The sequence below is a fragment of the Neobacillus sp. NPDC097160 genome, from assembly GCF_044762155.1.
Taxonomy (GTDB): Bacteria; Bacillota; Bacilli; order Bacillales; family Cytobacillaceae; genus Neobacillus.
Genome location: NZ_JBIWDU010000004.1, coordinates 288,357 through 329,373 on the forward strand (window position 1 = coordinate 288,357; position 41,017 = coordinate 329,373).

Below are 41,017 nucleotides of genomic sequence, written 5' to 3' on the forward strand. Positions count from 1 at the left end.
TCAATAATTTTCAAACGGTCCTTCGGCAAATCATAAAAGTCCAAGCCGACAAACGCCTGGAGCTCACCCCAGCGATCATACTGCCCACGCTCAAACAACAAATACTCATACTCACCAAAACTATAGGGAAGCATCGAAAGCAGCGCCCGCTCATACAAATCGAGCCGGTCATCCTCGGCACAATACGGCGCCACCGCCCGCAGCGCATTCCTTGCGAACGCCGCACAGCTATGGTACCCGCCTAAAACCTCCAAATAGGCCTTTACTTTTTGCAAAAACAGCTCAATTACCGGCCCAACACGGCGCCACGCCTTCAAGCCCGACAAATAATCAATCCAATACACCATATAAGGCGCAATTTCCGCGGCACCAAACTGCCCAATCAACTTTAACGCCTTCTCATCGTCCGCAACCAGCAAATTAACATGAACCCCGGCCACCATCAGCGGCAACGGATTTTCCCAATCCTGAAGCCCCTTCAGCCCAGCTTGAATCTTCAACAACTCATCCTCACGCCATGGCTTCTTTTTGAAAAAATGAACCCACAACAGCCGGTACAAATAAATCCGTTCATACTCAAGCCTGCTCGCGCACGTCAGCAGCTCCAACGCATCGGTCTTCAACTTCTCAATAAACTCATCAAACGCAAACGGCAGCGACTGCACCCCAATTTTCACCGCCAAATCCTCAGCATCATCCATCATATTATGAAACAAATGCAGATAGGCGCGCTTCACGGTGTCCTCATCATGACCGAGCCGCTCACTCAAAGCCGCCAGCTTCCGGAACGACACCACAATCCCGACCAGTTCATACAGCAACCGCCATTCCTGCTCGACCGGGGCACTCGCATGAATCCGCCGCTCATAAATCCCAAACAGCTCCGGTATCACATATGGGCTCGTGTACTTTTTCGAAGCGAGAAGTGTATCAAAGCTCACCTCAAACGAATGCACCCAGCGGCTGTAATCCGGCTTCAACACGCCGTTCGCCTTGATCAAATCCTTCGCTGTCTGCATCCCCCAGCCCGCAACGGCCTTCTGCTCGCGAATCGGCTCACGCCACTCGGTCACCCAATCGGAAACACTGCCCACCTTCGAATACGCACTGAAAAACACCGCCACCTGATGGCGGCACAAGCCTTCTGTAGGGCACGAGCACTCGCTCAACGCCATAAAGTCAAGATCCAGCTCCACCTTGACCGGCGTCACATCCTGCACAACCGCCGTAACCGTCTTATCCCCGATATGTAATTGCTGCACCATCCCTTGCCGGTACAGCATCAAACCCTTTTGAACCAGCTTCGCATCCTCCACCGTATTCGCGTTCAGCAGCTCCCGCATCTCTTCGGAGAATTCATGCAATAATTCATTTGCAGGCGTCGACTCCAAGGCCGTACCCCCCTTTTTTGAAAAATTGTTTATTTTTATAAAAACCGCAGTCTAGGAAAAATCCATATTCCACTATTATACCCAAAAATTCGCGATTAGAGGAGTGGGGCGCCCGAAAACAAACAAGATTCCATTACTTTTATCAGTCAAGTTACAAGATTTGCCCTTCAAAATTTGAAACTTACCCGCCGGTTCGAAGTTTACTCGTCAAAAATCAAGGTTTACTCGTCGGATTTCGGGATTTACTCGTCAACCCAAGTTTACACGTCAAAAATCGAGGTTTACTCGTCAGATTACAGGATTTACTCGTCAAATTATAAAATTTACTCGTCAAAAACCAAGATTTACTCGTCAACCCAAGTTTACTCGCCGATTTCAACTGACAGGCCTCTCCACGAATTTGCAATTTCGCCAGCTTTGCAATCATTATATAATGATAATATTCGTGTGTTGGGGGATGAGTGAATGAAGAGAGGCTTTCTTGTTGGGATAGGTATATTTGCTCTGATAGTTGTTTCTATTTTTCTACTAAATAACCAAGATGAGGCGGGAGCGGGGAACGTGCCCAAACCGAAAAATAGCAGCACCCAGCTAAAGGAAAAATACCAAAGTGAATTCCAGCAAATCGATCTGGCAGCAGACAAAGGGGTGGATTCAATAATTGCCCAGGCCAGTAAAAAGGAATCATAACGCCGTAGCTGACAAAAAAGTAGCAGAAAGGTCGTTATAAAAGGAATCATAACACCCGTTGCTGGCAAAAAAGTAGCTGACCATTAATTGTGCCCGAGCAGCCCCTTTTTTCCAAAAAAACTGTAACAATAACACTCTTATTATTACCGCGCACACCATTACCACACCCAAACGGTAACAAACCCACCAAAGTTGTTTCTTTGTTCACAAACCTGGTCACAATTACCCTTTTATAATGACCACTCGGCCTGATTTTTCACCCGAACGGCCACAATTCCGTCGCATGGATTTTACCAAATACCCCTTTTTCATCTAACCCCAGCCAATCTCCCATAACGAGACAGCCAACAGCCAACAAACAAAAGCCAGCCCCGCACGAAAACGAGACTGTCCAGCACTTAGTAATCAATTATACTCATAATCATACCTTGATGAATGGTAGTGATGGAACTTGTGCGCCGCATTAAAGTAGTCAATCGTCACCTGAAACGCCTTCCCGTCACGATCCCAATAAGCAAGCACAATGATATTCGCTGAACCGTTCGCCAAATCCTCAGCGCCGAGGTCGTCCGCCGCCCACTTCACAGCCTTGTAATCCGCCGCACCGTCGACCTTCAACGTATACAACCAATAATTTTCTCCTTCAATCCCCTCAAGGTCATGGTACGCATTACCAAGCTCCGCCTGCAGCGCCGACTTTGTGATCCCGACATCAATCCACGTCTTCAGGCCCTCCACCACCGAAACTACATCCGCACTCCCCGCATACGTCATCCGGCCATCATTCATCAAGTAATAACCGCCGACAAAATTCTGCCGCACCATCCCGCCGTAATGGGTATCAAAATAGTACCAATCACCGGATATAGACCGCCAGCCCGTCACCATTCCCCCGTTCGAGTCCAAGTAATACCAGTTATTTAACTCCTTCACCCAGCCCGTCTGCATCTGCCCCGACCCAGCAAGGTAATACCACTTCCCATCAACGGCCACCCAGCCCGTCTTCATCGCACCATTCTTGTCCAAGTAATACCAGCGTCCGCCATCGAGCAGCCACCCGGTTTTCATTGCGCCAAGCTTGTCCATATAATACCAGTGTCTGCCGTCCAGTACCCACCCGGTCTTCATCGCCCCCGAGCCATCAAGATAGTACCACTTCCCGCCATCAAGCAGCCAGCCCGTCTTCATCGAACCACCCTGATCCAAGAAATACCACTTATTGCTATCGAACACCCAACTCGTCTTCATCACACCATGATCATAATAGCGCCACTTGCCACCCTCAAGCGCCCAACCCATAGCAGAACTCCCGCCCGCCGCCGCAGCCCCCGGATACACACAAAACAGCACAACCCCAATCAGCACAATGATAAACCCTTTTATTTTAAGCAAATGAACCCACCTCACGTTTTTAAGACTTGTTAAACTATTGATATTAGGCTTAATTGCTGTAATTCCTTCTGAAATAATCAGACATATTCTGCGGCAAGAAAAAAAGGGGTCGAGAAATCAAAAAAGAGGTCGATAAAATGAGGAAAATGGTCGATATATTAGGGAATGAGGTCGAAAAGATAGTAGAAATGGTCGAAAAAACCAACCTCCACATCAGGAGGCTGGTTCTTCATCGGATGATAGTTTTGAAAAATAGTCAAACAAGTGAGTTAGGTAGCGGTTAAGCTCGAAGCCCTCTTCATTAGCAAACTCAGATAATAACAATTTATTTTCTGTCATTTATCCCATCCCCCTCGATTTCGTATCTACTTATACTATTCCCAAACTATCATTCTTTTATACATAAAAAAAAACCAATCTTCTAAAATAGAAGACTGGCTAATAGAGCCTCTTAAACGCCGAAAAATGGGCGGTATAGTAGGTGCTTTTTACATTAGAGATCATAATTCCATATTTCTCGTCGGCATGGATGAATTGGTCGTTGCCGAGGTAGATGCCCACGTGGGAAATCCCTTGCATATATGTATTTTGGAAAAATACGAGGTCGCCAGGCTTAGGGCTGTCCACGTAATAGCTGCGATCGTAATAGCCCGCCGCGGAATAGCGTCCGATTTTCGTGCCAGACTGGTTCGCGACGTAATAGATAAAGCCGCTGCAGTCAAAGCCCGATGTAGTGCTGCCGCCCCACACATATGGCGTTCCAATTAGTTTTTTTGCAATCGTAATAGAATCAGTCTGCGTTGGTGTTGGTGTTGGTGTTGTAGCTGAGCCTGATACCTTTAATTTTTGTCCGACGTAGATCATGTCAGAAGTTAAGCTGTTGAGCCCCTTTAAGTTTGCCACAGTCATATTGTATTGACCGGCAATCTTGCCGAGGGTGTCACCGCTTTTTACAACATACTCACTTGCTGCAGGCGGCTGTGCGGCTGGCGGTGGGGTCACCACTGGCGGCGTTGGCGTTGTCTGCGCACCCGTGACCTTCAGCTTTTGCCCGACATAAATCATATCTGACGTCAGATTATTGAGTGTTTTCAGCTGCTGCACAGTCATTCCATATTGCACGCCAATTTTGCTCAGAGTGTCACCGCTTTTGACGGTATAATCACTCGAAGGCGTTTGCGTTTGTGTTGATGGCGCAGTTGTCGCAGGCGGTGGTGCCGGTTGGGCTGGCTGCGGCGCCGTTACGGTCACAGTTTGTCCCGGAGCAGACACCTTCATGACTTGGCCAACATAAATCATAGTGCTTGTCAGGTTATTCCACTGCTGCAGCTCGCCAACAGTTACATTATAGCGGTTGGCAATTTTAATCAGTGCGTCACCGCTGACGACAGTGTAAGTAGTTTGCTGAACGGCCTGAACAGTTGTGGCCGCAGGTGCAGTGGAGATTTGCAGAATTTGATTCTCGTAGATCACATCGGACTTCAAACCATTTAATGTCTTGATTTCATTGACTGTAGTCTTATATTTCGAGGCGATTTTCGATAGGCTGTCACCTTTTTGGACTTTATAAGAATCAGCAAAGGCGGAACCGGCAAATAGGGTCGAAAAAAGGGCAGTTGTCGAGACAGTGCGAATAATAGTTTTGTTCATTTAGCAAATCACCTCATGTTTTTTCATTTTTTTATTAATTTTACCATAGTTTGCTATTATTTCGGAGGAAAAATTTGCGCAACACGAAGAAATAACGAGGAAAATAGCATAATTTACACCGAAATCCTTGTTGAATATGCGGTGAAACCAATCTACTGGTGAAATTTAGAGTTCAATCGGCGAATTTCATGTTTCTATCGACGAATGTTGGGAGCCAATGAGCGAATTTTGAACTCCAATGAGCGAATATTGAAATTTAATCGGCGAATCTATAAAACTAACATATATAGAGACGCTCTTTTTCCAGGCAGGATATTGAAGCAATAAGTTGAATAAATATAGTATAAAAAAATGCATTGGGGGATTAAAATGGAGGGCAGATTAAATCGGAAGTCGGTTACTTCCTTAACATTAGGAATATTATCATTGATTATACCGTATATAGGTTTAATACTTGGCATCATCGGTGTCGTTTTTTCAGCAAAAAGTTTGAATGAGCTTGATCAGTCCAATCAGCAGGGAAGAGGACTGGCCATATCGGGCAAGGTGTGCAGCATTGTCGGGATCTGCCTTCAGGCACTGCTCATAATTTTGCTGATTTTAGGATTTGTTTCATATTTTATGGTCGGTGGAGTGGAAGAAGGGGTCATAAAGTAGGACCGCTTTTGACGAATGATGGGGGATGCAGGTGAAGCGGTGATTTTATCAAGGTCCTATTTGCAGCCTATGCGCTATATAATATGGTGGATTTAAATCGCGCTCTTGATGATGCGAGATACTACTATTTGACGTTAACTAGGTAATCTTAACTGGGCAAGTTTTTGTTTTGCCTTTTTATCTTTATTATTTTAAATATTTTGGTAAATACAGGAAGGGTAATTAAAAGTGGATAGACAATATTGAACCAAAGACTTGTCTCGGGACGAATGTAAAAATAAGTGATAATGGGAGATAGAAGCCATAGGATGATGTTTATGACACAATTGGTTATTTCAGATTTGAACATGGAAGCATCCCCCTTTTATTTAACAGTAGTATTACAAAGGGTATAATGAAAAGTTTCATAATAATATAGAAGAAATTAAAGATAAGTTATTCCGCAGCAGCAAATGACAATCCAAAATTTTAAATAGACTGACCAGTGGAAGGGGAAATATCATGGTAGAATTTGCATTATCGAACAACTGGACAGTAATCCTTGACGAGCCTTTTTCATATGAATGAACTTCACCTCGTTGCAGATATTTTCCCCTTTTGTAAAAACCAAATACTAAAAAAATGTTAAAATAAGGCATAATGGGAGGAGTGAATATGAGGAGAAGAATCATCCAAATCGTTATTCTACTAACACTAGTAGTAGGAGCCTGTGTTTATATTAGTCTCGGAAAAGAATCAAAGATTCAGGGATTCCCTGTTCCACTTTTTGCAAAATACATAGTTGATGACAATCCAAAGGACTTCAAATATTCACAGAATGCCACGGGGACGGTTCTCATGGCTTTTGTCGTAAGCGCCACAAAATATGTTATAAGTAGCTGAAATTATGTCGTAAGCGGAGCAAAGTGCGACGTAGTGGAGGTTCTACATGGACTTTGTCGTTTGAAACCATGGGTAACCACTATGTAAAAGGCTTCTATTGGACATTTCCATCTGGTTTCGTGAAGTTTTGTCCATTAGAACCCTTCTCATCGACGTTGAAGCTGAAAATTAACTCAAACATCGAAGTAGACAGGCTTTACTTCGATGTTTGGACCTAAAATCCCCGGGGGCCTCTAAGATGAATAATTCCAGATACCCCTTTTAAGTCACAATTGGCCCAAAATGTGCATTAACATCGCCTACTATAATTTTACGGTAAACTCTCACTACTTGGGAGTTCAATGCAAGAAAAAATCAGAGGCTTGATAACCCTACGATTAACTGCACAGCGCAAAAAGTCACCATGTACCCCAATCAGACAGCTTCGGATTTCATGGAAGGAATGATGGAGCATCTGAAAAACGGCAGCATGGGGATCAAGTATGATGAAGTCAGACATGTCCAGCCTGTTATCGTAAGTGGGAAAAGATTTGATTCCATTGAAGGGAAAGCATTTATAAATGGTAGAAGAGATATTGTCCGAACTCAATACTATTGGATTTTACTAAAGGGCTATCAACTTTCCATCATCACCACTTGCATATCAGAGGATGGTTCAGAGGATCTTCGAAAAATAGTGCATAATCTAAAAATGGAGTAAGTTCAAGCTAACATTCTTGGTGTTTTTTTCTAGAAGGAGGAGATTGTATGATCGTGGAAGCCGTAATGCTGCAGGTTAAGCAAGGAATGGAAGAGGAGTATGAGGAAGCATTTCGACAGGCATCGGAAATAATTTCTTCGATGAAAGGATACATATCCCACGAATTGCAACGGTGTATGGAGGTTAAGGGAAAATATTTATTATTGGTGAAGTGGGAAACGTTAGAGGACCATACCCTTGGATTTAGAGAATCAAACGAATACCAAAAATGGAAAAATCTACTGCATCATTTCTATGATCCATTTCCAACCGTTGAACATTTTGAAAAGGTTCGTCTTTCATATTAAAATGATGCCACGGGTGGTGCCACGGGGACGGTTCTCATGGCTTTTAAAGAGGCTAGTGCCAACCAGCAGAACCATCCCCTTGGTTGTGGCCAGACGGTCACAATGGCTCCACCGTTCCACCCGTCAAAGAAAAAGCATGGATTGCCATCAGGCTGTCATGTATACTATTGGTATAAGTTTACAAACGTGGAGGGATGTAGATGGATAGAATGGGTAGTGTGTTTGGTCTTTTTGCACTTGTTCCAATTTTACTGTATTTGTTCATTATTGGGTTTAGTATTTATTTTATTGTGCGGACGGTCCGATTCATGAATGAAAAAACAAAATTAGACCAACAAAGAAATGAGAAGCTGGACGCTTTAATCAAGGTGATGCAGGAGAAGTCGGGAAAATAATTCGACGCGGTTCATTCGTCTAAAAGGGAAGTAAATTCACAGCATTTTTAAACACATGTAAGACTTTTTTCATCGTTTGTTCATGGTTTATTCATGTTTGGCGGCTATAATTGGTGCATGAGAAGGAATAGTGCAACTACTTTTCATACCCCCTTTTAATATAAATTTTGTATTGTGTCCGGTATTATGCCGGATATTTTTTTGATATCCTAAGAATATGAATATAGACTCCACGATGACGGTTCTCATGGCTTTTAAAGAGGTTAGTGCAACCAGCAGAACCGTCCCCATGGTCCTCCTTCAAAATTTCGACAAAATTCACATATTTTCTATCATTTTAACTGGAAATGTATTTACAATATCATACCCATCTAGTAAAATGTGTAACTAGTATATGCAGGAGGAGGATTATGGGAATTGGAGCGAAAGGGAAACATGACTAGCTCGAATAGTGCCGATTTTTCAGAGATTGTGAAAAAGGCGTACGACAAGGGCCTTAATGAGACAGAAATAACGGCGGAAAAATTAATCGAAGAACTAAAAGCGGATTTAAAACAACTAGTTGTCTGCTAACATATATAGATATAAGAGGCTGTTAGGGGAAACCTTAAGAGTCTTTTTTGTATTTACAAACGGTGCCTGACACCGTAAACAACACAAAGGGATTATAAATGGTGCCTGACACCGTGGGAAATTACACTTTTATACTTTTTTTACCAAACCAATACTTCAAATTTTAGCATTCAATGAGCGAATCCGGCAAAACTATCGACCAATCTAAGAAAGTAACAATCTGTTAGAAACAAAATACCCCCTTAGCAAAAAAGCTAAAGGAGTAGCTCTAAACAAACTAACTATAAATTAGTGCGAACCAGCAGAACCGTCCCCATGGTCCCCCAGGTCACCCCCTTGTCAATAATACCCTAACTCGCTTTCCGGTGTTTGGATGATTACTGGATTCTTGCTGGGATCCAGCCATTTCAGAATAGATATGACATTATTTTGCGCTGTGGCTGTGCAGCCTAGTGTATAACTGCTGGAAACATGGAAAAAGATCGCGGAACCTACCCCGGGAATTCTTTCGGCTGTATTGTAATTAATCACAAATCCGTAATTGTAGGCGGAAATATCCATTCTTTCAGCACTGCTCCACCGGCCATTATTTTCGGATGCCTTTTGCCACGTATTATAAAGGGAGGAGTTCGAATCATCTACCCATACATCATCAGCTGTGATTTGCCGATAAGGCAGCTTTATGCCCGGATTTTGATAACGTCCAAACGCTGTCCCAATCGTATATTTTCCCCGAGGAGAGCTTTTTCCACCCTCACTCATGACAGTGGCGAAGCCTTCTTTGCCAATAAATCCGTCGACATTGAGTTGTTCAAACCACTTATTATCCACTTTTTCAAAGGTACGAATTTTCGCCTTATTTGTGTTATAGCCCGCTGCCGTCACCAGGATGAGCTGATGATTATTTGATACCTTTGTGAACTGATCGGCAATCGTATTCGGAATCCAGGCGCCGCTTTGGTTCAAATAATACCAGTCGTCCAGATAAATCCATCCCGTTTGCATGGCACCGGAGGAATTTAAATAGTACCATTGATTATAATTAAATAGCCATCCAGTCTGCATAGCACCAGAAGAATTTAAATAATACCAGAGGTTTTTATCTAGGAGCCAACCCGTTTGCATTGCGCCGGAGGAATTTAAATAGTACCAGCGATTATGATCTAAGAGCCATCCAGTCTGCATCGCCCCAGAGGAATTTAAATAGTACCAGCGATTGTTATCTAAAAGCCATCCAGTCTGCAGCGCCCCAGAAGAATTTAAAAAGTACCACCGGTCATCGTCTAAAAGCCAACCAGTTTGCATAACCCCATTGCTTTTAAGAAAATACCATTTCCCCTTATCATAAATCCAGCCCGTGCTGGCGGCACCATCTTTCAGGTCAAAGTAGTACCAGCTGTCGTTAATGTTGAGCCAGCCCTTCACGGCCAGATTGTCCTGATAATAATATTGTTTTCCTTGCTCCACAACCCAGCCATTTTTAACCGCTTGCGTGCTATCTTTTTCAGCGGCAGTCTGTGCAGGTGGTAAAATCATGAATCCACACAAAATGATCAAAACAATTCTCGTTAAAATTTTCATGTTCAAAGCAGTACCTCCTATCTCCATTTAAAAAATATATCAAATTTCTTCTATTAATCCTATGAAAATGGTAGATTTAGCTATTATAATTGAAATGGTACTATTTTCCTTAAAATAAAAAAGGTGGGGGAAAAATTGGCGGGGATTAAAAAAACGGGTTTTTTTTTGGCAAAGTAGCAGGAGCAATTACAGGAGAACCTATAAAATTTATTGGCAAAAAGTTAAATAATGATTACATACAGGAAATTGGCGATGGAATTAAAACAGCCACAACAAATACGGGGACAACTATTGGAAGCATTGCTGAAGGCACATGGAACACCGCTTCGGGTTTAATCTATAAAGATGAAAATAAACGGGATGAAGGGTTAACAGAATTAAAAAGCACCACAATTCAAACAGCAAAAGGCATGGGACAATCTATAAAAAGTACATATAGAAATGGAAAAGATGTTGTTCAAGGAGTAGCCACCAATGATAAAGACCAGTTGATTAAAGGGGCAAAGGGAATTGGAAAAACAGTGGCAGTGGCTGCTCTTGCGGTCGGAGTACTAGATGCTTTAGATGTTGTAGATCTTGACGGTGTCGATAATCATGTACAAGCTGAAACGATTGATAGCAATACGGGAAGCGTTTACGTAGATGGTACAGCCGAATTTGGAGATCCAGCAGATGGACAAATTCATCCTATCGAAACACGCAATGACGAATTGGCAGGAGACCATCATCCTGTTACGGGTGTTGAGTTTGAATCTAAAGTTGTCAGGCTTCCTACTGGAGAAGTAATAGAAGGCGTTTTCCCTGAATTTGATAGCGAATACACGGCAACCCTACCAGAATCTTTGTATCTTGAGGGTGATGGAACACATTTTTCCTACGCAAATGAACAATTGGCCGAGGCCATCAATCACAACCCTGAACTTGGTAATGATTTTACGGAATCACAACGAGCAAAGATATTTGCGAATGAAACACCTGAAGGATATACATGGCATCATAGTGAAGAACCGGGGAAACTAGAATTGGTAGATGAAGAGATCCATGCCGGGACGGGGCATACTGGCGGTAGAGAGCTATGGGGCGGCGGTTCGGAAAATAGATAGATTTTTTCAAACATACCGGTGGGTGCATGAGATGAATTTTTTTATAAAAATCTTGAGTGAAATGGTCTTCATGAAATTGATGAAGACCATTTCACTTTGAGAAAAAATGATAGGAACAAAAACTTCCCAAAAAGAAAGAAAAAGGTGTTCCAATAGAGCCGATAGGGACACGATTTACTCGTAGCTTTGATTGAAATACTCGTCAAAAATTCAGATTTACTCGTCAATTTTTTTCGATTTACTCGTCAACATTCTCATTTTACTCGTCAATCGGATTTAGCGTGCCATTTGATAACGGGTTTACTTGTGAGGTGCAAAATTATAAAACACAGACCAAATCACAAGAAAAACCACATAGTTTCCGCAATTAAAATTACAGTATATTTCACAGCAAAAAGGCTTAAAGGAAACCTCCTCTAAGCCTTTTAATTTTTAATTATTTCTGCGACTAAAGCACCCGTTACTTTAATAAGAGTTAATAAAAGATTATTTCTCCCATATTTCAATCCATCTTCCATCTGGATCAGAAATCCAGATAAATGTTCCAAACTCGCTTTTTTCAGGTTGTTTTAAAAGTGGTATTCCAAGTTTTTTGAAATGTTCCATCCAAGCTTCGATATTTTCTACTTGAAAATTTAGCATCACAGACTGTTCTACAGGAAAATAATCACTACCTTCATTAAATAAAGAAAAGATTGTTTCGTTGTCAGCATCTGGCTTGATGATAGTACCATTCCACTCATTCATCGATATCCCTAGAGTTTCTTTATACCAATTTTTTAATGAATCAACATCTTTTGTTCTCCAAAAAACCCCACCGAAACCTTTAATTTTCATAATCTTGACCTCCTATTAGATATATATAAAAGATTTTATTGTTAAACGATCTGCCCTTTAGTGTAACAAGATAAAGAGCTGCCGCTATAACTTTTTGCTAAACTCAAGCCCCTGTTAGTTCCAAAATTACAATGTATTCCCTTACCTATTTTTCTACACATATTGTAAGAAATCCTTCTTCAACTATCCTGCTTACGTTACTTGAAGAAAGAAAAGAACATTGATGTTGTTTCAGTAATGCACTCGTTAGCGTAAGTACATTAATTCACAATGACACAATCAAACCTACTTTTCGAACTTCTTAGTATTAGCATTCCAGGTTCTATTTCCTAACCAAACCCCTAATAAACTAAAGCATATAATAAACATCAGATAAGATAAAATAGCATACGGAATATATGTTAGGAGTACTCTATTAAGCACAAACACTTGAAGTGTTGCAAGTAGTAATGAAAAAATCAAATAAATCAATAAAATGCTTAATACATATCTCTTTTTGCCTTTGGATTTTATTCTAGTCCATCTTTCTTTTTGTTTATCTTCGTTTTTCCCCACTTGAATCATCGCCCCCGAAAAAGCTTTTTAAGAATAATTCTACCTTTATTTGATATTTTCCTTCTTCAAGTAACATGCTTCTTTAGCACAAGAAGAAAGCTGCCAAAAATGGCAGCTGGATCTTCAACTCTTGCATCCGTTACTTTAAGTACAATCCTTCACATTGTCTTTGAAAAGTTGTATTTGAATCATTTTAAGGTCAAAAATTATGGGGTCCGAAAGGATTTTCTGGTGGATATTCCTCTAACTTATCAGCTGTTCTTTCATCTGGTGAAGTCGCCCCAGATTTTTTGTCAAAATAAATGGCTATTCCAGCCAATATAATGATAGGTGTAAATATATAAATCCAAATCATCATAACACCTCCCAACTAACCAACGAATTACTAATATTATATTACTAATTTAACTTTTTTTTACAATATTCTTTAACAAACCTGCCCGATAGTTTAAGTGTAATCCTTCACAATCTCTTCTACGCCTTAATGTAACTACAATCCCTAATAATTGTTGTTCCAGAATCCAGTACAATTCAAAAAGGCGCCTTCTTATTCAAGAAAAGCGCCCGTTTAAGGCAAAACAAAAGATTATAAAAAGACATGCTGTTGGTTGCTTCAAATAGTAATTGAGAATAAATCAAAGCATTGTTCATCTTATGAAAGAGAATAGTAATTAGGCTTAGAGATACTTTCTTCAACTAACGATGCACATCGTTTCATTTTGTTTTTCAATGTTTAAACTCCAAACTGTTTAAAATGATGGTCAAGGTGCTTGTATATTCCTTTACCCCATTGCTCAGAAGTAAGTTTTCCAAAAAAAGGATGCGGATGAGTTGTGCACTTCTCTGGTCCGTTATTTTGGAATGTGATAATTTTTTGTTTAAGTTTTTCTTTTTCTGTCTCAAATTCTCTATCATCTGCAATCAAAATGGTTGGAATAGTAGACATATTATGAGGCAATGTCTTGTCATTGTAAATGATTTGTTTTGCAAACCTCCCAACTATTATTCCTAACCAACTCCTTGGTGGAAAAGAATTTCCCATTGCAATGTCTTGAAAAGATGAACAATGCGCTAGCATTTGGGCAACATCCATTTTACCCCATTGTGGTTGTGAATTTGGACTCAATTTGTCAATACGCTTTAAAACTTCTGCTGTATGCATATGATTAAAAATATTTTTCATTAGTGCATATCCCCTTTAATTATAATGAGTCAAGCTTCTTAACTTATTTGGCCCGTTTGCTCAGCATTGGCGCTAATTCTTATTCCGGATTAGCGCCCGATTGTTTAATGATTTTTATCCAAGAACAAAAGTAGATAACTACCTGCACAAAGAAAAAATGCAACTCGGGTTACGATATAAATTGAAAATTCAAATGAAGTTAGTTTTCTTTCTCTCTTGATTTTTTTAAAATGTCTATAATAGTAAAATGAACATAGGAGTAGTATTATTGCTGATAATTGGAATGTGTTTTCCAATATATTAACCAAAAAATCATCTCCTCACAATGACAGCAGAATATGTACTATTACGATAACCTACTTGGAAAATCCTGCTTATATCTTTAATCTAAAATAAGCGCTCATACTTGTTACAGGAAAGCGCCCTTTAATGGAATAACGAAATTTAGAAAAAGGGATATAAATTAGCTTATTTTTTCTGGAACTAACGCACCCCGTTAAATAAGGAAAGAGTGATACTCCATTTTTAAGCATTGCTACCCGTTTGTTTATGATGATTGTTTTTTTCTTTCTTGTGTCTTCCAATTAAAATAGCGACTAAAATAATTCCACCTCCTATAATATCCATAATGACATTACCTATATCGCCAATATCATCAATCGATAACCCAATCAAAAAAGCACCAATAAGAATAAGTGGGATCACAACAGAAATCGCACTGCTTTTAGTATATTTGGGAGCAAAAATATTGGATGAAAATAATGAAGTGATATATAAAAAACATGTTGTTTCATATATGTAACAAATACCTTCTTATGTAATTAAAAACTAGAAGCTTCAGTCTAATATACTATGTTACAAACTGCAGATACAATTAATTAATAAGTTCATTTACTTCCTTTTTTAATGGAATGAAGTTTAAAAGAGGTTTTTTTCTAGGGGGAAATATTATGATTAAATTGGTGTTAACTGATATGGACGGAACGTTCTTGAATAATAGCGGCGATTTCAACAGGGAACTGTATAAGGACGTAAAAAAGTTAATAAGAGAAAAAGGCGTTGTATTTGCTCCTGTTACAGGCAAACAATGTGAACGCGTTGAAGAGTTGTTCGGTGATGATGCAGATGATTTATGGATTCTAGGGGATAGCGCAACTCGAATCAAGCATAACGGAGAATTTGTTTATGAATCACTAATAAGTAACAAATTGGGCCTAGAAATTATCCGTTTACTTGAGGAAATAAGCTTAGAACATACCATTATTGCGTGTACAAGAAACGGGGCAGTAATAAAAGAAGACATCCCTCAAGAAGAAGCAGATATTGTCAGAAGGTCCTATGCCCAAGTAAGACAAGTATCTAATTTTAATGAAATAACAGATGACTTTGTTAAGATTACCATTCACGACCCATTGTTAAGGTGTATGGAAACCAGAGAAAAACTAAATCCGTTTTTTGAGTCAGCATATATTGTTGCTTCGGAAGCAGCATGGATAGATATAGCGAATGTTAATGTACATAAGGGTACAACCGTTGAACATTTACAACGTTTATTGAATGTTACTCCGGAAGAAACGATGGCATTCGGAGATGGTTACAATGATTTAGAACTCATGACTCGCGCTACCTATAGCTTTGCTGTCAGAAATGGAGTTCAAGAATTAAAAGAGGCTGCGAATTTTATTACCCGCTCTAATGAAGAGGATGCGGTCATGAAAACAATCATCCAAATGTTATCTTTGCAATAAAATTTCAAGGACGACTCCACGGGGACTCTACGGGGACGGTTCTCATGGATTTTTTAGAGGTAAGTAAAAACCAGCAGAACCGTCCCTATGGCCATTTCAAACCCTCTCGATGGGCGCAAGGGATTCGTTTTTTTGGTAAATATCTTGAGAATCCAATAAGGGGTTTTGGATGCATTTTAGGTAAAAGTCCCGAGAGAAATGAATCAAATAAGAGGTCTTGGATGCATTTTGGGTAAAAATCCTGAGAGAAATGAATCCAATAAGAGGTCTTGGATGCATTTTAGGTAAAAGTCCCGAGTGAAATGCATCCAATAAGGGGTCTTGGATGCATTTTAGGTGAAAATCCCGAGAGAAATGCATCCACAATGCTCACGGTCCTGGGAGCAGCGTTCATGATCGGTAATCTAAAAAGAAAACTATAAGCTTATTAACAGCCAGGCCCGTATCTGGCTGTTTTTTTTCGTGTTGATACAACTTGATTGGAAATAAATAACAATTTGAATTGAAAAATGATAAAATATAGTTAAGATAATGAGTTTAATCAATAAAGAAGGGGGCTAAATAATGAATATTCTTATCCCATTCTTACTAATGTTTGTTCCGGTTTTATTGGTTTTCGGTATTATTGACTATTTTTCTTATCGAAATTGGACTTCCGTTTTTACTGCATTTAATGATGAAGACTATTTTAGAGCAGTTAGTAAACTTAAACAGGCAGGAATTAGGTATAAGACAAAATCTTTATTTAATCAAACTTCAACTCCCATGTTCGGGGGGAACCGCCAAGCACAATATGAAATTTTCGTAAAAGAGCAAGATGTTAGTATTGCTTCTCACAAATTGAATTCTTAAAAGCTTGTAAGAATCCACGGGGACGGTTCTCATGGCTTTTTTAGAGGTAAGTAAAAACCAGCAGAACCATCCACATGGTTGCCCTGACAAAGGGACAGATTAACTTCAACTTGCCCTTTGTTCTGTTCAATTTAGTAGCCACCCATAAAAGAAGTTCCTACAATGATCAGTAGAACGAACAATACCACGACTAACGCAAAAGCGTTTCTTGAACCATCCATGTAATAACACCTCAGTACTTGCTTAAATAGGATTTTACTTAGCCTAAATCAATCATACTGTTTGGTATATTAAATAGTGGACAGTACGATGATCAACAGAATGAACAACACAACGATTAAAACAAAAGTTGAACCGCCACCATAGCCACCGCCGTAGCCATAACCGCCGTCGTATCCACATGATCCCCACATGTTTTTCACCACCTACTGGATTATTCATAGGAAAAACAACCCTACTATGTATATATATTTTCTTAAGACAAGGGTTGATTGGACAAACATCTTCGTGTTAGGACAAATTTAGCGATTTTCTTAAATAATTTCTAAAAATGAAAAGAAGCGTCTGCAATACATGCAAACGCCTCTTCTTTGGAGGTATTTCTATAAGCTGGGTGTTGCTGGCGGTGGTAGTTATATCATATGCACTCAGAATAAAACTGAATGGGACAAGTGCTCATTAAAAGTAAATTAAATAGATAATGGACAAAACAATCATGCTTGACCCCATATTCTTTCTGATATTGTTATGGAAAAAAGCGCTCAGAAATGCTGGGCGCTTTTTCCATGCATAAAAAATCCCATGATTTCCGTTGGGATTTAAAAGCCCTGACTTACCAAGGCAGTAAGCTTACTTTTATTTTACTTCCCTTGGTTTAGAACAGGATCTGTGGAGTCGTGAAATTAATACCCACCTAGCATAAAGGATGTTCCAACAATGATTAAAAGGACGAAAAGAACAACGACTAAAGCGAAGTTATTATGTTCACGATGTCTTTCTTCCATAGTTTATCACCACCTTTTATAAGAGTCTGTACATATTATGTATTGGTGGTTAAATCTGAAAGGGACAAGCATGGAATATATAAAAATATAGCTATTCTAATATCAAGGAGTCCAAGGGGACGGTTCTCATGGCTTTTTTTGGGTAAGTGAAAACAAACAATAGGTAACAATTGCGGCACTAATCATACTATCTGTTCTGAGCTTTAATCAATTTGCTGATAAGAATGGGAGTATACCAAAACACAGTACTCAATCAGAACCAGGTATTGTATCCAAATATATAGATCCTCCGGGTTTAACTGTTCACCAAGTGGCACTAAACGATCTTTATGTGGAGATTCCTTATCAAAAACAAGATGTAAAAATCACGAAGAGAACAACAGACAAGTACATCTTTGTTGACATCAAGGACAAAGAAACAGGGAAAGCGTTGTACACTTACGGTGAATCAATAGGTCACGATAAAGAAAAGCTAGTTTTCCGTGAAGTTCAAACAAAAAAGGCTAAGATTCTCCTAAAAATGTTTGTAGAAATTGACCCTATTACATGTTTAATTACCAAAGTCAATAAAACGGAAGCAGTATATGATCCGCAGCCAAAGAAAATTGAAACGGAAATGATTAATTCCGGTTCGAGGTCAGGGAAGTTTCCAACCGAAAACGTTGAGTTATTGGCGAATGTCGGTCTTAATTGGGGAAATGATGTTCAACATCTATATGAAGGCTATGTAATTGGTGTAATCAAAAACTGAGTGCTCAAAGCGGAAGAATGTACGATTGTCTTCCGCTTTTTTTTTTGAGCTTACGGGGCAGGACAGCTCAATAAAAATAAGGATTGTTCAATTAACCTTCAGCTAAGTTTTTTTAATCGCGCATTGCGCCTGCCTCCCGGGAAGTCATGGCACCTTGTCCTTCACTTACATCCTTTTGAATTTCTTGTTTTACTTTTTGTGCATCAGTACCGGCAAATTCCGGCTTCATAATAGAACTCAAATTCTCTTTAGCTTGTTGCTCCTGTTGCATACAAATCCTCCTCCATTTATGGTTTAACAATCTTATTATTTACAAAAAGACACTCGGTGTATCCCGAGGATTTGAGCGAAATTCACTTAAAGGAAACTATCGATAGTTCTAGAAGAGTTCAAAAAAATTAACTTTCCACCCAAAAAGGACAACCATCGACCATTTTCTTTATAAAAAAAACTAACCAATTGTTTGTTTGAAAATCATATAAACACTGATGTAAAGGGGGTTTCCTTTTAAATAAGAGAAATTTCCTGTCGATAATTTTAACCGAAAAAACAACAATATTCCCCAGAAAATGATTCCATCTTTTGAAACTTACACTGTTCGCCGCTGTATCCCTTATTTCAACATCAATTAAACGTTTGATTAAAAATGCCGGATCGCTTGATAAGTAAGTCTTTTATTTCATTTATGAGGAAAAAATCTGTCGAAATTTCCCTATGTGGAACTCCATTAAAACGGAATATGTTGTAAATGCAATGAATTACGCCAATACCTTAAGATAAAGCCCATGGTACTAGAGGCAATAGGGACACGAACTTGCAAAATCCCATGTTCAAGCTTCTAAAAAATCATTAATGGGGTGCAAAATTACATCGAGTTAGAAAGTTAATCAGATTTATCAGCGATTTTTGTAAGTTTATCAGCGAATCTACGATTATATCAGCGAATTTAACCACTTTATTAGCGAATTTTCAATTTTATCAGCGAATCAATGTAAGCGACCATAGGCCCCTCGAAAAAATACCCCCTTAGCCCGAAAGCTACTTTAATCCCAACAACACGGGGAAGGTCCCCATGGTTTTTAAATAGGTTAGTGCAACCGAACCGTCCCCGTGGACCTGTGCCCAACAAAAATAAAAAAGAACCCGACTGTCGGAAGGAACTGATTCTGACTATGAGGGTGCAAAAGAAGGATTTAAACGAAAATAAGCAGAATAGTTCTTTTTAGGTTTAAAGAATAAAGCTGTCAGGAAAATCAAAGTGATTGAAGATTCCTTCATGTCATTTATTAATCTAAGATTGGAAAGGAGATGTAAAAAATGAGTGAGAAATTATTGAGGGTTGGAACAACATATATTCCTGTAACGAATGTGGAACTTTCGGCTGAATGGTATGTAAATAAATTAGGTGCAGAGCTAAGCTATAAAGATGAAGACAAAGCGATTTTAAATTTTGCAAATCAAAGCATCTTTCTTGTTAAATCCAATGAAAAACAAAGTTCCAATTTCATTGATATATACGGCGAAGAACGGTTTTCTTTAACTTTTGAAGTCAATGGGGTAAAGGCTTTAGAAGCAATCCATAGAAACTTTAGGGAAAATGGAATTAGAGTGGGAGAGATTGAAAATAGGGGACACGCTGGGAGGAATTTTGTCTTTTATGATTTAGATGGTAATAAATTCGATGTGTGGAGTGAACTAAGTCCAATTTTTAAAGATAAATATCTTACATCGAATTAATTGGTTGAAGGGAGCTATACCCTAATGCAAAGGATAAAATCCATGATTAAAGGTTTTCTGAATGAACCTTGGTGGTTCAAAATACTAATCTCGATTACTTTCCTTGCTTCAGTTATTTTAAGCAGTTCATTTTTTTCAAATCATGCTTATTTGCAAAGTTGCTCCAAATTAGCAGCGGCTATCTTCTTTTGTGCTTATGGTATTAAATTTAGGAAGAATTTTGGAATAGCTATAATCTTTTTCGCTTGTTCGGTTATTTGTATTTGCCTATCCATAATATCAATATTATTTTAGAAGGTTTCCATAGACAGGATTAAGTATTAACCTTAGATCGGAGGTGTCAATGTGGAAAATACAAATGAAAAAATAGTGGAGTGTCCGGGATGTGGAATAAAGTTAATTAATCGTCATTTCACTTTATTAGGGAATTACAATGCTTCAGGTGAGTGTTATCAAAAATACAGCGACTTAAGTTGTTATACAATCGGCAAACAGGATATTGATTTTATTCATCAACACTCTATTGATGCCTACTCTACACAACATTCAGGCAATGGTATGAAACCAATTACCACGGCTTTCTCGTTAATTGGTTTATATTATGCAGTCGAGAAAGGGTTTAACGGGAGACAAGTTCAGCGTGTACATACGCTTCTCAGTCGTCAAAAATATAATTGGAAGGAATTACAGCCACCCGATAAATCAGTCTATTCTTTGACTGTGTTTGATGTTTTGAACTAACAACCAGGGGAAAGTCGTGACAAAATGATTCAAAAGTGGATGTTGGATGTGTGGGAATGTTGGGAGCATCAACATAGTTGGGTGAAAGAAATTTGTTACACTCTCTTAAAGTAGGTAATTTATTTCAACATTATCATTTAACAGAGCCATTAAAAAAATGTGAAATATTGCACTTAAACTATAAGGTGCAAGAGTTTAAGAGTGGGACTGCTGCGGCAATCTCTTTTTTATCGAAAGGCAGCGTAAAACCCCTAGCTTTAGATATGGGGATATAAGCTGTATTTTTGTTGATTTTTTACAAGAAAGTCATGTGTTCTCGCTATACTATTAAGTATAATCTCTGCTATAATTAAAATATAAATAGAACATTAGTTCCCCGAAAAGAGGAGGTGAAGACTATGTATAGTACCTATAAAATACAAATTCATCCTCAACATGAGCTGTTCAATTACTGCGATTTACTTTGTTTTAAGGCGAAAAATTTGTACAACATCACCAATTACTATATTCGTCAGGTTTACACAGCATTAAGAAAAGAAATAAAAAGTGATAATCAACTTCAAGTGTTAATGGATATTGAAAGCTATTTACCTCAAATGAATGAAATTCGACTGAATAGTTATAAAAGGGCAAAAGCGAAACCTAAGAAAGTAGACAAAAGGGGCAAAATAATTGAACCAAAGTTAAAGCTCTTTGAAATGCCAACCCAAGAGAAATCATTCATAAGCTATGCCTTTGTAGAAGCGTTATTTAAGATCATGAAACAGATCGATTACACCTCAATGTCCTCTCAGTCCAATCAACAAACGATGAAGAAAGTATATGATGATTGGAAAAGCTATTTTGAAGCCTCCAAGAAATATAAAATCAATCCTGCCAGTTTTTCCGGAAAGCCGAAGATTCCAAAATATAAACCGAAGAATGGCCGAACAACCTGCTATTTAACGAATCAAATTACTAAAGTAAAAGATGGGATATTGAAATTACCAGAAACCCATATTCAATTATGTTTGGGAAAGATCGCCCATTCTGAAGGGAAATTACAACAGGTTCGGGTTGTACCGTCCTATGGTCGCTATGTAATTGAAATCGTTTTTAAGAGTGAACAAGAAAAAGAGATCAAAAGAACCGATAAACAAAAAAATGAATTTGTTTTTCCGCCAAGACGGGTAATGGGTATTGACTTAGGCGTAGATAACCTTGCAACTATCATCGATAACACGGGGCATAAGCCTCTGCTTATCAAGGGCACAGGGTTAAAATCAACCAATCAATACTATAACAAATTAAGAGGCAAATACATGTGCATTATTAGAAATGGGAAAAGCCCAAAAGAAGGGATATTTACCACGAACCGATTGATTTCCTTGGATCGAAAAAGGAATAATCGCGTTATGGATTTTTTACATAAGGCAAGCGTAAAAGTAGTGGAAATTGCCTTAGAAAGAACCATTGATACCATCATCATAGGAAGAAATGCCGGTTGGAAATTGGAGGTTAAAATGAAAAAGTCCAACAAGCAGACCTTCATCCAAATTCCGTATGCGACCTTCATTGAAATGATTCGATACAAGGCTGAACGTAAAGGGATTCAAGTCATCGACCGGGAAGAAAGCTACACCTCCAAGTCTAGTTTCTTGGATCGTGATCCCATTCCAACTTTCGGGGATGATCATCTACCTAATTTTAGTGGGTATCGGAGTAGCAGAGCATTTTACAAAATAAAAGGGTCAAAAGTGCTCATTCATGCAGATGTAAATGGAGCCTTTAATATAGTTCGAAAATATGTAAAGGATGCCTTTGAAGGACTTGAAAGAAAACAGTTCCTTCAAGCCCCCAAGAAAATCATCATCATTGAGAAAAAACATGCAAAGCTGAAGGCCTTGGCCTGATGTATTAGCGGGACTTGTGGTAGCCCACGTAAAGACAATGGTGCTTTAAAAGCCTAATCTTTCGAAACCCCTAACTTTAGTTATGGGGATATTCATTTCGGTAACATGCAGGTTAGCGGGAAAAGTGATGTTAATCCAGCTCTGTTTGTAGAACAATTTACATCCATGTGGGGAATTTAAATGGCAAAAGAAGAATATAAAATGATTAAAAGGGGGGAGTGATAAAATGCAGTTAATGAACAATTATTTTCGTGCGCGTGTAAGTATGGTGTACATGATGACCAATAACGAAATAATGAATCAAATTATTGCCTTTTACAGGGACATGAATGGAATTCTTACCTTCGTAGGAGCCCACCCAACTTATGGAAGAGGTACTGGTACAAAGGAAGTCTCCACTGCAACTGCAAACGATGGCGTCGACCCCTTAGCGTCACAAGGCGCCCTAACTTTGTCCCGTGATGGACGTTTCCTACTTGCAGTTAATGCAGGCAGTCATAGTATCAGTAGTTTCATCATAACCGACAGCGGAGCACCTGTTTTCGTCGATGTAAAGCCATCAGGGGGTGCTCAGCCCAATAGCGTAGATGTGTTTGGTAATCTTCTCTATGTCTCCAATGTAGGTAATGCCGCAAACAATTTTTCATCCAATATTACTGGCTTTCACATCGATGATAACGGACGTCTTACTCCTATTCCCGGATCTACCCATTCTCTCAGTACTTTCAATGCTCAGCCGGCGCAGGTTCTCTTCACTCCGGATGGCAGTAAAATCGTTGTCTCCGAGCTTACATCAAACCATCTTAGTGTATTCCCTGTAAATAAAAATGGTACGGTTACAGGACCAATCGTTAATGATTCTTACGGTCAAGGACCATTGGGCGTATATTTTCTATCGTCTGGAATTCTCTTAGTTACAGAAGCAGTTTCAAATGCGCTTTCATCTTATTCATTGAGCAACGACGGTATCCTTCATGTGATTAGCGGCTCTGTACCAAACGGATATCAGACTGCTTGTTGGGTTGTAACAACGAGGGATGAACGTTTTGCATACACTACCAACACCTTAAGCGGCACCATCTCCACCTACCGAATTGATCCCAATGGAGCTCTGTCGGTGGTAAGGCATATTACCAGTACACCGCCAGGTACAACACCAGGTCTTCCGATGGATGTTGGAGTGAGTAAAGATGGACTGCATTTTTACACCCTAAACGGAAATCAGGGTACAGTGTCAGTATTTAATATCCAAGATGATGGTAATCTAGTAAGATTGCAGGTTGCTTCCTGGACTAACTTCCCATACTTTGGGTCGCAAGGTTTAGCTGTTCTTTGATTCTGCTCCACGGGGACGGTTCTCATGGCTTTTTTAGAGGTAAGTGAAAGCCAGCAGAACCGTCCCCATGGTTCTCCCATCTATATATTTGTATAATTTAAGTCTCTGATTTAAATTAATATAGTAAAATTTATCCATATGATATATTTAGTGGTAAAGGAGGATTTTTTATGGAACACGAATTGAAAGAGTTTATAAAGAAGTGTGACAGTGCAATCAAGCGGGAGGATTTTGATACATTAATGAACTACTATACCGAGGACGCAATTTTGGTAGTAAAACCTGGAATGATTGCACGAGGTAAAGAAGAAATCAAAAAAGCATTTATAGCCATTTCAAAATACTTCAATAATACCCTTGCACCGACACAGGGGGAAATGATTATTTTAGAGGCCGGCGACACTGCGTTAGTTATTTCCCAAACGCTGCTTGATGCTGATAAAAAGGATAATGAATTTGCAATGGAAAGAAGAGCAACATACGTCTTTAAGAAAAATTCACAAGGGGAATGGCTTTGTGCGATAGATAACTCATATGGGACAGAATTAATAAATAAGTAGAAGTACCACGGGGACGGTTCTCATGGCTTTTTTAGAGGTAAGTGAAAACCAGCAGAACCGTCCCCATGGCATTTTCGATTCAATACTTTTCCAATACAAGTCGGAACATTTCAAACAACAAGAAGTTAAAAAATATCCAGACACCGCCAAATACATATCCACCCAAAATATCACTTGGAAGTAGGTCGGTCGATGCAATATTTACGATCGTTAACCCCATTAACAATAGTAACCCAAATACTGGAAGTGTTATCGATATATAATTATTTTTCGAATGACGGACAAGTAAGAATAAGCATGTACCATAAACAATTATTATAATAGTAGCATGTATATCAGGGAAATTTGCGGAAAGGAATTTCCCTACGATCCCTATTGATTGGAGATAGGAAAAAATCTGCATAATGGATTCATGGAACAACCTTGCTCCTAAAATTGACACGATGAGTAGGAGATACTCTAACACTCTGTTCCGACCCTTACTCCAAATCCGGATGATGGTTATGGCGATGATGGAACCCATTGCCATTGGGGATTGAAATACGAAAAACCCCTTCATCCAGTTCATATAAACGGCTGATTTGATGATATATTCAGCAATTTCATTAAACTGCGTAAACTCATTTTCTAAATAGTCTTGAGCCATTCCCAGCATCAAGGTTACCATTCCGATTAAAACTAAAGTGAGAAAAATAAGAAAGATTTCTGTTTTTCTTATGGTCTTTAGTCGATTTGTTAACCATTTTATTAAATGAATAAATAAATTTTTAATTGGAATTTTATAAAACCGATAAGCAAAATACCCCACCAACAATACCGCAAAAACAATAATAAAAATCATAAAATATTTACTTGCTAATTGATGGAAAGCCTCCCAGCGAGGTCCCAGAACTTTTCCTAAAGTAATAAAACAAATTCCCCATAAAAATGAACCTGTATATGCAGGTATAATAAATTTGCGGAACGGCATTCTAGAAATCCCTGAAACATATCCGGTAAAATGCCTAACACCAGGAATGAAATAAGCAAAGATCAACAATTTACTACCTGATCGTTCAAACCAAGCTGCTGTTTTTTTATATCTTTCAGGTCCAAGATGAATATATTTTCCGTATTTTTCGATTAGTTTATATCCCCCTGCCTTACCAATCCAATACGTTACGGTAATACCAGCACCACCTGAAACAAAGACTGTCAGGAGAGCCAAAAGGTAATTCATTTTTCCCTGAAATACAAAATAACCAGCATAGCTCATTAAAAATTCACCTGAAATAGGTAGAGCCATGAGTTCTAGGAAGATTCCCAAAAATAGAATCAGATAACTGTGCTGTTCAAATAAAGTTATTAAGTATGACATATAAATGCCCCCATTTTAAAAAAAAGAAACTCAAGTGTAAGAAATCTTTCAACTTTAAATCTACTTACAATTTATCATGATAAAAGCATTCATTTTCTATGTTAATGAATTCTTAATCTTGTTTTAAGTGAACCAAAAGGTTTATGGATAAAATAAAAAAGATAAACCTCTTTCGAAAAGGTTACTAGCTTTTTTAAAGGGGAAAAAAATTAAAGTTTTTTTACTCTAATTGGACTTACCATTAAGAGGGCAAGTATTAGGGTTATCCATGCGTTGCTATATAAAAAGAAACCCATACCAGCCAAGGGCAATCCGGCAGCTGGAATGGGTAATCCTTTAAAATACCCAATGGTTGGTTTAACACTAAACTTAGCCAATCTTAATGCCCCCATCGTTGGGAAAAGGATAAATGCTAAAGAAGTTAAAATGGAGGGGGCTGCGAGTGAGTGGAATAAAAGTGCCGGAGCAACTCCAAAACTAACAATATCAGCCAAGGAATCCAATTCTACGCCAAGTTCACTGTTCACTTTTAATTTTCTAGCAACCCTTCCATCAAGAAGGTCTAATACAGCCGAAAAGAAAATAAAAACGGAGGCTAATTCCAAAAAGCCACTCATATTAGATGTAATTGAAAGAACACCGCACAATAAATTTCCAATCGTAAATAAATTGGGTACTGTTTTTACTATCTGATTAAACAACATATTCCCTCCCCTTGGGTCGAACATCTTCCCATATATGTAGCATTTTCTATACTTTCTTCTGTTATTCTAAAATATCCAAGGAACCACCATCGCTGTGCCCCACATAATTACAGAAAATTAAAAATGCGGATTTGAAATAATTTTCGATAATGGACAAAGTTTTTTTGTTCAGTAATCGGGATGATATGAATAGAACATACTTTCACTCAACCTATGAAGGATTGGATTCTGTGAATTCGGCACTGATCCGGTATCACTTTAGTTTTTTAATATTCCTTGACAGGAATATTCCTGGTTGGGTATAATGAAATCAACAGGATGATAATACTAGTGATGATGTAGTTGTGATTTTACCGGAGACCATCACTTGACGAGGTGAGCAACATGTCAGGGAAGATTCCGGGCGTGAACATGACGACGCTTAGCGCTTTGTCTGAACCAAATCGTATGAATATCGTCGAACTCTTGCGTAACGGTCCCCTGACCGTTGGGGAAATTGCCGACCAGCTGGGATTGAGGCAGCCGCAAACTTCGAAGCATCTAAAAGTGCTAAGCGACAACGGGATTGTGGAAGTGCAGGCCGAAGCTAACCGCCGCATCTACAAGCTCCGGCCCGAACCCTTCCAAGCGCTGGATTCTTGGATACAGTCCTTCCGGAGCGTAATGCAAGAAAGATTCGACAATCTAGATGATTATTTGAAGGAATTGCAGAACAAGGAAAAATCATAACATCATTTCAAGATCAAGGAGGAATTACAATGTCAAACAATGAAATGCTATCGAGAGTAGAGAACGATCGGGTACTGGTACTGGAGCGCGTTTTCGATGCGCCACGTGATCTCGTATTTAAGATGTTTAAAGAGCCGGAGCATTTGAAACGCTGGTGGGGGCCGAGGGGCTGGGAGATTCCGTTCTGCACCGTTGATTTCAGTCCGGGAGGCGTTTGGCACTACTGTATGAAGTGCGTTGATCAGAACCTAGGTCAATTTTTTGGTATGGAAGCCTGGGGCAAAGGGGTTTATAAGGAGATTATCGAGCCGGAGAAGATCGTCTACACCGATTACTTTTCGGATGCCGAAGGCAATGTGAATGACTCCATGCCGTCGACCGAGATCACATTGGAATTCATCGATTTGGGTGGAAAGACAAAGCTGATAAACCGTGCTGAATATGTGTCCGCTGAAGCTCTTAAGACCGTCATGGACATGGGCATGCTGCAGGGAATCACCGAAACTTGGGACCGTTTGAACGAGCTTGTGGATTCGCTGAAGTAAAGTTACCGTAACGCTGATTAACAATTAATCGTTTTTAAGGTCGAGACCGTACTTGTTATTCCATTATAGGGCGCAATACTTAAAGAGCTGGTTTGTTATTGCCGGCTTTTTGTTTATTTAATTAAATGGCAGGTTTATTTAAGAAGTATATAGAATATATCTAAAATAAAATAATTCTATTTTGAGATATAAGTTTGAACCAAACCAGACATTTAGCTCAAGAAATAACGAGGGAAAATAGATGAAATTACAACTTAGAGCTGATTTAATGCTGCTAATGATTACATTTTTTTGGGGTGGATCGATTTTACTTACAAAAATTGGTCTCGACTATCTGCAAGAATATAATTTAATCTCATTACGTTTCACTCTTGCATTTCTTTTATCAGGGATTGTATTTTACAAGCACTTAATTAAGATTGATTTTAAAACTGTAAAATATGCTTTTATATTATCGTTTATTTTGTTTATTGTTTATGTGTTTGCAACTTTCGGTACGAACTATACATCCGTCTCGAATGCTGGTTTTTTATTTAGTCTCACAGTCATATTTATACCATTATTATCATCTGTATTCTTAAAACAAACTCCTGAAAAAAAAGTTGTTTTCGGAATTGTTTTATCAATAGTAGGCGTAGGTCTATTAACCTTACATAACCAATTTAAGATAGGTTTTGGTGACCTGTTTTGTATTCTATGTGCTTTATTCTATGCAGTTCATATCATGATAACAGGAGCAGTGGCTAAGCATGTAAATGCCATTTCCCTTGGCGTTTTACAACTTGGTTTTGTTGGACTGTTTAGTATTATTTTCTCTATTTTTATGGAAAAACCAAAACTTCCCGACAATTATCAGTCATGGTTTGCAATCTTGGCATTAAGTATATTTTGTACGGCGATCGCTTTCATTGTTCAAATCATTGCCCAGCAACATACCAGTCCAACCCATGCAGGTCTTATTTTTACATTAGAACCTGTTTTTTCCTCCATGTTTGCTTTCATTTTCACGGGTGAAACTCTTACATCTAGAGGTTATTTAGGGGCATTTCTCTTATTAATAAGTGTTCTAATTGCTGAATTAGATTTTAAAAGTTTATTAAAACTAAATTATAAGAAGTATATGGAATAGATATTTTGAGAGGGTACGTAGATTACCATACTCTACTATCGGAGTGCGTTAGTTTAACAAGTTAAAGTAGCAATCATAATAATTATCTTGATCTTCCGCAATCGGGCGCTATCCTTTAAAAAGGATAAGCGCTCATTTTCATTTAAGGGCCAGATAGTTGAGTAACTCACTTTCAATATAAATGGATGGTTATGTTAAATTATATAGGGATATTGCGAAGAATTGTACTTGGGGTACCACCAGCAAAACGATATGTAAGTACAATAATTAAGATATAGTCGAGTCGAATGATGCTGCCTGAGCGTAGAGAACTATTATTAAAGGAACGGGATAAACAAGGGGGAATCCCCCCCCCTACGCTTGATGATCATCAATTGGAGAAGATGAACGATGTGATTGTTCAATCCATTGAACAAGAGCGGGCAGTTACGATCCAACATATCGATTTCTAGCTGCACCTAGACCAAATATAAAGAGCAAGACTGACGCGCCAACCAAAATTAGAAGTGGAATAGTCCAGCTATTGGTTACATCATGTAGATATCCGAAGAGAATTGGACCAATAGCAGCAAGTAGGTACCCGACCGATTGAGCCATACCTGACAATTCTGCAGCTTGGTGTGCATTTTCTGTACGTAAGCTAAAAAACATCATGGATAAACCAAATGCAAAGCCTCCCCCGATTCCAAGTATGATGATCCACAAAACAATTAAATTCGAACTTCCGTAAAGTAGTCCAAGCGTTCCACTTAAAAGCAAAATCGACGTAATGGTAACTATTGAACGTTGACTGGACATACGTCCCGCGATGACTGGCACTATAAAAGTAAATGGAAGCAAAGCTAACTGCATGATGGAGAGTAACCAGCCAGATTGATCTGAACTTATTCCTTGTAGTTTTAAAATTTCAGGTAGCCATGCGATAAGTACATAAAACACCATGGATTGTAAGCCCATAAACAAGGTTACTTGCCACGCTAGTGCGGAACGCCATAAGTTTACATTACTGTCATCTGTTTGATGAACGATAGATGCGTTCCCATTGCGGCGTTTCATTTGAGGTAACCAAAATAAAATGGATATAAAACTTAAAATACCCCAAATTCCCAGTGCACCTTGCCATCCTAATCCTAACCCAACTGCAATTGGAACACTAATACCAGAAGCTAATGCTCCAAATAAGTTCATAGAAATGGAATACACACCCGTCATTAAGCCAATCCGTGTGGGAAACTCTCGTTTAATAAGGCTAGGCAACATTACATTACAGATGGAAATTGCCAATCCAAGAACGGCAGTACCGATATATAAAGTAGCAACTCCTGACAGGGAACGTAAAATAATACCAATAGTGAGAAAGATGATAGAAATTAGAATAATTAGTTCTATTCCAAATTTACGTCCTAATCTAGGTACAAAAGGTGAAAAAAGTGCAAAAGCTAGTAGGGGTAACGTGGTAATCATACCTGCTAATGTATTTGAAATATGCATATTGTATCTAATAAGACCCACTAAAGGTCCCACTGAGGTTAAAGGAGCCCGTAAATTAGATGCAATAAATATGATACCTACTATAATCACCCAAATTGCTGATTTACGAATATTTGGATTTGACTTTATATCTTGATTACTCATTATTTCCCCTCCTAATTTTTTTAGATATCCAAGTATCTATTGGATAGTATTTCCTTTTTTGCAATATCATTTAATAATGAAATGGTTTCAGCATTATAATGACATAAAGTATAATATAATATATTTTATCGGCAACAAAGTACACTATAATATAAAAAAATAAACTTGTCCATTATTTTATATCCCTAAATATAGACTTTGATTTTCTAACAAAGCAATAAATCATAACAAGAAATAACCCCCTATCCATATGAGTGATAGAGGGTTATTCCTTGTCGTTGTGTAAATCCTAGGAGAAAGTAAGGAATTGATTATTAGACCCCATATTTCAAAATAATATGGAGAACAACAACTTCGTTGGAATGATTTGTATATGAATGTGTGCCATCCGCACAAAAACTAATAGAATCATATTGATTCAAAGTGTATGACTCATTATTAACATTAATTGAAATTGTTCCTGACATGACTGTAGCAAGTTCCGTCGTATTATGGTGATGTTTTTCTGGATAGTATGAGGTATTCGGTTGTAAATAGGCTCGATACATTTCAATTTCATTATTTGCATTTTGAAAAATCGGTTCAATCACCCAATTTTCCCCATCTCCAGAAATTCTTAACCCCTTCCCAGCCCGGGAAAGATTCACACTGTTTTCAGTTGAAAATAAAGCCATGAGTGGTATATTTAAGTTTTTCGAGATTTTCCATAACACTCCAATTGTTGGGTTTGTTTCTCCGCGTTCTATATTTCCAAGTGTTAGCTTGCTCACACCCGATAATTCTGATAGATCTTCAAGACTCAAATGCTTTTCTTTACGAAGTTTTTTAAGTACTGCTCCAACTTGTAAAACAACTTGTTTTGGATCATCAGTTTCTATATTCATCTTAAGCCTCCCTTTGTAATGTTATGGAAATATACAAAGTAAAATATTATTAACGTTTTATATATTATAGTTTACAAAAAAATAATATACAAACCTGAATGTATATTATGATATATAATAAAATACATTCAGGTTAATAAAATATACTTATTTTTATAACAAAAAACACACTTTTTTTATAATGTTCTTCTTACTACACAAATGTCATTAATACCAATGCTCGTGATGCCGGCCATGTGATAGACGAGTTGGCAGTGCCCCTTTTAGTGCTTATTATTCTAAAAAAGGAAGGCGCCATCCAAAATACATCGGATAGCGGCTCGCCTTGATTTTTCCAAAAGTTCTATTAAGGGTTCGTTGACCAAAGTCCAGCATGTTTTAATACCACACGCGGATGAAGTCTTAGCTGTGCAACCATTAATTCTGCTAAATCTTCTGCTTGCATCACTTTTTCTGGATTGCCGTCTGTTAAGTTTAGCTCAACAGCCATATCTGTTGCCACCGTACTCGGCGTTAATGTTGTCACGCGAATATTTTTCTTACGCACTTCAAGCATTAATGACTCACTTAGTCCGATCACTGCAGCCTTTGAAGCCGAGTACGCACTTGTAATTGGTGCACCTTTTTGACCAGCTGTTGATGAGATATTAATGATGTCGCCTGTGTTGCGCTCGAGCATTTCCGGTAATACCGCACGTGTTGTGTAGTACACACCTTTAACGTTGACATCGATAATATTTGTCCATTCTTCAGGCGATAAGTCCATGAAGTTACCGAATTTTGAAATGCCGGCATTGTTTACTAAAATATCGATGGCACCAAGCTCGCCACGAATTGATTCAACAGCTGTGGTGATAGAGTCTAAATCCGCTACATTTGCGCAAGCGTATGCTACCTTTACATCATATTGTTTAAGTTCCTCAGCTACTTGTTGTAAATTTTCAAGCGTACGTCCAACAAGACCTACGTGAATACCTTCTCGCGCAAAAGCAATTGCCGTTGCACGTCCAATTCCACGCCCTGCTCCTGTAATTAACGCTACTTTTCCTACGATTGTTTGCATCTTTTTTGCTCCTTTAGATGAGATAGTTTTATTTTAGACGAAATAAAGTGTAGTAAGTAAGGTGAGTTTAATAAAATAGTTCTGGTGATATAATTATTAACGCTGTTTTACTCATAAATGTTTATCGCCTAAAATAGATAAAGATTTGTCTTTAAGAATAACTTCATTCTACTTATGTTTTTCTACATTGTGAAGAATGCACTTTTTTGTGCGGAGGTTACCAAAAGGTTACTTAATAGATGAAAGGGAGTTAGCTCCGTGTCGGATAAATTAAGAGAAGAGATACTAGAGAGAATATTAAATCATGATTATCATTGTGAAAAAGAACTTACCTTATCGATTATTAGTGGGAAATGGAAAGTTGTTATTTTGTGGCATTTAGGTGTAGAAGGACCACATCGCTTCAGCGAACTTCAAAGACTTTTTCCGAAAATATCTCATAAGATATTAACAAATCAATTACGTGAACTGATGGAAGATGGAATTGTTCATAGAGAAGTGTTTCCAGAAATTCCTCCGAAAGTTGAATATTCAATGACTGAACTTGGGATGACGTTATTACCAATCGTTGAGATGATGTATGAATGGGGAAAAAAACGAATAGAGCAATTTAAACAAGAAAATGATTATTCTGAAGAAGAAAAATAACGAGATCAATTCCAATGATCTAAATTGCCTGTGCTGTTAGCAAAAGTTATATTGAATATAAAAAAGGTATCATGTTGTCGGACTTATTCCTTACTTATGTTAAAAAGGCAGAATGAGAAATAAGTTTTATCTTGTTCCAAATCGGGCGCGATTGTGGAACAATGTGCAGTCGCTTTTTTAAAAACCGTCCCCACGGTTCACTATTATTGGATTGGAGAGTCTGCATGGCTAATATTAAGTACATTGCAAAATTAGCTGGAGTGTCAATTTCAACTGTTTCTAGAGTTTTAAATAACCACCCTTATGTAAGTGAAGAAAAAAGAAAAAAGGTTGAAAAAATTATAGAAGAATTAAATTTTCAGCAAAATCTAAATGCTGTTCATCTTGTTAAAGGTAAGACCCTTACAGTAGGTGTCATAATTCCATATATTGACCATCCTTACTTCCAATCGATAGTAGGTGGAATTATGGAGAATGCTTTTAAGCATAATTATTCGGTCCTTTGCTGTGCTACAAATTATGATCAGGCTGAAGAATTAAAATACCTCCATATGTTAAAAAGAAAACAATTAGACGGTCTAATCATCTGTTCTCATTCGAATAACAGGGAAACCATCATTCCTTATACCAAGTATGGTCCGATTATAGCTTGCGAACGTTTTGAACCTTTACCTTGTGTATATACGGACTGGTATGAATCGTTTTTGGCAAGTTTAGATTATCTCATAAAAAAAGGGCATAGAAATATTGGCTATAGTACTGGGAGAGAACATAGCTTCAGTAGTGAAATGCGTTATGCTGCGTTTAAAGCAGCCCTCTCCAAAGTCAACCAATCTATACAAGAGTCTTGGATATTCACCGACTGCTACACGATGAATGATGGGAAAAGAATCATTAAGGATTTACAAACTTCAAAGGAAATTCCCACTGCGATTTTAGCAAATGGGGATGAGGTAGCTGCGGGGATGATCACACAGGCAAAAATGATGGGGCTAAAAGTACCTGCTGAGTTATCCATTATGGGGGTTGATAACCAACCAATATCAGAAGCCTTAGACCTGACTACATTGGACTTAAATATAAAAGAAATTGGTGAGCAAGCATTCATGCAGTTCTATAACGGTACAAATAAGAATCTTAAAATTCCATTTAAATTAGTAGAACGAAATACCGTTTCCACTTTGGGTTAAATGAAAACTCGCCGATTGGCGAGTCCGTTAGGACGAAGACAGAGGGGTAGTTGAATTTCTTATTAGCTAAAAAAATCCTTGACCTGAGAATGTTTTCATAAATTAAAACTTTGATTGAAGAGTTTTAAAATACATTTCGGTCAAGGAGTGGGCTGCATGGATCACTTTATTAATTCCTTACTTTCGCCTGATGAGCAAAAATATTCGAGTATTACTGCAACGTTTGAACTCCAAGAACTTGCAGGTGTTAACTATAAGTTCGGTACATTAATTGCAACGGATAAACGGCTAATTTGGTATACAAAACATCCTCTGGGGTGGAGGGAGACGAATATATATAAATACCGAGACATTATTGATGTAGATGAAACGCAGTCTTTAATTACGTTTAACAACGAAGTTTCTATAAAAGTGAAATTAATTAACCTAGGAAATATGAAGCATTTTTTAAAAACAATCAAATATTTCTCGACGTACATTCCAGGAATTAGAAACTATTATAATATTAGTCTAGAAGGTTAGCCAGAATTCCAAGGGGAATTCCACGGTGACGGTTCTCATGGCTTTTTTAGGGGTAAGTGAAAACCAGCAGAACCGTCCCCATGGCATTCATTTGAGAGATCAAGAGAAAATACAAGTGCTTTTGAACTCACTCAAGTTAAATGAAAAGCAACTCACATAAGTTAATAAAATGCGCAAGCAATGTCTGAACGAAGCTATCTGATTCTATATTTCATCTTTGCATATATATATAAATATTGAATGAATTGGATTAGTTGGAACGCCGTATGCTGGGAAACTCGCCTGTACTCTGTGAAGTGGGGGAAAAGCTGGCGATAACTTCAAAAACTTACCTATCGCTATAATATAGCAGGAGAATTCAAAAGAGAATCGAAATAGAAAGGATAAATTTAAAAGGGAGTGTGGTTGATATGACTCACGCTAAAGATGTTTTGGTCGACCAGTTGTTAGCGAATGCGAACGACCCCAGCTTTTACGTTCCATTTTCGGAATCAGTAGCAAACTTGTCAGAGGAAGAAGCGTTTTGGAAACCCAACGATGAAAGTAACAGTATTGCTGAAATTGTACATCATCTACTTTACTGGAATGAGACATGGCAAAAAAGGTACGAAAAATCACATGTGAACGCTGTTGCATCTATTGATAATAATAAAAGCTTTTTTGTTCCGGAAAATAAAAGATTTGCTGACTTAAAAGAGTGCCTCCTTGAGGTTCTACTCCATTGGCAAGATCTGCTGACTGAAGAAAAGATAGAAAGTGAAGTGAACGGTTTCCAAGGGATTGTAAAGTGGTGGGGGGTTCTAGGAAATATTTCTACGCATAACGCTTACCATATTGGACAAATTGTTTACATCCGAAAACAACTACAAAAAGGCTGGAAAACTGATATTAAATGAGATAGTGTGAGAACCTACATCTCTTGTTCCACAAACGTAATCCAAGGGGACGGTTCTCATAGCTTTTTAGAGGTAAGTGAAGGCCAGCAGAACCGTCCCCATAGTACTAAACTTGCAAACCCTTTCGAAAGATGGTATTGTAAGGAAGAATTATTTTTGTTCGGTGTAAAGGATAGTATTAGTTTGAACTTTTCGTCTTAATGATCACTGGTAGCAAGGATAGTAACATATTGTGTGCAAAAGCACACAGCAGGAGGAAACACACATGGAACAAGGTAAAGTAAAATGGTTTAACGCAGAAAAAGGTTTTGGATTCATCGAACGCGAAGCTGGAGACGATGTATTCGTACACTTCTCAGCAATCCAAAGCGAAGGTTTCAAATCATTAGACGAAGGTCAAGCAGTTACTTTTGAAGTAGAGCAAGGTCAACGTGGACCTCAAGCTACTAACGTTCGTAAAGCTTAATAACAATGTCTGATATAGACAGGCTCTTTTTTAGAGTCTGTCTTTTTATATACCATAAAACAAGGAACCCCACTCACGAATGAGTGGGGAACATGTGAACAGTAAATCAAATGGTAAATAAAGTGTATCACATAAACACGAAATCTCCTAATTACTCCACAGGGACAGTTCTCATGTCTTTTTTAGAGGTAAATGAAAACCAGCAGAACCGTCCCCATGGTTCTATAAAGAAAGGAAGTGCAAAACGATGGATTTCGAAGTGGTTATGCAGGAGCTGGAAGCGCTTAGCAATGAACGATTGAAAAAGACTTACATAAGCAATGGTGCACACGAGCCGCTTTATGGCGTGGCTACAGGAAAAATGAAGCCGCTCGCAAAGAAAATCAAGAAAAATCAACCTTTAGCTGAGCAGCTTTATGCCACCGGGAACTACGATGCCATGTATTTTGCCGGCATCATTGCCGATCCAAAGATAATGACGGAGGCGGATTTTGAGCGTTGGATTGATGGGGCGTATTTTTATATGCTGTCTGATTATGTGGTAGCAGTAACTTTGGCTGAAACCGATATTGCACAAGTTATTGCCGATAAATGGATTTCGAGCGGGGAAGAGCTTAGAATGTCGGCAGGCTGGAGCTGTTACTGCTGGCTTTTGGGAAATCGCCCGGACGCTGAATTTAGCGCAAGCAAGCTCGCCGGTATGCTTGACCTGGTGGAAAATACGATTCACGATTCTCCTGATCGAACAAAATCCGCTATGAATAATTTTATGTACACAGTCGGGATTTCCTTTTTACCGCTCCATGAAAAGGCGGTTGAAACCGCAAAGGCAGTTGGCCCTGTCGAAATTAAGAAAGACAAGAAAAAAAGCAGTATCCTGCTTGCTTCCGAAAATATCCAAAAGGAAATAGATAGAGGAAAGCTTGGTTTCAAACGCAAATATGTCAGGTGTTAGTATTTGTTTGTGGAGTAACTACACTAAAGATGAAGGTTGCTGTGACAGTCCTTTATCACTTGTACGAACGAGGCAGGTTTATTGAACAACTTCTTTAAGGCTTACCACCAACATTTCGGAATTTTGTTTGCTAAGCAGAGTTCAACCTAAAAAAGTCGATTCCTCCTTTAGGATTAAGGAATCGACTTTTTTAATTTGTCTTAAGAGTGTTCTTGAAGGAGCCTGTCACCAAGGGATATGTATGTCCTTTGGTAACAGGCTCTTCTTGTATTTTTATCAAACAAAAACAAATGATAATAACGAAAGGTGGTAATTTAAGTGTTAATACTACAATTAGCTATTATTCTAATTGCTTCAAAAATAGCGGGAAGTCTTAGTGTAAAATTAGGTCAGCCTTCTGTTCTTGGCAAACTTCTCATTGGAATTGTACTTGGACCATCGGTTCTTGGATTAGTGAATGAAACAGAAACATTAGCTGAATTTAGTCAAATCGGAGTTATATTATTAATGTTTATAGCTGGATTGGAAACAGATATAGATGAATTTAAACGCACTGGAAAAGCGTCAACCTTTGTTGGACTTGGAGGTATTATTGTACCGCTTGGTTTAGGTTACTTTGCTGGAATTGTATTAAACTTATCATCAATGGAATCTTGGTTCTTAGGGTTACTGCTTTCTGCAACCAGTGTTAGTATTTCAGTTCAAGCACTCAAAGAGATGAATCGATTGAAAACACCTGAAGGTGCAACAATATTAGGGGCAGCGGTGATTGATGATGTCGTAGTTATTATTGCCTTAGCATTTTTAATGAGTTTTGCAGGTGGAGATGTTCATTTAACTACTGTTATTTTAAAGAAAGTAATTTTCTTTGCGGCAGCAATACTCGTTGGCTGGAAAGTCGTTCCTTGGTTTTTAACGAAGTTTTCATTGCTTAAAGTAACAGAAACAGTCATTTCTTCAGCACTAATAATTTGTTTTGTGTATGCTTATCTAGCGGAATATACAGGGGTTGCTGCAATCATCGGTGCTTATATTGCTGGTGTTGCGATTAGTGTAACGAACTTCAAACACGAAGTCTTTGAGAAAGTTGAAACAATAAGTTATTCAATTTTCGTTCCTGTATTCTTTTCTTCCATTGGAATTACTGCACAGTTTGCAGGTATTACGGAGAATATCGTTCTTATCATTGTTCTTAGTATTTTGGCAATTTTAACAAAACTTATCGGATCTGCCATTGGTGCGAAAGCTGCTGGATTTGGTTGGAATAGTTCGTTGGGGATCGGTTCAGCGATGGTTTCTCGTGGTGAAGTGGCATTAATTATTGCAGCTATTGGTTTAGAAACTACACTTCTTAGCAAAAAAATGTTTGCAGTTATCGTTGTTGTGGTACTTGTGACAACTATTGTTACTCCACCAATGATGAAATTATTTTTTAAAACAAATGCTCAACAGGAAAATACTTAAAAAGAACAGAAATCAATGTATAGCAATGCAATTGTTTATCAATAACAGTCGCTTGCTGTGTTCACTCTCAGATTGGTCCGTTGAGCTACCGGGACAGGATAGTGGAAGTAGCAGGGAATCTATTTAAGCTACAAATCTAATAAGAATACCTGAGGTGTTTATAGATTGACTGTTTAAATGTGAAGTTATGAACTTTCGTTAAGATTATCATCTGTTATTGTATGTTCCGTATGGTCAAAGTCACCTTCAACAGTTTCACACATCAAAAAAAATCAGGATTTATAGGTTAATACACATTTTGGAGAGAACAAGTTTATAGGTAAATAACTACAGAATAGGATAATGTGAAATTAAATAGTTAAGGAGTGTATTTTTATGTATCCTAGCCAATTATCTCTGTATTATAACCGTCCATTTAGTCGGGAAGCTTATATATATTCGTTACCATACCAAGAAATGGATTATTACCATTCAACACTTGATAGAAGACAATTTGGTGGGCATCAACCTCCATCTGCACCTCCTGGGCAAGATCTGGAGCCTAGACCACCAACATCACCACCGCCATCTGCTGTTCCTCAACAGACACACCAAGCAGGAGTGTATGCGGTAGACCCAGGCAGTATGATAAGTTGTTTACACAGATACACGTATGTATGGCTTAGAGGTCGTGAACAATTCTGGTTTTATCCAACATTTATTGGTCGACACTCTGTCTCAGGGTATCGTTGGACTGGTTCTAGATGGGTTCATTACGGAATAAGCCTAAGACAAATTCAATCGTTTACTTGCGTTTAATAAGAAAAGATTTTGTAAATATCCAAATCAGCGGGTGTTGATCGGTCATAAAAGCCACACCATGGAAAAATATCCAGCCAAACAAATGTAACTGGTGATGATCCTATTATAACGGGGAAAATTGCCTTAGCTCATCTTAACGAGTTTCCTGATTACTACAAAAGATTAAAGGTGCTTGAGGAAGAAGCAAAAGCCTATTGGAAAAAATGATTTATTACAATGCCTAAATTATAAGAATAGCTCAAATTTGTAAGCGAGTTTGTGAAAAATTGTACTTAAGCTATAGGGAGCAAGAGTTTAAGTAGGATCGTAACAGCCGCGGTCCTTTTTTCGTATTGAAGTAACTTGGCGGGTTACTTGATGAAGGATAAGGCATTAATGTATCGAATATTTATGTGATAGATTGATTTACAAACTGTATAAATTTATAGGAGAAAATTGGATGAAAGTTAGTAAAGATATGAGACAAAAATGTCCCAAGTGTGGTTACGAAAAATGCACGACAAAAGTAGTAGTTGATAATCCTAATTATCCATCAGGGGTTATTTTAAGATGTAAGCAGTGCAAAACTATCTTTACACTAGACAATGGAAATTGGGTGTTTTTTAAGGATTGGTATTAAATAAATGTTTTTTACTAACCAGGTTTAAGTTCAAGACGGATTGTAGCAGTGGTTCTTAAGCTAACGGGCAGTTTAGTTGAACAATATATTCTTTGAATAATCGGTAAGTAAATTAAAATGACGGTCTAATAACTGTATCCTTTTCCGATAAAATGGAAATTATGTGGAAGAGGAGTGGTTTGATGTTTGGACTTTTTATTGCTGTTATAGTTGTTAATTTTATCGCTTTTTCTACAAATAAAAGGCTAACACCAAACCAAATTGTTCATATTTGGATGTTCACAATCGCATTTCAAATGAACTTCGATTTCTATGTCGATATGGAGTATCACGGATATTGGTATTTTACTCAAAATGCGGACTTAAAGGAATTGCCTACAAATATTGCACTTGTTCCTCCGGTTAATATGATATTTTTAAATTTCTTTCCTTTTCATAAGAGGATAACAAAAAAAGTGATTTTCTTTATATTGTTTTTAATTGGAATATTAATTTATGAAGTAATTGCATTACTTCCTGAACCTTGGGGATACTTTCATTTTGGATGGTGGAATTTAGGGCATTCGTTAATCTTTGACCCTATACTTTTATTGATTGTTTTAGGTTATTATAAATGGATTTGTCACATTGAATCAAAAACAATATAGCGGTTTTTTTATTATGAAGTTAACGGCGTTCTTTTGTTTTTTCAACTATCCTTGAAAATAAAAACTGCAGTGGGGGATTTCAGGCAATACGAAACTAGACCCATTAAAATCCGTTAAAAAAAAGATCTGGGCTCTTAATTTACAAAATATGTTGTCCTTCATTAGGCTATAGCTTCAACCGTTACTTTACAACCTAGGATCTCTAG

At 38.1% G+C, this 41,017-nt stretch carries 49 protein-coding genes (1 of these 49 running past the window's edge); 30 read left to right on the forward strand and 19 right to left on the reverse strand.

Features of this window, described 5'->3' with window-relative positions; translation table 11 throughout:
• Positions 1-1,391, reverse strand: partial view of an SWIM zinc finger family protein gene (locus tag ACIQXV_RS08030; protein ID WP_402957626.1) — the 5' portion only. It extends 241 nt beyond the left edge of the window; the window shows 1,391 of its 1,632 coding nt (coding positions 1-1,391); the start codon lies at positions 1,389-1,391; its stop codon lies beyond the left edge, outside the window.
• A gap of 465 nt (positions 1,392-1,856) precedes the next feature.
• Here ACIQXV_RS08030 and ACIQXV_RS08035 point away from each other — a divergent pair, with 465 nt between their 5' ends.
• The gene (locus tag ACIQXV_RS08035) at positions 1,857-2,081 is read left to right on the forward strand and encodes a hypothetical protein (protein WP_402957628.1); all 225 of its coding nucleotides are present in this window, start codon (positions 1,857-1,859) and stop codon (positions 2,079-2,081) included.
• 405 nt (positions 2,082-2,486) lie between these two features.
• On the opposite strand, the gene ACIQXV_RS08040 is transcribed toward ACIQXV_RS08035, so the two are convergent.
• From ACIQXV_RS08040 to ACIQXV_RS08050, 3 genes are all read right to left on the reverse strand, one after another.
• On the reverse strand, positions 2,487-3,473 hold the full coding sequence (locus ACIQXV_RS08040) for a cell wall-binding repeat-containing protein (protein WP_402957630.1): 987 nt from the start codon (positions 3,471-3,473) through the stop codon (positions 2,487-2,489).
• Positions 3,474-3,686: 213 nt separating this feature from the next.
• Entirely contained in the window at positions 3,687-3,812 is a 126-nt protein-coding gene (locus ACIQXV_RS08045) for a hypothetical protein (RefSeq protein WP_402957632.1), read from the reverse strand.
• A 99-nt stretch (positions 3,813-3,911) separates the two neighbouring features.
• The gene (locus tag ACIQXV_RS08050; protein ID WP_402957634.1) at positions 3,912-5,123 is read right to left on the reverse strand and encodes a C40 family peptidase; all 1,212 of its coding nucleotides are present in this window, start codon (positions 5,121-5,123) and stop codon (positions 3,912-3,914) included.
• 369 nt (positions 5,124-5,492) lie between these two features.
• Between ACIQXV_RS08050 and ACIQXV_RS08055 the strand changes: the two genes are divergently transcribed.
• The 6 genes from ACIQXV_RS08055 to ACIQXV_RS08080 all read left to right on the forward strand — a co-directional run bounded on the left by ACIQXV_RS08055 (position 5,493) and on the right by ACIQXV_RS08080 (position 8,677).
• Positions 5,493-5,780: a DUF4190 domain-containing protein gene (locus tag ACIQXV_RS08055; protein ID WP_402957636.1), complete on the forward strand. Its 288-nt coding sequence runs from the start codon at positions 5,493-5,495 to the stop codon at positions 5,778-5,780.
• Between the two features lie 654 nt (positions 5,781-6,434).
• Positions 6,435-6,662: a hypothetical protein gene (locus tag ACIQXV_RS08060; protein ID WP_402957638.1), complete on the forward strand. Its 228-nt coding sequence runs from the start codon at positions 6,435-6,437 to the stop codon at positions 6,660-6,662.
• A 445-nt stretch (positions 6,663-7,107) separates the two neighbouring features.
• Positions 7,108-7,362 carry a hypothetical protein gene (locus ACIQXV_RS08065; RefSeq protein ID WP_402957640.1) on the forward strand — a complete coding sequence of 85 codons (255 nt, stop codon included), beginning with the start codon at positions 7,108-7,110 and terminating at the stop codon, positions 7,360-7,362.
• Positions 7,363-7,409: 47 nt separating this feature from the next.
• Complete coding sequence (locus tag ACIQXV_RS08070; RefSeq protein ID WP_402957642.1) at positions 7,410-7,709, forward strand: antibiotic biosynthesis monooxygenase family protein; 300 nt, start codon at positions 7,410-7,412, stop codon at positions 7,707-7,709.
• A 200-nt stretch (positions 7,710-7,909) separates the two neighbouring features.
• On the forward strand, positions 7,910-8,104 hold the full coding sequence (locus ACIQXV_RS08075) for a hypothetical protein (protein WP_402957644.1): 195 nt from the start codon (positions 7,910-7,912) through the stop codon (positions 8,102-8,104).
• A 435-nt stretch (positions 8,105-8,539) separates the two neighbouring features.
• Positions 8,540-8,677, forward strand: a complete 138-nt coding sequence (locus tag ACIQXV_RS08080) for a YwzD family small protein (RefSeq protein WP_402957646.1) — start codon at positions 8,540-8,542, stop codon at positions 8,675-8,677.
• Positions 8,678-9,016: 339 nt separating this feature from the next.
• Here the strand turns inward: ACIQXV_RS08080 and ACIQXV_RS08085 are convergent, their stop codons facing one another.
• Complete coding sequence (locus tag ACIQXV_RS08085; RefSeq protein WP_402957737.1) at positions 9,017-10,258, reverse strand: L,D-transpeptidase family protein; 1,242 nt, start codon at positions 10,256-10,258, stop codon at positions 9,017-9,019.
• Between the two features lie 410 nt (positions 10,259-10,668).
• On the opposite strand from ACIQXV_RS08085, the gene ACIQXV_RS08090 reads away from it, so the two are divergent.
• Positions 10,669-11,361, forward strand: a complete 693-nt coding sequence (locus tag ACIQXV_RS08090) for an HNH endonuclease (RefSeq protein ID WP_402957648.1) — start codon at positions 10,669-10,671, stop codon at positions 11,359-11,361.
• A gap of 486 nt (positions 11,362-11,847) precedes the next feature.
• Here ACIQXV_RS08090 and ACIQXV_RS08095 read toward each other — a convergent pair whose 3' ends face one another.
• The 5 genes from ACIQXV_RS08095 to ACIQXV_RS08115 form a co-directional block, all read right to left on the reverse strand.
• Entirely contained in the window at positions 11,848-12,198 is a 351-nt protein-coding gene (locus ACIQXV_RS08095) for a VOC family protein (protein ID WP_402957650.1), read from the reverse strand.
• Between the two features lie 285 nt (positions 12,199-12,483).
• A complete protein-coding gene (locus ACIQXV_RS08100; RefSeq protein WP_402957652.1) occupies positions 12,484-12,753 on the reverse strand; it encodes a hypothetical protein in 270 nt (89 codons plus the stop codon).
• A gap of 199 nt (positions 12,754-12,952) precedes the next feature.
• A complete protein-coding gene (locus ACIQXV_RS08105; RefSeq protein ID WP_402957654.1) occupies positions 12,953-13,111 on the reverse strand; it encodes a hypothetical protein in 159 nt (52 codons plus the stop codon).
• 375 nt (positions 13,112-13,486) lie between these two features.
• Complete coding sequence (locus ACIQXV_RS08110; protein ID WP_402957656.1) at positions 13,487-13,936, reverse strand: DUF1569 domain-containing protein; 450 nt, start codon at positions 13,934-13,936, stop codon at positions 13,487-13,489.
• A gap of 525 nt (positions 13,937-14,461) precedes the next feature.
• Positions 14,462-14,641 carry a serine kinase gene (locus tag ACIQXV_RS08115; protein ID WP_402957658.1) on the reverse strand — a complete coding sequence of 60 codons (180 nt, stop codon included), beginning with the start codon at positions 14,639-14,641 and terminating at the stop codon, positions 14,462-14,464.
• A 245-nt stretch (positions 14,642-14,886) separates the two neighbouring features.
• Between ACIQXV_RS08115 and ACIQXV_RS08120 the strand changes: the two genes are divergently transcribed.
• Together ACIQXV_RS08120 and ACIQXV_RS08125 are read left to right on the forward strand one after the other, a co-directional pair.
• Positions 14,887-15,684: an HAD family hydrolase gene (locus ACIQXV_RS08120; RefSeq protein WP_402957660.1), complete on the forward strand. Its 798-nt coding sequence runs from the start codon at positions 14,887-14,889 to the stop codon at positions 15,682-15,684.
• A gap of 564 nt (positions 15,685-16,248) precedes the next feature.
• Entirely contained in the window at positions 16,249-16,536 is a 288-nt protein-coding gene (locus tag ACIQXV_RS08125) for a hypothetical protein (protein WP_402957662.1), read from the forward strand.
• A gap of 131 nt (positions 16,537-16,667) precedes the next feature.
• Here ACIQXV_RS08125 and ACIQXV_RS08130 read toward each other — a convergent pair whose 3' ends face one another.
• The 3 genes from ACIQXV_RS08130 to ACIQXV_RS08140 all read right to left on the reverse strand — a co-directional run bounded on the left by ACIQXV_RS08130 (position 16,668) and on the right by ACIQXV_RS08140 (position 17,540).
• Positions 16,668-16,757 (reverse strand): YjcZ family sporulation protein, encoded by a 90-nt coding sequence (locus ACIQXV_RS08130; RefSeq protein ID WP_402957664.1) that lies wholly within the window; start codon positions 16,755-16,757, stop codon positions 16,668-16,670.
• 69 nt (positions 16,758-16,826) lie between these two features.
• Positions 16,827-16,949, reverse strand: coding sequence for a sporulation protein YjcZ (yjcZ, locus tag ACIQXV_RS08135; protein WP_402957666.1), 123 nt, complete (start codon positions 16,947-16,949; stop codon positions 16,827-16,829).
• Positions 16,950-17,438: 489 nt separating this feature from the next.
• Positions 17,439-17,540, reverse strand: a complete 102-nt coding sequence (locus ACIQXV_RS08140; RefSeq protein WP_402957668.1) for a YjcZ family sporulation protein — start codon at positions 17,538-17,540, stop codon at positions 17,439-17,441.
• A gap of 310 nt (positions 17,541-17,850) precedes the next feature.
• On the opposite strand from ACIQXV_RS08140, the gene ACIQXV_RS08145 reads away from it, so the two are divergent.
• A complete protein-coding gene (locus ACIQXV_RS08145) occupies positions 17,851-18,291 on the forward strand; it encodes a hypothetical protein (protein ID WP_402957670.1) in 441 nt (146 codons plus the stop codon).
• Between the two features lie 112 nt (positions 18,292-18,403).
• Here the strand turns inward: ACIQXV_RS08145 and ACIQXV_RS08150 are convergent, their stop codons facing one another.
• Positions 18,404-18,562, reverse strand: a complete 159-nt coding sequence (locus tag ACIQXV_RS08150) for a hypothetical protein (protein WP_402957672.1) — start codon at positions 18,560-18,562, stop codon at positions 18,404-18,406.
• Between the two features lie 1,046 nt (positions 18,563-19,608).
• Here ACIQXV_RS08150 and ACIQXV_RS08155 point away from each other — a divergent pair.
• The 6 genes from ACIQXV_RS08155 (at position 19,609) to ACIQXV_RS08180 (ending at position 24,557) form a co-directional block, all read left to right on the forward strand.
• The gene (locus tag ACIQXV_RS08155) at positions 19,609-20,028 is read left to right on the forward strand and encodes a VOC family protein (protein WP_402957674.1); all 420 of its coding nucleotides are present in this window, start codon (positions 19,609-19,611) and stop codon (positions 20,026-20,028) included.
• 345 nt (positions 20,029-20,373) lie between these two features.
• Positions 20,374-20,769 (forward strand): DUF5946 family protein, encoded by a 396-nt coding sequence (locus tag ACIQXV_RS08160; protein ID WP_402957676.1) that lies wholly within the window; start codon positions 20,374-20,376, stop codon positions 20,767-20,769.
• 77 nt (positions 20,770-20,846) lie between these two features.
• Positions 20,847-21,044 (forward strand): hypothetical protein, encoded by a 198-nt coding sequence (locus tag ACIQXV_RS08165; RefSeq protein WP_402957678.1) that lies wholly within the window; start codon positions 20,847-20,849, stop codon positions 21,042-21,044.
• 123 nt (positions 21,045-21,167) lie between these two features.
• Positions 21,168-22,661, forward strand: a complete 1,494-nt coding sequence (locus ACIQXV_RS08170) for an RNA-guided endonuclease InsQ/TnpB family protein (protein WP_402957680.1) — start codon at positions 21,168-21,170, stop codon at positions 22,659-22,661.
• A 226-nt stretch (positions 22,662-22,887) separates the two neighbouring features.
• Positions 22,888-23,997 carry a lactonase family protein gene (locus ACIQXV_RS08175; RefSeq protein WP_402957682.1) on the forward strand — a complete coding sequence of 370 codons (1,110 nt, stop codon included), beginning with the start codon at positions 22,888-22,890 and terminating at the stop codon, positions 23,995-23,997.
• Between the two features lie 170 nt (positions 23,998-24,167).
• Positions 24,168-24,557 carry a YybH family protein gene (locus ACIQXV_RS08180; protein ID WP_402957684.1) on the forward strand — a complete coding sequence of 130 codons (390 nt, stop codon included), beginning with the start codon at positions 24,168-24,170 and terminating at the stop codon, positions 24,555-24,557.
• A gap of 79 nt (positions 24,558-24,636) precedes the next feature.
• Here the strand turns inward: ACIQXV_RS08180 and ACIQXV_RS08185 are convergent, their stop codons facing one another.
• Together ACIQXV_RS08185 and pssA are read right to left on the reverse strand one after the other, a co-directional pair.
• Complete coding sequence (locus ACIQXV_RS08185; RefSeq protein WP_402957686.1) at positions 24,637-25,914, reverse strand: VTT domain-containing protein; 1,278 nt, start codon at positions 25,912-25,914, stop codon at positions 24,637-24,639.
• Between the two features lie 209 nt (positions 25,915-26,123).
• The gene (gene pssA / locus ACIQXV_RS08190) at positions 26,124-26,615 is read right to left on the reverse strand and encodes a CDP-diacylglycerol--serine O-phosphatidyltransferase (RefSeq protein ID WP_402957738.1); all 492 of its coding nucleotides are present in this window, start codon (positions 26,613-26,615) and stop codon (positions 26,124-26,126) included.
• A gap of 387 nt (positions 26,616-27,002) precedes the next feature.
• On the opposite strand from pssA, the gene ACIQXV_RS08195 reads away from it, so the two are divergent.
• From ACIQXV_RS08195 to ACIQXV_RS08210, 4 genes are all read left to right on the forward strand, one after another.
• The gene (locus ACIQXV_RS08195; protein ID WP_312475722.1) at positions 27,003-27,347 is read left to right on the forward strand and encodes an ArsR/SmtB family transcription factor; all 345 of its coding nucleotides are present in this window, start codon (positions 27,003-27,005) and stop codon (positions 27,345-27,347) included.
• A 29-nt stretch (positions 27,348-27,376) separates the two neighbouring features.
• Positions 27,377-27,892 (forward strand): SRPBCC domain-containing protein, encoded by a 516-nt coding sequence (locus tag ACIQXV_RS08200; RefSeq protein ID WP_402957688.1) that lies wholly within the window; start codon positions 27,377-27,379, stop codon positions 27,890-27,892.
• 241 nt (positions 27,893-28,133) lie between these two features.
• Positions 28,134-29,021: a DMT family transporter gene (locus tag ACIQXV_RS08205; protein WP_402957689.1), complete on the forward strand. Its 888-nt coding sequence runs from the start codon at positions 28,134-28,136 to the stop codon at positions 29,019-29,021.
• Between the two features lie 287 nt (positions 29,022-29,308).
• The gene (locus tag ACIQXV_RS08210; protein ID WP_402957690.1) at positions 29,309-29,473 is read left to right on the forward strand and encodes a YolD-like family protein; all 165 of its coding nucleotides are present in this window, start codon (positions 29,309-29,311) and stop codon (positions 29,471-29,473) included.
• Here the strand turns inward: ACIQXV_RS08210 and ACIQXV_RS08215 are convergent.
• From ACIQXV_RS08215 to ACIQXV_RS08225, 3 genes are all read right to left on the reverse strand, one after another.
• The gene (locus ACIQXV_RS08215) at positions 29,448-30,656 is read right to left on the reverse strand and encodes a CynX/NimT family MFS transporter (protein WP_402957691.1); all 1,209 of its coding nucleotides are present in this window, start codon (positions 30,654-30,656) and stop codon (positions 29,448-29,450) included. The genes ACIQXV_RS08210 and ACIQXV_RS08215 overlap by 26 nt on opposite strands.
• 314 nt (positions 30,657-30,970) lie before the next feature.
• Positions 30,971-31,540, reverse strand: a complete 570-nt coding sequence (locus ACIQXV_RS08220; protein WP_402957692.1) for a helix-turn-helix domain-containing protein — start codon at positions 31,538-31,540, stop codon at positions 30,971-30,973.
• 346 nt (positions 31,541-31,886) lie between these two features.
• Positions 31,887-32,603, reverse strand: a complete 717-nt coding sequence (locus ACIQXV_RS08225) for a 3-ketoacyl-ACP reductase (RefSeq protein ID WP_402957693.1) — start codon at positions 32,601-32,603, stop codon at positions 31,887-31,889.
• Positions 32,604-32,861: 258 nt separating this feature from the next.
• Here ACIQXV_RS08225 and ACIQXV_RS08230 point away from each other — a divergent pair, with 258 nt between their 5' ends.
• The 9 genes from ACIQXV_RS08230 to ACIQXV_RS08270 all read left to right on the forward strand — a co-directional run bounded on the left by ACIQXV_RS08230 (position 32,862) and on the right by ACIQXV_RS08270 (position 40,811).
• Positions 32,862-33,251: a winged helix-turn-helix transcriptional regulator gene (locus ACIQXV_RS08230; RefSeq protein WP_402957694.1), complete on the forward strand. Its 390-nt coding sequence runs from the start codon at positions 32,862-32,864 to the stop codon at positions 33,249-33,251.
• A 224-nt stretch (positions 33,252-33,475) separates the two neighbouring features.
• A complete protein-coding gene (locus ACIQXV_RS08235) occupies positions 33,476-34,441 on the forward strand; it encodes a LacI family DNA-binding transcriptional regulator (RefSeq protein ID WP_402957696.1) in 966 nt (321 codons plus the stop codon).
• A 156-nt stretch (positions 34,442-34,597) separates the two neighbouring features.
• A complete protein-coding gene (locus ACIQXV_RS08240) occupies positions 34,598-34,963 on the forward strand; it encodes a PH domain-containing protein (RefSeq protein ID WP_402957698.1) in 366 nt (121 codons plus the stop codon).
• A gap of 410 nt (positions 34,964-35,373) precedes the next feature.
• On the forward strand, positions 35,374-35,859 hold the full coding sequence (locus ACIQXV_RS08245) for a DinB family protein (protein WP_402957699.1): 486 nt from the start codon (positions 35,374-35,376) through the stop codon (positions 35,857-35,859).
• Between the two features lie 265 nt (positions 35,860-36,124).
• On the forward strand, positions 36,125-36,325 hold the full coding sequence (locus ACIQXV_RS08250) for a cold-shock protein (RefSeq protein WP_007083691.1): 201 nt from the start codon (positions 36,125-36,127) through the stop codon (positions 36,323-36,325).
• Positions 36,326-36,572: 247 nt separating this feature from the next.
• Positions 36,573-37,280 carry a DNA alkylation repair protein gene (locus ACIQXV_RS08255; protein ID WP_402957704.1) on the forward strand — a complete coding sequence of 236 codons (708 nt, stop codon included), beginning with the start codon at positions 36,573-36,575 and terminating at the stop codon, positions 37,278-37,280.
• Between the two features lie 318 nt (positions 37,281-37,598).
• On the forward strand, positions 37,599-38,744 hold the full coding sequence (locus ACIQXV_RS08260; protein ID WP_402957706.1) for a cation:proton antiporter: 1,146 nt from the start codon (positions 37,599-37,601) through the stop codon (positions 38,742-38,744).
• An 867-nt stretch (positions 38,745-39,611) separates the two neighbouring features.
• A complete protein-coding gene (locus ACIQXV_RS08265) occupies positions 39,612-39,752 on the forward strand; it encodes a DUF5661 family protein (RefSeq protein WP_402957740.1) in 141 nt (46 codons plus the stop codon).
• A gap of 594 nt (positions 39,753-40,346) precedes the next feature.
• A complete protein-coding gene (locus ACIQXV_RS08270) occupies positions 40,347-40,811 on the forward strand; it encodes a hypothetical protein (RefSeq protein WP_402957708.1) in 465 nt (154 codons plus the stop codon).
• Positions 40,812-41,017 lie beyond the last annotated feature (206 nt).

What these genes read in the sequence shown, in the direction of transcription:
- ACIQXV_RS08235 (WP_402957696.1), top strand. Translation starts at nt 33,476, where the DNA reads ATGGCTAATATTAAGTACATTGCAAAATTAGCTGGAGTGTCAATTTCA.
- ACIQXV_RS08060 (WP_402957638.1), top strand. Translation starts at nt 6,435, where the DNA reads ATGAGGAGAAGAATCATCCAAATCGTTATTCTACTAACACTAGTAGTA.
- ACIQXV_RS08070 (WP_402957642.1), top strand. Translation starts at nt 7,410, where the DNA reads ATGATCGTGGAAGCCGTAATGCTGCAGGTTAAGCAAGGAATGGAAGAG.
- ACIQXV_RS08240 (WP_402957698.1), top strand. Translation starts at nt 34,598, where the DNA reads ATGGATCACTTTATTAATTCCTTACTTTCGCCTGATGAGCAAAAATAT.
- ACIQXV_RS08095 (WP_402957650.1), bottom strand. Translation starts at nt 12,198, where the DNA reads ATGAAAATTAAAGGTTTCGGTGGGGTTTTTTGGAGAACAAAAGATGTT.
- ACIQXV_RS08215 (WP_402957691.1), bottom strand. Translation starts at nt 30,656, where the DNA reads ATGAGTAATCAAGATATAAAGTCAAATCCAAATATTCGTAAATCAGCA.
- ACIQXV_RS08185 (WP_402957686.1), bottom strand. Translation starts at nt 25,914, where the DNA reads ATGTCATACTTAATAACTTTATTTGAACAGCACAGTTATCTGATTCTA.
- ACIQXV_RS08255 (WP_402957704.1), top strand. Translation starts at nt 36,573, where the DNA reads ATGGATTTCGAAGTGGTTATGCAGGAGCTGGAAGCGCTTAGCAATGAA.
- ACIQXV_RS08055 (WP_402957636.1), top strand. Translation starts at nt 5,493, where the DNA reads ATGGAGGGCAGATTAAATCGGAAGTCGGTTACTTCCTTAACATTAGGA.
- ACIQXV_RS08050 (WP_402957634.1), bottom strand. Translation starts at nt 5,123, where the DNA reads ATGAACAAAACTATTATTCGCACTGTCTCGACAACTGCCCTTTTTTCG.
- ACIQXV_RS08090 (WP_402957648.1), top strand. Translation starts at nt 10,669, where the DNA reads ATGGGACAATCTATAAAAAGTACATATAGAAATGGAAAAGATGTTGTT.
- ACIQXV_RS08105 (WP_402957654.1), bottom strand. Translation starts at nt 13,111, where the DNA reads ATGATGATTTGGATTTATATATTTACACCTATCATTATATTGGCTGGA.
- ACIQXV_RS08200 (WP_402957688.1), top strand. Translation starts at nt 27,377, where the DNA reads ATGTCAAACAATGAAATGCTATCGAGAGTAGAGAACGATCGGGTACTG.
- ACIQXV_RS08085 (WP_402957737.1), bottom strand. Translation starts at nt 10,258, where the DNA reads ATGAAAATTTTAACGAGAATTGTTTTGATCATTTTGTGTGGATTCATG.
- ACIQXV_RS08210 (WP_402957690.1), top strand. Translation starts at nt 29,309, where the DNA reads ATGATGCTGCCTGAGCGTAGAGAACTATTATTAAAGGAACGGGATAAA.
- ACIQXV_RS08245 (WP_402957699.1), top strand. Translation starts at nt 35,374, where the DNA reads ATGACTCACGCTAAAGATGTTTTGGTCGACCAGTTGTTAGCGAATGCG.
- ACIQXV_RS08130 (WP_402957664.1), bottom strand. Translation starts at nt 16,757, where the DNA reads ATGGATGGTTCAAGAAACGCTTTTGCGTTAGTCGTGGTATTGTTCGTT.
- ACIQXV_RS08110 (WP_402957656.1), bottom strand. Translation starts at nt 13,936, where the DNA reads ATGAAAAATATTTTTAATCATATGCATACAGCAGAAGTTTTAAAGCGT.
- ACIQXV_RS08220 (WP_402957692.1), bottom strand. Translation starts at nt 31,540, where the DNA reads ATGAATATAGAAACTGATGATCCAAAACAAGTTGTTTTACAAGTTGGA.
- ACIQXV_RS08140 (WP_402957668.1), bottom strand. Translation starts at nt 17,540, where the DNA reads ATGGAAGAAAGACATCGTGAACATAATAACTTCGCTTTAGTCGTTGTT.
- ACIQXV_RS08155 (WP_402957674.1), top strand. Translation starts at nt 19,609, where the DNA reads ATGAGTGAGAAATTATTGAGGGTTGGAACAACATATATTCCTGTAACG.
- ACIQXV_RS08180 (WP_402957684.1), top strand. Translation starts at nt 24,168, where the DNA reads ATGGAACACGAATTGAAAGAGTTTATAAAGAAGTGTGACAGTGCAATC.
- ACIQXV_RS08120 (WP_402957660.1), top strand. Translation starts at nt 14,887, where the DNA reads ATGATTAAATTGGTGTTAACTGATATGGACGGAACGTTCTTGAATAAT.
- ACIQXV_RS08205 (WP_402957689.1), top strand. Translation starts at nt 28,134, where the DNA reads ATGAAATTACAACTTAGAGCTGATTTAATGCTGCTAATGATTACATTT.
- ACIQXV_RS08045 (WP_402957632.1), bottom strand. Translation starts at nt 3,812, where the DNA reads ATGACAGAAAATAAATTGTTATTATCTGAGTTTGCTAATGAAGAGGGC.
- ACIQXV_RS08075 (WP_402957644.1), top strand. Translation starts at nt 7,910, where the DNA reads ATGGATAGAATGGGTAGTGTGTTTGGTCTTTTTGCACTTGTTCCAATT.
- ACIQXV_RS08080 (WP_402957646.1), top strand. Translation starts at nt 8,540, where the DNA reads ATGACTAGCTCGAATAGTGCCGATTTTTCAGAGATTGTGAAAAAGGCG.
- ACIQXV_RS08195 (WP_312475722.1), top strand. Translation starts at nt 27,003, where the DNA reads ATGTCAGGGAAGATTCCGGGCGTGAACATGACGACGCTTAGCGCTTTG.
- ACIQXV_RS08175 (WP_402957682.1), top strand. Translation starts at nt 22,888, where the DNA reads ATGCAGTTAATGAACAATTATTTTCGTGCGCGTGTAAGTATGGTGTAC.
- ACIQXV_RS08150 (WP_402957672.1), bottom strand. Translation starts at nt 18,562, where the DNA reads ATGCAACAGGAGCAACAAGCTAAAGAGAATTTGAGTTCTATTATGAAG.
- ACIQXV_RS08270 (WP_402957708.1), top strand. Translation starts at nt 40,347, where the DNA reads ATGTTTGGACTTTTTATTGCTGTTATAGTTGTTAATTTTATCGCTTTT.
- ACIQXV_RS08125 (WP_402957662.1), top strand. Translation starts at nt 16,249, where the DNA reads ATGAATATTCTTATCCCATTCTTACTAATGTTTGTTCCGGTTTTATTG.
- ACIQXV_RS08065 (WP_402957640.1), top strand. Translation starts at nt 7,108, where the DNA reads ATGGAGCATCTGAAAAACGGCAGCATGGGGATCAAGTATGATGAAGTC.
- ACIQXV_RS08250 (WP_007083691.1), top strand. Translation starts at nt 36,125, where the DNA reads ATGGAACAAGGTAAAGTAAAATGGTTTAACGCAGAAAAAGGTTTTGGA.
- ACIQXV_RS08225 (WP_402957693.1), bottom strand. Translation starts at nt 32,603, where the DNA reads ATGCAAACAATCGTAGGAAAAGTAGCGTTAATTACAGGAGCAGGGCGT.
- yjcZ (WP_402957666.1), bottom strand. Translation starts at nt 16,949, where the DNA reads ATGTGGGGATCATGTGGATACGACGGCGGTTATGGCTACGGCGGTGGC.
- ACIQXV_RS08035 (WP_402957628.1), top strand. Translation starts at nt 1,857, where the DNA reads ATGAAGAGAGGCTTTCTTGTTGGGATAGGTATATTTGCTCTGATAGTT.
- ACIQXV_RS08170 (WP_402957680.1), top strand. Translation starts at nt 21,168, where the DNA reads ATGTATAGTACCTATAAAATACAAATTCATCCTCAACATGAGCTGTTC.